Below are 56,011 nucleotides of genomic sequence, written 5' to 3'. Positions count from 1 at the left end.
CGTAGCTGTAGACCGTGGTGTTGAACTGGCCGTTGCTGCGCAAGGTGATGAGTTGCACGACATCGCGCGCCTCCGCCGGCGTGTCGATGTCCGTCGTCAGCGACTTCGGCACGATGAAGTTGGCCTTGCCGGTCTTGGTATTCCACTTCCGATGGCGTGCGGCAAGCGGCCGGTGGAAGCCGCCTGGCTGCCACATCCGTTTGTTGAAGTCGTGGAAGATATCCGGATAGGTCGCGGCAATGGCATCACGCACCTTGCTGTAGTCGGCGACCCATTCATCCCAGGGAATGGTCGACTTCGACGGCACGGTCGCCTTGGCGAGCTCGGCGACGATCTTCGGCTCCGACAACAGATGCTCGCTCGCGGGGTACACCTGGCCGCGCGAGCCGTGCATGCAACCGGTCGAATCCTCCATGGCGACAGCCTGCGGGCCGCTCGCCTGCTGATCGATCTCGATCCGCCCCAGGCACGGCAGGATGTAGGAGACCTCGCCATGCACCAACGCGCTGCGGTTCAGCTTGGTGAGAATGTTGACGGTGAGCCGCAGCTTGCGCCAGGCCGGCTGCACGACATTGTGGTCCGGCACCGCGCGCACCAGATTGCCGCCGAGCATGACCATCGCGCGGACCGAGCCCTTGACGATGCCCTCACAGGCCTCGACGATATTAACGCCCTTCTTCTGCGGCACATCAATGCCGAACAGCTGCTTGATCTTGTCCGACGGCACCTTGTCGGGCTTTTCGGTGATGCCGACCGTGCGCTGCCCCTGCACGTTCGAGTGGCCTCGCACCGGGCAAATGCCGGCACCGGGACGACCGATATTGCCGCGCATCAGAGCGAGGTTGACCATGGTCTGCACGGTCTCGGCGCCCTTCTCGTGCTGCGTGAGCCCCATGCCGTAGATGAACATTACTGCCTTGGCATGCGCGTAGACATGGGCCGCAGCCTCCAGCGCGCCGCGCGTCAGGCCGGATCGCCGCTCGATCTCCGGCCATGGACATTCGCGCACGGCAGTCGCGAAGTCGTCCCAACCATGGGTATGCTCGCGGATGAAGTCGTAGTCCATCACCGCATTGGGCTCGCCTGCCGCCTCAAGCTCGAACAATGCTTTGGCGATCCCCATCATGGCCGCGGTGTCGCCACCGGCCTTGACCTGGTGATATTGCGAGGTGATCCGCGTCGACGAGCCGCTCAGCATCTCCACCGGCGACTGCGGATTGGTGAACTCGACCAGGCCGCGTTCGCGCAAGGGATTGAAGGTGACGATCGGCACGCCGCGCTTCGATGCTTCCTGCAGCTGATGCAACATGCGCGGGCTGGAGGTGCCGACGTTCTGGCCGAAGAAGAAGATGCAGTCGGTCTTGGCGAAATCATCGAGCGTGCAGGTGCCGACGGGAACGCCGATCGATTCCGGCAAAGCGGCTGACGTCGTCTCATGGCACATGTTGGAGCTGTCCGGCAGATTGTTGTTGCCGTAGGCCCGCGCGAACAGGCTGTACATGAAAGCCGTTTCCAGCGACGCGCGTCCCGAGCTGTAGAACACGACACTGTCAGGCGCCAGCGCCCTCAGCTCCTTGCCGATCTCGGCGAAAGCGTCCTGCCAGCTCACCTCGACATATTTGTCGGAAGCCGCGTCGTAGCGCATCGGATGGGTCAGCCGGCCGGCGGCCTCCAGATGGTGATCGTCCCAGCGCTCCAGCTCCTTGACGGTGTGCTGCGCGAAGAACGCCGGCGTGACGCGCTTGTGGGTGATTTCCCAGGTCGTCGCCTTGGCGCCGTTTTCGCAGAATTCGAATACCCTGGGATCGGCGGGCTTGGCCCAGGCGCAGCTGACGCACATGAAGCCGTCGGGCTTGTTCTGCTTCAGCAGCACGCGCGGACCGCGGAAGGGAACGTGATCCCGCGCCAGGCTCCGCGCCAGAGACTTGACGGACCCCCAGCCGCCGGACGGATGATCATAGGCCTTAACTTCGAGCTCGTCGCTCAGCTTGCGTTTGGCGGTCATGACGATCCCTCACCTTGTCCGGTCGGTGTGCGCGAAAGCCGCGCCTAGTCGTTCGCCCTGCCCTTACGGGGCGGCCGCATTCACGAGTGACAACAGGATTGGACGGTGAAGCGGCGATGGGGCGAGCACGTGCTATCCAAGTCATTGCCGGTGTGATCGTTCCTTTTTGGCGCCGCCGGCCAGCGACGAGCTCGCCGATCGCGCAACTACTCCCGCGGCCAGAGTTCGAACAGCTCCGAAGCCTTCAACAGATCGATCTGCTCGTGCATCCGCATCCGGTACATCGTCATCAGCGCGTCATGCCCCTCGTCGGAGGAGCTGCAGAGCGCGTCCTCGACGATCACCACAAGAAACCCAAGGTCCACGGCGCTGAGCGCGGTCGAAAGCACGCAGATGTCGGTCTCGGCGCCCGTCAGCACCACGGTGTCCACGCCCTTGCCGACGAGAAGATCGTACAGACCCGACCGCGTGAACGCCGAATAGGCCGGCTTGTCGACCACGCGCGCCGGGGGGACATAGCGCGCCAAAGCGGGCACCAGCTCGAGCTCACTTCCGTGGAGATTCTGGCGCGTCGCCTGCTCCCATCGCTTGAAATAATGGCGCCAGCGGCCGGGCCTGTCTTCCGGATGGAGCGGCGGGATGAAGCGCGTGAAGATGGTGCGTTCCGCATAGCGCGCGGCGACCGCCTCGATGGTCGGCAGCACCTTGGTCATCCATGGCGTCTCCCAAATGCCGCCGGGGGCAAAGATGTTCTGCATGTCAGTGCACAGATGAACTGCTCTCGTGATCTCGTGCATCGTGCCTGTTCCCTCCTTGCTCCCGTCCTTGCGCCTGTGGCTGCGCCGCTTCGCGGTGCCGCACGGGGCTCTCGCGCAACGCCGCAGAGGAGTGGAACAGTTCGGCCGGAACCTCGTTCCATCTGAGACATGATCGGCCGGCGCCAATCGGCGCGCGCGGCGTTGCCACAGCGGGGACACAGCATGGATAAAGCCAACCCGGACTTCGTTGCCGCCTTGGGACAGGCGGCTCTTTCCATCTGGGGAGACCTGCCGCGCGACGTCCAGGAGACGCTGTTCGAAACGGCAATGAAGGGCCGCGACGACCAGCGCGAGGCGATGGCCCGGCTGCTGCACGAGCGGCATCCGCGCACTGCGCATCCGCGATGGCCAGCTTGAGGCTGCCGACTGCGGCTGATCGTTGCGCGAACCGCCTGGCTGGTCATTGATCTAATAGATCGAGGAACTCCTCGACCCGCCGCAGCGGATGCTGGCTGCTCTTGCTCGCATAAATGACGCGATCGCCGTCGCGCTGCAGCAGCTTCGATTTCGTTTTCCTAAGCCGTCCCGCAAGCAGCATCGCCGCAATCGCCTCCGGCCCGACATCGAGCCGGATGATGCCGCGCTCCCGACAGTTCATCCTCAGCCTGGCGATGGCGAAGAAATCCTGCGCCGCTGGCGGCAGCTTGCCGAGACGACGGAGAGTTTCGTCCTCCAGGTCTTCGAGCTCGTCGTCGCTGCGGCACCGCGCCGCGCGGGCGTAAATCTCGAGCCGGACCGCCTCCGATTGCACATAGCTTGATGGCAGCAGCTCTGACAGCGGCAGGTTCAACTCGGGGATCCAAAGTCCGGCCATTCCTTCGTGGTCCTTCTCCACCGCCAGCTTCAGCAGCTGGCTGGAGAGTGCCGGACCGAACACCTGCACGTGGCCCGACTGCTGATCGGAGAGAAAATCGCCGCCGCCGCGCAGGTCCAGGTCGCGCGCGCTGATCGCAAAGCCCGCGCCGGGCCTGTTGAGCTCCTCCAGAACTTCCAGCCGCTTCTCGGACTGCGCTGAGCCCGTATCCGTCAAGAACAGTGCATAGGCGCGGGTGCCGCCGCGCCCCACCCGCCCCCTGAGCTGATGCAGCTGCGCCAAGCCGAACCGCTCGGGCCAGCACACCACGATGGTGTTGGCGCGCGGGATGTCGAGGCCGCTCTCCACGATGTTGGTGGCAAGCAGAACGTCGACGTTGCCTTCGACGAAGCTCATCATCCGTTCATCGATCTCGTCGGCCGGCAGCTTGCCATGGATGGCGACGACCCGAAGCTCGGGCACCATCGATTGGATTCGCGCCAGCATGGGATCGATATCGCGAATGCGCGGACAGATAACGAAGCTCTGCCCGTGCCGACGGTGCTCGCGAAGCAGGGCTGGGGCAATGGCGGCGTCCGACAGCGGCGCAACCCTGGTGACGACGGGCACGCGATGCACCGGCGGCGTCGCGATCACGCTGATGTCCCGCAGGCCGGCAAGACCGGCCGCGAGCGTTCGCGGAATCGGCGTCGCACTCATCCAGAGGGTATGACCGTGCTTGGCCATGCCCGACAGCTTCGCCTTTTCGGCCGCACCGAAATGCTGCTCCTCGTCGATGATGACGAGGCCGAGATCGGCAAACTTCACGTCCACCGCAGCGAGCGCCTGCGTGCCCACCACGATCCGCAACGTGCCGCGCCTGAGCTTGTCCTTCACCTCCCGCATTTCGGAAGCCGACGCAACGCGCGACAGGTTTCCGACCTCGATGCCGAGCGGCGCAAAGCGCCTGCCAAAGGTCGTGGCATGCTGGCGGGCCAGCACAGTGGTCGGCACTGCGATCATCACCTGCTTACCTGCCAGCACAGCCGCGGCCGTGGCGCGCAAGGCCACCTCGGTCTTGCCGAAACCGACGTCGCCGCAAATGATCCTGTCCATCGGATGGCCCGACGCGAGATCGTCCAGCACGTCGCTGATGGCTTTGGCCTGGTCCACCGTCGTGAAATAGGGAAAGCGGGCGACGAACTTTTCGTAGGCCGCGCCAGGCGGCACGAGCTTAGGCGCCCGGCGCCGCCGCCGCTGCGCCATCTGCTTGGACAACTCCTTGGCAGCCGCGTGAATTGCCGCCTCAGCCTCGGCGCGCCGCGCGCGCCACGAGCTCCCGTCGGCCTTGTCCAGCGAGATGTCGCCGAGCTCCGCTGCGTAGGGCCAAATCAGGGCCAGCTCGGCGAGCGGAACAAGAACGGCATCATCGCCGGCGAAGACCAGCCTGATCAGCTCGCGCGCCGGCATGTTTCCCCCGCCGACCGCCTGCAAGCCGCGAAGGCGCGCCAGCCCCCGCTGCAGATGCACCACCACCGAGCCGATCTCCGGCACGTCGACCGCCTCGAAGGCCGAGGTCCAGGCCCGGCTCATCGGCTGCGGATGATGCGCCCTGCTGCCCAGCACATCGGTCGAGGTGATCACCACGAGCGGCTTCTGACCCGGCACGACAAAGCCAGAATCGAAATCGGCCAAGAGCGACGCTTCGCGGTTGCGTTTGGCGGTCGCATCAGCCCAATCGGAGAAGCGCTCCGCCCGGATTCCACTCATGCGCGCCATCAGGCGCAAGTCCTCCTCCACCGCCGCGACGAACAGCAGGCGCGCGCCGCTCCGTTGCGTCTCGCCGACGAACGCGCGCAGCGCTTTTCGCGGCGCGGCGATCTTGGAAAAGTCCGGCGTTTCACGATATGGCGCATCACGTGGCAGCACGGCGACGTGCTTCGCACCCTGCTCCCAATCGCGCCTCGTCAGGTATTCGCGATCCCTTTCCGAGCGGGCGGCCGCTTCCTCGATCGTGCTCAGCCATGCGGACGCATGTCCCGGCACCGCGCTGTCGGCAATCCACTTGGCGCTTGCACAGTAGTCGAGGAGGCTCGACCTCTTCCGGCCCTGGCCGTTGAATGCCAGCCGCTCCGACATGGGATCGATCAGAAGCTCGTTAACTTCGGAAATGGCTTCCTGGTCGCTCGGATCGAATGCCGCGATCCGCCGTATTTTCCTGGCCGAATGTTCGATTCGAAACGGGCCGAGCGCGCCTGCGGGAAAGATCTCGAACGTGTTGCCATGAAACAGCAAGCCGCCGGGATAATCCGGTTCATCGTCTGGATCGTATCCGAGCGCCTCAAGCCGGGCTTGAAGATCGGCTTCGGAGTACGGGCTTCCGACTTTCAGAGGAAGGCTGATCTTTGACCAGCTCGCCGGCATCGGCAGCCGCTCCATGATGGCTTCCGCCGTAGTGATCAGAAGGATCGGCTTCTTCGGCTTGGCGAGGCGCCTCAGCACCGTGCTTCGTCGGCCGGCGATATCGCGCGACGGCTCCAGTTGATCGAATGGCAACGTATTGAGCCGCGGGAAAACCAGCACGTCGCAGTCCGGCTCCAGCGCGTGAATGATCGCTCCCAGCCGCTCGGCCCGGTTCTCGTTTTCAGCGAGAAAGACGATGCCATTCCGGCCGGCTTTCCTCCACTGCGCCAGCAGGTGGAGTGACAACATGCCGAGCGGAGACGAGGAGGATATTCCAGCCCGCGCCAAAGGAGCCTTTCGCTTCTTTGCGCTGCGGGCGGTACGAGGAGAAGAGGTCACAACGATCTCGTGATTGATTGACGACGTGCTGAGCGTGCGAGCGAATCGCCACGGAGCTTTACCGGATTTGATAGTCGAAGGGTCACCAAATCTTTTTCATTCGTCGACATGACAAGCGGCACTCGATCCATTCGTTCCGCGTTTGAGAACAAGCACGAGGCCGACATGCCTCCCATCAACAAAGCCGCTTCACTGTCGAGCGCTTGCAGACATGCGGCGACCTTCTCGCAGCATGCAATGCCCGAGTCGTGTTTGAAACGCCGCCCGCCCAACATCGAGAGGGCGCGGGGAAGGCCGGATGTCGGTTGACACCCGCGGCCCGCCTGCAACAAAGAAAGCAGGCGGCAGTCACCACAGGTTCAACCGGATCAACCGGCCTTCCCTGCGCGATGGCTTTACGGCTTATACGCGCTCTCCCCGGGGACCGGCTCTCTTGCCCCCGTCGCTCGCGCGCTCGTCAAAGCATGCGCGAGCTTGGCGTCAGCACCGGGACGCCAGGACCACACGACTTCGCCGTCCGTGCCGACGTGCGCTCGTCGGGCGCAGCCTTCACGTCCATCGCAGCCCGCCTCTACGTGTCGTGACGACGCGTACGCCCCTCTTCGAGGAGACGGGATGCGACACATAAGCACTATTTCCGAAAAAGCGAAAGAGAAATATTTTTACTCCAGGGCCTTGAACACGGCTAGCGACTTGAATGAGCGAACAAAATTTCCGTTTTCGCGCGCATCATCGCTCGCCCGACGCCATCACGCTGCGGCTCCAGCTTTCGCTGCCATTACAGCGGATTCGTCTCGGAGTGAAGCCTCACGATGATACAGGCAGGCGCGAGCATGTCCTGCTTGACGGACTGTTGCGGCCATAACGTCTCGCCCTCAATCAGAGGCGGCATCGACAAGCCGCGATCCGAGAAGTTGGCGACGATCTGCAGCACGTCGCCCTGCGCGGTCCGCCAGCGCACGTCGATCCCGCCACTCGCATCGCTGGTGCCGAGCAGGTCCGCCTTCGCGGCGGTGAAGCCGCGCTTGATCAGCGGCACGATCTTCTCGCGGCGCAGTCTCAGCAGACGCTGCGTCAAGGTGCGGAAAGCAATGGAGGTCGGCGCCTCGTCGATGGCGCGCCAGTCGAGCTTCGAGGCGAGAAACGTCCGTTCATCGCAGGGGTCCGGAATCCTCTCGCGCATTTCCGCGGTCGCAAACGCCGCGAACTGCGCGAACTCCTTGCGCCGGCCCTCGCGCGTGAGATCGGCAGCCTCCCCGGACCAATCGGCAAAGAACAGGAACGGCGTTTCGACGGCGGCTTCCTCGCCCATGAACAGAAGCGGGATGTGCGGGTTGAGCAGCACAAGCGCCATGGCTTGTTCGAGCTTGTCGGGACCGACGAGCTTCGACAGCCGCTCGCCGAACGCACGATTGCCGATCTGATCGTGATTTTGCGCGAAGAAGATGGTGGCCTCGGGCGGCAGATGCGCGCTGGCCTCGCCCCGCGGCGCGTCGTGAAGCGGGAAGACCTCTCCCTGATAGGCGAAGCCCTCAGTGAGGGATCGCGCCAGATGCGCAAGCGGCCTGTCGGCGAAGGCGCGGTAGTAGCCCTCGCGCTCACCCGTCAGCAGCACATGCAAGGCGTTATGGAAGTCATCGCCCCATTGCGCGTCGTAGAGCATCGTGCGGCCGTGCGACCGCTCGAGCAGGTGGGCCTGGTTGGCCTCGTTTTCCAGCATCAGATGCACCTGCCGACCCGGCAATTGCGCGCGAACCGTCTCGGCCAGATCGATCAGGACATGCCGCTCGGAATCATCCTTCAACGCGTGCACGGCGTCCAAGCGCAGCCCGTCGAAGCCGTAGTCGTGCAGCCACATCAGCGCATTGGCAATCAGGAACTGGCGCACGAAGGCGCCGTCGTTTCCTTCGAGGTTGACCGCGGGCCCCCACCCGGTCGTATGACGGTCGTTGAAGAAGGGCTCGGCGTAGCTGTGCAGATAATTGAGCTGCGGGCCGAAATGATTATACACGACGTCGAGATAGACCATCATGTCGAGCTCGTGCGCTGCCCGCAGCAGCCGCTTGAGATCCTCCGGCCGGCCGTAGCGCGCGTTCGGGGCATTGAGCAGCACGCCGTCATAGCCCCAATTGTGCCGTCCGGGGACGTCGTTGAGCGGCATCAGCTCGATCGCGGTCACGCCGAGATCGCGCAGGTAAGGAAGCTTCGTCTCAACGCCGGCATAGGTGCCTTCCTCGCTGAAGGCGCCGACATGCAGCTCATAGATCACGGCTTCGGCGAAGGGGCGGCCGCGGTATGGAATGGCGTCGCGCAGCGCGGCCGTCTCGATCACCTCGCTGGGCTCACCGACATCGTCGGGCTGGAAGAAAGAGGCGGGATCGGGAACGATCAGCTCGCCATTGATGCGGAATTGATAGCGGGTGCCGACGCGGGCGGTCTCGCTGAGCAGCTGGTACCAGCCATCCGCGTCGCGCATCATTTGACGCGGCGTTTGACCGACCTCGAGCAGTTCGACGGATCCGGCGGTCGGAGCCCAGAGGTTGAATGACACGCCACGGTCCACGATCCCGGGTCCATGGCGCCTCGGTTGCCCGGCTGGTCCCAATCTCTGCTGCAACGCTCTCTCGCCTTTCGCGCGTCATTCGAGCGGCGGCCGTCGTCGCGCAGCGGCCCGCCGCATCTGTCGCGTGACAAGCAGCGCTCGCTCCATTCGTTCCACGGGGCGAAGCAGCCAGTCACGCGCACAGCAAACACGCGATCGATCGAAGCATCCAGCGCAGGGAATCATGGCTGCCCGGGCCCCAAAACCCGGGCGGCTCGTTCCTCACGTGGTCGCGGGGGTTGTGGCAAGCCGCGGCCGCCGCGCACGGCGCTCCACCACGACGCCGGAAGCGGTCCTGCTGGACGCGGACGGCTTGGCCGACCGCCAGGTGGCGACCTGCTGCTGCAGCTTCTGCGCCCACTTCCTCTCGAGCGCCTCGACCAGGTGGCGCGGCAGATTGACGTCTTGCATTGCCGGCCTCCTCAAGCTGCCGCGCGCCGCTCGGTCGAACGCAGCCGCATCGGCTTGCCGCCTGGCGGATTGCGCGGGCCCTCGTCCAGCGCAGAGAGCGCCTCGAGGATGTCGTCGATGCTCACGGGCCCTTTCAGTCCCTCGGGCGCGCGAAGCGCCGGACAGGACGCGATGGCGGATGCGTCGGACGCCCATGAGGCGAGAATGGCGCGCTTTTCAGCGAGGGTCAGCCGTTCATCCGCCACGACATCTCTGGGATGCGCGAACACGGTGCCGGGATGAAGCAAGGAGTTGAAGTCGAAAACATTGTCAGTCGGTGCGGTCGTCTGCCGCATGTCAGCCTCCAGTGTCGACGCGTTTGATGGGGCGCCGCCGCGCCTCGGCACGGCGGCGATCGGCAGTGGAATGTATGTCAGGCGGCCTTTGCCTCGATCTGCTTGGCCCCGGACGAGCCGGCCTCGCCGATCGGAATGCGGCGCGGCTTCATCGCCTCCGGAATCTGGCGCATCAGATCGATGATCAACAAGCCGTTCTCGAAGCGAGCGCCCTTGACCTCCACATGGTCGGCCAGCGTGAACTGGCGCTTGAAGGAGCGGGCGGAGATCCCGCGATGCAGATAATGCCGCTCCTCCTTCTCGGTGGCCTTGCGGCCTTCGAGCGTCAGCACATTCTGCTCGACGGTCAATGCGACCTCGTCCGGGGTGAAGCCCGCGAGCGCCACGGAAATCTGGAAATGGTCCTCGCCGGTCCGCTCAATGTTGTAAGGCGGATAAGTCTCTTCGCTGGTCCGCTGGACCTCGTCGAGAACGTCGAAAAGGCGGTCGAAGCCGATGGTCGACCTCCAGAGGGGAGTCCAGTCATATCTCATAGCCAAATCCTCCTGCGAGCAAGATGGGTACGAGCCGGCACCGGACACCTGACCGGCGCCCGTCTCAGTCACGGAGCCCGATCAGGCACTCCGGTCGCTCACGCGACGAACAAAGAGTTAGTAAGCCGTCCGACGTTTCAAGAGGTTGCGAAAATTTTTTTTTGATCGCCCGCCCGATCGGCGTCAGCGACTGCGCGGCAGCGCCGAGCCGCCGACCCGCGCCGCGGGGCCTGCTCTTCGCCGCGCCCATCTCGTTTTGCGCCGCACATACCAGGCCGCCACGGAGACCACGAGCCAGGCCAGCGACGCGCCGATGAAGGCACCGGCGATGCTGATCTTCACCGTGAGGGCGAAGACGATCGCAAAAGCCAGCAGGCCGAGGGCGCCGAGCGCTGCGCCCGCCGCATCGACCGCAGCCGCGTTCTGTCCGCGCCGTCCGCTGGCAACGCCCGCTTCCCGCTTGCGGCGGATTTCATGCGTCTCGATCAGCGTCGCGCTGGCGCAGAAGATGGCGGGCAGCGCCAGAAACAGGCCGCCGACCGACGCTCCGTAGTAGCGGCTGACGAGACCCGCGAACACCGTCGCGCCGCCGCCGAGGGCGAAGCGGACCAGATATTCGTACCACCTGCTCTCGCGCAGGGACGACGGAGACATCCGGATCGGAGTCATGTCGCGCCTCCGGCAATCGCGAGCAGGCCGACCGCAACGACCAGCCAGACGACGAGCGAGAGCAGCGTTGCCGGAAGCGCGCGCAGCCGCGAACGCACGAGGAGCTGGCAGACAATCACGCTGTAGACGGCGAGCGCGAGCGCCCCTGCCATCATCGCCTGACTTTGCACGGCTGCGTAGTCCGCACCGTGCCGATAGAGCGCAATGCCGAGCGTGGCGAGCGCGACGGAAGGGGCGGCGCCGAACAGGCCGGCGAAGCTCTTCGGCCGCAACACGTCTCCCAGCATCGCGAATGCGGACACCACGACGCCGCCGACGAGAAAGCGGATCACATATTCGCTCATGGCGCCCTCTTCCGGCGTTTCGATCGCATGTGCTCAAGACGTGACACGATCATCGTCCTCCAGGCGTCGGCCATAGCCGGTCCACAGCCGCAGCAGCCGCTCCAGCCCGGCGCCGAGCGCAAAGCCCGCGACCACATCGCTCGCCCAATGTGCCAGGATGGCGACGCGCGTCAGCGAGAGGCCGACGGCGAGCGAGCGGATGGTCCAGCGCGGTGCAGTGGGCAAGGTGCCGGCCGCAGACGCCAGCGCGCCCATGTGCATTGCATGACCGGACGGAAAGGCATCTTTGCGCTTTCCCGAAAGCGGGATGCCGTTGATGTGGCCGAGCACCGTCCTGCGATCGGGGCGAGTCTGATCGAACAGCAGTTTCAGGCCGTGCGGCAGCAATGAGGCCGCAACCGTGACCAGCAGCGCATGATTGCCGGCGCGCTGCAGCGAGGGACCTGCGCCGCGCGAGGCGACCCAGCCGAGTGCGGCAAGCGCCAGCAGAACCTTCTCGTCCGCGCCCCAGGTCAGCGCCCGGGCGATCTCTTCCGGTGCCGGCTTGGTGTCGCGCGCGATCGCATTGGCGATTGCGATATCGGCCCTGGCCGGCTTGACGGTAATCGGAAATGGGCGGTTCAGCGTGCGGCGAACGCGATCGGCTGATATTCTGGTGGCTGTACGCATCGTGCTACAAGTTGCAGAGATAGGTTCTTTCCAACGCCGACCCTGCCGCGCAGGTTCATCAAACTGTCATAATAGTTCCGCGCAGCCGGTAGGCAGGAACGTCCCGCCCGCTCCCGCGTTGGCATCGCACAACCGCAGGGTTCGAAATCGTGGCCAGCGCCACGCGCGGCCGGCCGCGCCGGATCAAGCTGCGAGCCTGATCCTGCGCAGTGCAGAAAAGAAGCCGTGAGATTGCCGCGCGTGTCAGGGCGTGCCGATCTGGCCGAGCGATTCGATGTCGTGGCGCGCCGCCTTGATCAGCGGTTTTGTGCTCTCTTGCTCGCGGCCGAGCAGGACGCCGGCAACGAAAGCGCGGGCGCGCCGGTGCCTGCGTGGCGCGGCAAGCGCCGAGGAGGTCGTCATGTCCTGATGTGCCTGCGCATCGTTGAGCGCGCCGAGCGCATTCTGAACGCGCTTCAGACGCTTGGCGAGCTGCTTGAGTTGTTTCCGGTCGTCCTTGGCGGGAAACAGGCTATCGAAGAATCCGATTGCGTATCTCAGCTTCTTTACCTTGATACGGACCTTGTGGCGCTGCAGTGCCGACATCGTCTCAAGCTCCGGACCGACCTTCTCCAGCTTCCTGATCCGGCGTCGCAGGATTTTCGGTGCCAGCTTGCCGATCGGAGTCTCCGCATCACGGCCGTGAAAGCGGCCTTGTTGTAGCCATTCCATCACGTCGATCAGAAGCACCCGGAACCGGGACGAACTCGCCGCCGTCGCGGCACGTTTGAGCGCGCTCTCACGTTTGTCGACGAACTCCTCCTCGAGCGCCTGCCGGCCGCGTTGCGGCGCGACATCGCGTCCGGCGGGCTCGATCTTCTCGCTAACGAACACATCGATCTCGCGCGCCGGCCCGAGCTCGTTGGTCAGCCACTTCAATTCCGACTTGATCCGCTCACGCCCCGCAGGTTCGAGCATGTCGCTGAACAGCGAGATCGCCGCACGCATGCGCCGCAATCCGACCCGCATCTGATGGACGCCTTCCGTGTCCGCATTGCGCACCGCGTTTGCATTTCCGGAAAAATGAGCCAGGCACGCTACGCCGATCGCCCGGAACGCCTCCATCGCGCTCATGTCCTCATCGAGCGCGATCGGTTCAGCGAATGTGACTGCATCCGGCTGATCTTCCAGCAGGCCATAGCCACGCTGAGCCTTGCTGCGCAGATCGAGCTCGGCTTCTGCCCGTTGCGCGGCCGCCCTCGCGAGCCGAAACAATTCCGTCGAACGACCGTTCTTCAGTTCGAGTTCATATTCGCCGATCGGTGCCGAGCGCCGGCCGCTGGCAATCCTGCCGCGGTCGATCGCGAGCTCGATCTCGCTGCCTTTGCCGCGAAGCGGCAGAGTGGTGCGATCGACCGACGTCTTGAACAGCGGCTTCAGCTTGCGCCGCAGTCCCTTGGACGAAAAACGCGCCAGCGGCGTGCCGTCGGCCTTGTCGAGCTCGGGCGCATCGCCATCGACGTCCATTTCCCATTCGCCGCGGCCAAGCCTGCCAGGCTTCGCGCTCTTGACGGTCTGGATGTGGCGTTCGCCATCCCGGCGAATGCGCAGCGATAGGCCGTGCCGCCGCAGCTTGCATTTTGGCGTATCGAAATAGGTCGATTCCAAATGGCGTTGCGCGCCGCGGCCGACGTCGACGTCATAGTCATCGCCCAGCCATCCCTGAACTTCGGTTCGAGGCGTGCTCGCCGGTATCCTGAGTTTCAACTCGGTCTCAAGGCCCATCGCCGCACCCATGTCGTTCCATGGCAGGTGTGGGTGTTCGCGCCCCCGGTGCCCGCGCTCAATCAAACGCTGTCTGGGCGCCCGGCGTTCCGCGCCGGACTTCACAGCACGATGACGATGGAACGACGCTGCCCTTGCGGCCTAATGCTGCTTCGCGGTCCCCGGTTCGGCCATGCCGCGATGCTGCTTCGCCAGCATCTCCGCCGGGGTGACGTTGGCGAGCGTCGTCTGAAGCTTGTTCTTCATGCCGGTCACGACGTCGCTCTCGCCGGCCATCATCGCGTCAAAGCCTTGCCTGGCGACATCGGCGGCGGCGTCCTTCTTCTCGGTGCCGACCTTGGTGTCCATCATGTCGGCACGCCTGAAGAACTCGGTTTCGGTCGCACCCGGCATCAAGCAGGTGACGGTGATTTCGGTGTCTCTCAGCTCCTCGCGGAGCGCGAAAGAGAAGGAATTGAGGAACGACTTGGTCGCATTGTAGACCGCCTGGAAGCTGCCGGGCGTGAAGCCGGCGACCGAGCCGGTGATGAGAATGCGCCCCGCATTTCGCTTGCGCATGTCGTTGCCGATCCTGTGGATCAGCTCCACCGTGCCGGTGACGTTGGTGTCGATCACCCGGCGGATGTCGGACAGGTTCTGGTCGAGAAAGGCATGCCCGAGCCCGCGGCCGGCATTGGCCAGCAGCGCGGCGACCGGCCTGCCGCGGGTCGCCGCGTAGAGCCGCTCGACACCTTCGCTGGTTGCGAGATCCGCCTGCACCGTCTCGACATTGGCTCCGCCCGCGCGCAGCGAAGCGGCGGCGCGCTCGATTTCCGGCTCGTCTGCCGCGATCAGCAGGTCGAAGCCGTCCTCCGCACAACAGCGCGCAAGTTCCAGGCCGATGCCGGTCGAGGCGCCCGTGACGACGGCGAGTTGGCCATTGGATGCCATGGTACTTCTCCCGATCAATATTCGCTTCTGCAATGGCTGCGCGATGCAATCGTTCCTAACAACCCCTAAACGATGGAGATGGATTAGGAACTCCTTTGTCTCTTGCCGCTTGTGCTCCTCACAGCCGATCGGAGAATTTCCATGAAAGCGCTGGCATGGCATGGCAAAGCGGACATTCGTTGCGAGACGGTCCCCGATCCTACGATCCAGGATGGTCGCGACGCCATCATCAAGGTCACGGCCTGCGCGATCTGCGGCTCCGATCTGCACATCTATGGCGGCCTGATCCCCAGCATGGAAAGCGGCGATGTGCTCGGCCATGAGACGATGGGCGAGGTCGTCGAGGTCGGGCGCGACAACAGCAAGCTGAAGGTCGGCGATCGCGTCGTGGTGCCCTTCACCATCGCCTGCGGTGAATGCTTCTTCTGCAAGCGCGGCTTCTATTCCGCCTGCGAGCGCAGCAATCCCAACAAACAGCAGGCGGAGAAATTCTGGGGCCATTCGCCGTCGGGCCTGTTTGGCTATTCGCACATGCTCGGCGGCTTCGCCGGCGGGCAGGCCGAATATCTGCGCGTGCCCTTTGCCGATGTCGGCCCGATCAAGGTGCCGGCTGGCCTGACCGACGAGCAGGTGCTGTTCCTGTCCGACATCTTCCCGACCGGCTTCATGGCCGCCGATTTCTGCAACCTGAAGGGCGGCGAGACGGTCGCGGTCTGGGGCTGTGGGCCGGTCGGCCAGTTCGCGATCAAGAGCGCCTTCATGCTCGGTGCCGAGCGCGTGATCGCGATCGATACCGTCCCCGAGCGGATGGCCATGGCCCGCACATCAGGCGCGATCGTCGTCGATTTCAAGAGCGAGGATGTCTATGAGCGGATCCAGGATCTGACCGACGGCCGCGGCGCGGACGCCTGCATCGATGCGGTCGGCACTGAGGTCGATACGGGCTCCGGCACCGATGCCGTGGTCGACCGCATCAAGGTCGCCACCTTCCTCGGCACCGATCGGCCGCATGTGCTGCGCCAGGCGATCCATTGCTGCCGCAACTTCGGCACCGTCTCCATCGTCGGCGTCTATGGCGGCTTCGTCGACAAGATCCCGATGGGCTCGGCCATCAACCGCGGCCTCACCTTCCGGATGGCGCAGACTCCCGTGCAGCACTACCTGCCGCAGCTCATGAAGAGAATTCAGGAGGGCGAGATCGACCCGTCGTTCGTGATCACCCACCAGGCTCCGCTCGAACAGGGGCCGGAGCTCTACAAGACCTTCCGGAACAAGGAGGATGGCTGCATCAAGGTGGTGCTGAGACCATAGGGACATGATGGCACGTGTTCTGATCGGCACGTCGGGCTGGCACTACGATTCCTGGCGCGGCGCATTTTTCCCCAAGGGCCTCCTGCTTCGGCACCAGCTGCCCTACTATGCAAGCCAGTTTCAGACTGCCGAGCTGAACGGTGTGTTCTATCGCACGCCGACCGAAGCGGCCGTGCAGGGCTGGCGCGAGCAGACCGGACCGGACTTCGTGTTCGCCTGGAAGGCGTCGAAATTCATCACGCATTGGAAGCGGCTGACCGACAATTCTGTGAACAGCCTCGAGCTCCTGGAAAGCAGGCTGTCGCTGCTTGGCGACAAAGCGGGCCCGATTCTGTTCCAGCTGCCGCCGCAGTTCGAAATCAATGCCGACCGGCTGGCATCCTTTTTCAAGCTATTGTCGAAGAAGCGGCGCTACAGCTTCGAATTCCGTCATGCGAGCTGGTACGATCAGCGCATCCTGCGCATGCTGGCCGATGAGAATATCTCGCTGTGCCTGTCGGATCATCACGATGCGCCTGCGCCCTGGAAGCGGACGGCCGACTTCGTCTATGTGCGCGGCCACGGTCCCGGCGGCCGCTACAAGGGCAATTATCCCGCGGCGACATTGACTAACTGGGCTAAAAGCATTCGCTCCTGGAGCCGGCAGGGCTGCGACGTCTTCGTCTATTTCGATAACGACCAGAAGAGTGCGGCGCCGGCGGACGCGCTGAAGCTGCGCACTCAGCTCGGCCGGTGACGTTGGCGATGTCTCCGCCCCAATCGAACTGGATCGCGGCCGCCAAACTCGGGCTGGTCAGCAGCACCTTCTCGACATTGGTCAGCCAGCTCGCCGCCGCGCGGATCGGGCGGGATGCGCCTGTCGACTGGATGACGGTTGCCGTGATCCCCTTCCGTGACGGCATGCTCGCAGCCGAGGCGAGCTGGGGCGCGATCGCAGCAGGCATCGCGTTTCATCAATGGGCCGACTTTTCCTGGGCCATTGTGTTCTTCGGCCTGCTCGGCCGCTGGACCGCAGACTTGCGGCCGCTTGCGATCCTCGCGCTGGCGATCCCCTGGGCCCTCTTCACCTCGGCCACCGAATGGTTGCTGCTGGTGCCGCTATTTCCATTCTTCCAACCGCTGTTCACGTTGCAGCAGCCTTATTGGATCGGCCTGCTGGTCCATCTGTCCTCGGCCGTGATGTATCCGTTGTTCGTCTGGCTGCGATATCCTCTTGGCACGGCTCCAGCATCAAGCGACGTCCGCTTCGCAAAGACATGGGCGCTCGGCGGCGGCGCAGTCGTTGTGCTGCTGGCCGGTGTCGCCGGCCTCAGCGCACTTGGTTATGAATGGCCGTGGCAGGGAGCCGATCGTACCGCGGATCAGGACTACATCCGCCATATGTCAACCCACCATCGCCAGGGCATCGCGCTCGCCCAGATCGGCACCGCGCGGGCCCGCGATCCGCATCTTCGAGCGCTGGCGAAGCTGATGGTCGCGAGCCAAGCCGGCGAGAACCGCGTCTTCGAACGCTGGTGGCGCATCTGGTTTGATACAGCGCTGCCCGATTGCACGGCACGGGAGCGTGCGGATATGCCCGGCTATCTGACGGAGGCGCAGATGCAGGAGGCGCGCAATGCGCCAGACGATGTGTTCGACACCGCCTTCGTGCGATTGATGAGCCTGCATCATCGTGGCGCCGTGCTGATGGCGAACCAGGAATGGCACAGCCGCGGCGATGCGCGACTGCGGATTATGGCGCATGCCATCCGCCACGAGCAGCAGGGCGAGATCGCTCTGATGGAGGGGATGCAGGGCGTAGCCGCTGTCAGGATCGCAGTGCGCAACATGCTGGCAGACAGTGTCAATCCCATGAGCCCGCAGGGCGGAACCCGATAGGAACCGCTCGCCTGCTCAACGATTGTACGTCCGCTCGATGGATATCACCATGCGGACGGTCGTGCTGTTTCTGTGCGTTGTGACGTTAGGAGGATGCCAGCGTGAGGAGCGCGAATTGCGGCCGGATCCTCCTGTTACCGACGCATTGGACAAGATTGCGCTGTCGCCGAACCGCATCGGGGGCGCACCACCGCAGGTCTATTTCGCGCTGAACAAGCCTTACGAGTCCAACGCCTACAATCTCAGCCAGGGCAAGCGGCTCTACACCTGGTTCGGCTGCAAGAGCTGCCATGGCGATGGCCAGGGCGGCATCGGTCCTTCCTTTCTGGACGGCTGGTGGCTGTACGGCCCCGAGATGGTCTCGATCGTCGCCTCGATCCGCGACGGACGTCCGCACGGCATGCCGGCTTTCAAAGACAAGATGACGACCGATCAGATCTGGCAGCTCGCCGGATATGTGCAGACCATCGGCGCCTATTCGGCGAAGACCGCAGCTCCATCGCGCAACGACGAGAAGCAGACCCGGCCTGCCGAGAACCGCGCTCCGGCCGCGATCCTGTTCGATGAAGGGCCGACACCGGTTCATCCCGACCAAGGACCGACGCCGTGATCCGGCTTGCTCGGGTCAGCCTCCTGCCGGCCTGTACGCTGCTCGCGGGCTGCAACAACTGGCAGTCGGCCCTCAACGCGCACGGCCCCTCCGCAGTCAGCCTGAAGCAACTGATCATCTTCATCGTCGCGATCTGCTCGATCGTGTGGGCGCTGGTGATGGTTGCCATGATCCATGCGCTGTGGCGGCGACGCGGCGAATGGCGCCAACCGACCGAGCTGGCGCCCCCGCGCGAGCGCCGAATGAGTTACGTCGTCAGCGCCGCCGTCGGCGCGACCACGATCATCATCGCCGTCTTCACCCTCACGAGCTTCTTCACGACACATGCGCTGACCGTCGCCGGACCGGACGATCTCACCGTCCGCATCCGCGGCCTGCAATGGTGGTGGAGCGTGGAATATGTCGGTCCCGATCCGTCGCGCCGTTTCGAGACCGCCAACGAGATTCACGTTCCCGTCGGGCGCAATGTGCACCTGCTGCTCGAAGGCGACGATGTGATCCATTCGTTCTGGGCGCCGAGTCTCGCCGGCAAGCAGGACCTGATTCCCGGACGGCTCAACGAGCTCACGTTCCGCGCCGATCACGCCGGCACCTACCGCGGACAATGCGCCGAATTCTGCGGGATGCAGCATGCGCATATGGCGTTTCTCGTCATTGCGGAGGAGCCCGCCGATTTCGAGCGCTGGGCGGAGGCGCAGCGTGCGCCGGCTGCACAGGCATCGGACGAAGCAAGTGCGGCTGGCCATGACGTGTTCATGGCCAAGGCTTGCGCCGGCTGCCACACCATCCGGGGCACAAAGGCTGCCGGCACGCCTGGTCCCGATCTCACTCACGTTGGTGGCCGCCGAACCATCGCGGCCGGGCTGCTCGAGACCACACGCGGCTCGCTCGCAGCCTGGATCGCCGATCCACAGACCCTCAAGCCCGGCAACAATATGCCGCTGGTGCCGCTGACGCCGGACGAACTGCGCGCGGTCTCCGCCTACCTGGCGAGCCTCAAATGACCGATGATGCCGTCCATTCGGAAACGCTGGACACCGAGCTGCAGCGCGATGATCTTCAGGACGCGCTCGCGCACACCTGGAAGACCGAACCCGGCTTCTGGGGCGCGCTGACCACCGTCGATCACAAGATCATCGGCCGCCGCTACATCTTCACCGCCTTCCTGTTTCTCGTGCTGGGCGGCGTACTCGCACTCGCGATGCGGCTTCAGCTCGCGCAGCCCGAAGGGCGCATGATCGGACCGGATCGCTTCAATCAGATCTTCACGATGCATGGCGCGAACATGATGTTCCTGTTCGCCGTGCCGGTCATGGAGGCGATGGGCGTCTACCTCGTGCCGCTGATGGTCGGCACCCGCAACATCGCCTTTCCAAGGCTCAATGCGTTCTCCTACTGGATCTATCTCGCCGGCGGCCTCTTGCTCTGGATCGCCTTTGCGCTCGACATGGGCCCCGACGTCGGCTGGTTCGCCTATGTGCCGCTGTCCGGCCCGCAATTTGGTGCCGGCAAGCGCTCCGACATCTGGGCGCAGATGATCACCTTCACCGAGCTGTCCGCGCTCGCGGTCGCGGTCGAGATCGTCGTCACCGTGTTCAAGCAGCGCGCACCCGGCATGTCGCTCGAGCGCATTCCCCTGTTCGTCTGGTCGATGCTGGTGACGTCCTTCCTTGTGATCATGGCAATGCCCGCCATCATGGTTGCGAGCACCAGCCTGATCCTGGACCGGCTGGTCGGCACGCATTTCTTCAATCCGGCCGAAGGCGGCGACGTGCTGCTGTGGCAGCATCTGTTCTGGTTCTTCGGCCATCCGGAAGTCTACATCATCTTCCTGCCAGCGGTCGGCATGGTCTCTACCTTGGTCGCGACCTTCGCCCGGCGTCCGGCGTTCGGCTATCTCGCGCTTGTCATGGCGGTGGTCGCGACCGGCATTCTCGCCTTCGGCCTCTGGGTCCACCATATGTTCGTCACCGGATTGCCGCGGCTCGGCGAGAGCTTCTTCACGGCGTCCAGCATGGCGATCGCCATTCCCGCCGGCATTCAGATCTTCTGCTGGATCGCAACGCTATGGGACGGCCGGCCGGTGTTCACGACGCCGCTGTTGTTCGTGATCGGCTTCATCGTCACCTTCGTGATCGGCGGACTCACCGGCGTCATGGTCGCGTCCGTGCCGTTCGACACCCAGGTGCACGACACCTACTTCGTGGTCGCGCATTTCCATTACGTGCTGATCGGCGGCGCGGTGTTTCCGCTGCTTGGCGCCGTCTACTACTGGTTTCCCAAGATCACCGGACGGATGATGAGCGAGCGGCTCGGGCGCTGGGCCTTCTGGCTGATCTTCGTCGGCTTTCACCTCACCTTCTTCCCGATGCACATTCTCGGGCTCGAGGGCATGCCTCGGCGGATCTACACTTATCAGCCCGACCTGCCCTGGCATGGCCTGAACCTGTTCATCAGCATCAGTGCCGGCATTCTCGCACTCGGCTTCCTAATTTTCTTCATCGATGCCATCATCAGCGCGCGCTCCGGCCCTCCGGCCGGCGATAATCCCTGGGATGCGCCGACATTGGAATGGGCCACGGCGTCGCCGCCGCCGGCCTATAATTTCACCCAGATCCCCGTGGTGGACAGCGCCAATCCGCTATGGGACCAAGCGGGCGTGCTCAACGTCGCCAGCGGCCTACGAACCAACCGCCGTGAGATCGTGGTGACCACGATCACGACAGCTCAGCCGCAAGCCCGCGAGTCCTCGCCGCGCAACTCGATCTGGCCGCTGCTCGCCGCGATCGCGACCACCGTCATGCTGATCTGGTCGATTTTCTCGCCCTGGGCGGTGGTGTGGGGCTCGATCCCGGTCGCCATCACTCTGATCGGCTGGTTCTGGCCAACCGGCGCGCCGGAGGACAATGCATGAAGCAACGCACCGTGCTCGATATATCCATGCTGCCCCTGCACGGGCTCGGGGCTGCCAGCGTGACCTGGTGGGGCACGCTGGGTTTCATGCTGATCGAGGGCAGCGGCTTTGCCCTGGTCATTGCGGTCTATCTCTACTTGATGAGCCTCGCACCAAGCTGGCCCTTGAACGCGCCACCGCCGGATCTCTTGCCGGGAACGCTGGTCACGATCGTCCTGCTCATCAGCCTGGCTCCGAACATTCTGCTGTCGCGCTGGGCCGAGCAGCAGGATCTACGCAAGGTGCGAATCGGCATGATCGTGATGTCCGTGCTCGGAATCGTGCCGCTGATCATCCGCGTGTTCGAGTTTCCGGCGCTGCACATCAAGTGGGATACGAACGCCTATGGCTCGATCGTGTGGACGCTGCTCGGGCTGCATACCACGCACATCCTCACCGACCTCGTCGACACGCTGGTGCTGGCTGTGCTGATGTTCACCGGGCACGGCGGTAATCCACGGCGGTTCGGCGACGTACAGGACAACGCCATGTATTGGAACTTTGTCGTCGGTACGTGGCTTCCGCTCTATGGCTGCATCTACTGGTTGGCGAGGCTGTGAGAAGGCCATGAGACTGCCAAGCACATCGGCGAAATTGATGGCCTGGGCTGGCCTTGTGATCGGCGGCGTCGCCTGGGCCATCAACACCCAGCTCGGCGAAATGCTGCCGACCGCGGATTGCATCGGCCGACATCACCTCTCGGCCATCATCTCCTTTGCAGGCGCATTCGCCGTGCTCGCGTGCGGTGGCATGTCCTGGTCTCTCGATCATCGGCCGTCCATCGGCGATGACCACAGCCTGCCCTTCGCCTCGCGGCTCAGCGCGCTGGCGGCTCTGGTCTTCACCTTCGCGCTTCTGATGCAGGGCGCGGCCTCATTGGTACTGAGCGGATGCGAACGCTGATCCTCCTCGCGCTTGTCACGGCCACGTTCGGCCGAGCCGCCCACGCGCATGGCGAGGCGGCGAATGACTTACATGCGGTCTGGACCTTCGATCCTTGGATCGTCGCTCCGCTCGTCATGGTCGCGGTCCTCTACGGCGCCGGGAGCTGGCGGCTGCGATCGCGCGGCAGGCGCGGGAAAATGCCGGGCCTGCGACCTCTGGCCTTTTGGTTCGGCTGGATCAGCCTCGGCGCTGCGCTGACCTCACCGCTGCATTGGCTCGGCGAGCACCTCTTCACCTTCCACATGATCGAACATGAGATCCTGATGGCGATCTCGGCGCCTCTGATGGTCGCGGCGCGTCCGCTCGGAATCATGCTATGGGCGCTGCCCCGCGCGTCGAGATGGCAGACGGCGGCCCTCCTGCGCAGCTGGCCGGTTCGCGGCATTTGGCGCGCGCTTGCAAGCGGCGGCACGGCCACCCTGCTCCATGGTGTCGCGATCTGGATCTGGCACGCGCCGCTGCTCTTCGATGCCGTGGTCGAGAACATCATGTTGCATCGGCTGCAGCATGTCAGCTTCTTCGCGTCAGCCGTGCTGTTCTGGTGGGCGGTGCTCTGGCGCAGCCCGGCCGGGGCCGCGGCCTGGCACGTCTTCATCACCATGTTGCACACCAGCGTGCTGGGCGCGTTGATGGCACTGGCGCCGCGCGTGCTCTATGGCGCGCAGACCGCGGCCGCGGCCCATTGGGGCCTGACGCCCCTCGAGGATCAGCAGCTTGCGGGCGTCATCATGTGGGTGCCGGCAGGCACGATCTACGCCGGCGCGGCATTGGCCTTGCTGGCGCTTTGGATTCGCCGTTCCAGCGATCAGGCGAGGCAAGCCGATGTCCTCCGTCCGCTCTAGATCGGTCTGGCTCGCAAGCCTGATCGCCATTGTGTGCGTGGTCACCGCGGTCGGCGGCGGCATGGCCTGGTCGGCGCGACGACAGGCCGAGCGCGTCGCCCGCGCGATGACGGGCGGCGATCCCGCACGTGCCCACGACATCATGCGCCGCTACGGCTGCGGCGGCTGCCATACCATCCCAGGTCTTGCCGGCGCCGACGGCCAGGTCGGACCGCCGCTGACCGGGCTCGTTCACCGGATCTATGTCGGCGGTGTCGCCAACAACTCCCCTGACAATCTGATCAAATGGATCGTATCGCCGCAGACATTCACACCGCGCTCGGCGATGCCAGCGACCGGGATCACCGAGGCCGAAGCGCGCGATGTTGCCGCCTATCTCTACGCGCAGTGATGACCTGCGCAGCGACGGCCCTTCACGGCCTTTCCGTCGGCCGCGCCGGCAACGACTTGATATAGGCCGCGATCGCATCGCGATCCGCCTGCGACAGCTGGGCCGTGTTGGTGACCACGTCAGCCATCGATGATCCGACCCGGCCATGATCAGGCGTATTGCCTGACATCAGCATCTCCGCGAGATCGGCCTGGGACCAATGGCCGATCCGCGCCGGCGTGATGTTCGGATAGAACCCCGTTCCGACCGGATCCCGTCCTCCGGCGAAGCGCGTCTTGTCCTTGATGCCGCCGAACGCATCTCGCGAGGAGTGGCATTCGGCGCAATGTCCGGCAGCTTCCACCAGATAGCGTCCGCGATTCCATTGCTCGTCATGCGCCGGATCTGGCGCGATCTTGCCCGGCCGGAAATAGAGCAGCTTCCAGAAGCCCAGGAAGCGGCGGATCGAGAACAGAGGATTGATGTCATGCGGTGGCGCACGGCCGGACACTGCCGGCAAGCTGCGCAAGTAGGCCAGGAGATCGGCAACATCCTCGATCGTCAGATGTGCGTAGCTCGAATAAGGAAAGACCGGATAGTAATGACTGCCGTCCGGCGACACGCCACTGAGCAGCGCGTTGGCGAGGTCCTTTGTGGTCCAGGCGCCGATGCCGTCGGTCGGATCACTTGAAATGTTCGGCACACGAAAGGTTCCGAAAGGCGAGGCCAACGCAAGCCCTCCCCCGAGCCGCAACCGATCCTCCTGTCCCGGCGAGGCGTGACAGGATGCGCAATCCCCGGCCAGGAACACCTGCTCGCCTCTCCTCGCATCGCCGGCCTGATCGAACAGCGATGTACTGTCAGCAGTGAAGGCCGGTCGCGGCGCGGTCACCAGCCAGCCAATCGCAGCAATGATACCGACGATACAAGCGGCGCAGGCCGCCCAAACCAAAGCAGTGATCCATGGTCTCCGCACGCGCTGCTCGCTCCCGCTTCGGAACCGAAAACGCCCGCAGGCGCCAGCCGTTCCGGAACAAATGAGCCGAGACTGGGCGCATCTGTCGGCAGCCAAGTTCCGCCATCGAAATCCGTTCGACTAACCCTTGTTAGAGACGGGCACCCCCGATTGGATCACACTCGTTCCGGATACGGAGCTCGAGAGGCAGAACCAGATCGTATCATTTGATCTTCTGGCCTCAAGCAGGTTCGCCTACGCTCGTTCGATTGGGCGCAAGCGAAGATACGATGGGATCCCGAGGCGCAAGGCTACTATTTGCGAAATTACTACATATGAGATCAAGATCTGCCACCGAGCAGCGCTGCGTCCCTGCCGACGGTACCAGCGACAGTTCAGCTGACGGCCGCATAGGTTAAGGACATGCAGACTGGTTTTGCGTTTACACGATTTGCCGACCGCCTGACGAGTGTTGCGGAGCTGTCGAGCGACGATCTCGAGCTGCTCGCACGCATGCCGAGCGCCATCAGGCACTTCTCCTCGCATGACGAGATCAGGCGGCGCGGCGAGCACGCGAGCGAATGCTGCCTTCTGCTGCAGGGCTATACGTGCTGGAAGGACGCGGATCATTCCGCCGGTCAGATCACGTCCATTCACGTTCCCGGCGACGTTCCCGACCTCTACACGACATTGTCACCGCGCGTCGATGCGCGCCTGTGTGCGCTAGGACCGGCCGTCGTTGCCTTTGTCCCGCACGCGTTTTTCCGCGATCTCGGCGCGCAATCGGAACGCATGGCTCACGCGCTGTCATTGCTGGCGCTGGCGGATATCGCATGCCTGCGCAACTGGCTCGTCATCCTTGGCAGCTGCGAATCCCTGGCGCGTGCCGCTCACCTGATCTGTGAGATCACGGTCCGGCTCCGCGCCGTCGGGCTTGCGCGCGATGACCGCTTTCCATCGCCGTTCACGCAATCAGACCTCGCAGCGATCTGTGGCATATCCCCTGTTCATGCTAATCGCACGATTCAGGATCTACGGCGCAAGGGCCTGCTGCAATGGCAATCGCGGATGATCACGATTACCGATTGGCCGGGGCTTGTCCGTCTGGCCGGATTCAAGCCCGATTATCTTCGGTTGCGGCAACCAGTCCTTCAGCCGGAACCGCGCTCCTCTGAGCCGCAGTCGAACGGCGCAGAGATGCCCTTCTCGGCGCTGTGAACCGCGCCTGCAATGCCGCTGTGAGCTCGGCGATGACGCTGCTCCAGTCACCCATCCTGTGCTGACGGAATAGCCGCGCGTGCGGATACCAATAGGTCCGGCTCCCCGTGGCGGGCCAGCGCCAGTCGCAATCCGCATGCAGCATGACCCAGGTCTCACGCCCCAGCGCCGCTGCAAGGTGCGCGACCATGGTGTCGACTGAGATCACGAGGTCGAGAGTCTGCAGCCGGGACGCGAGAATCTCCACGTCGGAGGTGCTGATGTCGACGGCGCCGATGCCGGCGATATCGGAGGCCGGCGCCTCACGCTGGAGCGAGAACAGTTGAACGCCGGGCAGCGCCAGACTGCGCAGTGCGGACGCCGGCACCTCGCGTCGCTTGTCCCAGTCACCGACCCGCCAGACCAGGCCGACAGTGCAGGCGCCGTCGCGCGCCCGCGCGGCGGGCTGCGCGGACGCTGCGGTCAGATAGGGGCATCGCACGTGCACGAGATCACGTCCCGCGCGCAAGGCATGGGGCAGCTCCATGATCTCGATATCGACGTCGAAGGGGACCTCAGGCGTTCCGTCGTGGAGCGCCATCACCCTATCGACGCCTGGCACCCGCGCAATCATCCCGACCAAATTCGGCTGGCACCAGACTGTCACCTCGCGGGCGATCCCTTTCAGCGCGGGGAGGAAGCGCGCGAACTGAATGGTATCGCCGAGGCCATGATAGCAGCGCACCAGCACGGATTGGCCGGCGAGCGGCTCGCCGCGCCAGATCCGCTGCAGATGCCGCGGTCCCTCGTGCTTGGGAGGTCCCTCCTTGCACAGACGAGCAAGGTCGCGATCCGCGATGGCCCATGCCGCGGCGAAATCGCCTGTGCGCATCGCCGCAACCCAATCGCTCCCGGCCGGTTCGCCTCTGGCCGCGGAACTCACGCGGCGCGGCGGACGAATTTGTGGAATCGGCTGATTTTCCCGTCCTTGGTCCGGTCCTGATAGAGGAACGCGAGCTCGGACTCGTCGAACTTGCGGAAAAACTCGTCCCAGTCGATCGGATCGAGCGCGGCCTCCTTCGGCCCGAAATCGATGCGGAGGATGCCGGCGTGCCCATCTTCTTCCGTTGCCTTGACGGTGGCCGGACGGCCGCCGCGCGCATCGGCCCATTTCCGGATCGTGTCATGATCAGTGGTGGTTTCGCTGTCGCTCATGGCGGACCTCCTCAAATCGTTACGCGATCGCGCAGTGGAGCTGCGACGTCTCTCGGCATCCAAACGCAACAGCCGCGAATTTGTTCTTACGACCACGTGCCGGCCCGCCAGGGGCGCCGCCTCAAGCATCATCTTCTTCATCTTCATCAAAGAAGCAGATCGTTCCTGAGAGATGCTCGGTGAATCTAACCTGGATTAAGCTTTTTTGTTTTTTCCCGCGGGATTGGAGCACGCGTCCGGCGTAGCCTCGCGATCCGAGGAACGAACGTCACGGGGACACGTTCGCGAACGTACTTACGTTTGACCTCGAAGCCGCCAGTGGAGCACGGCCATCCATGCATTCTCGACTTCAAGACAGACGCAGGGTCCGCGTCGGCATCGTCGGCCTCGGCAATTGCGCCAGTTCCTTCGTTCAGGGGCTCACGCATTATCGCGACGCCAAGGCCAATGAGCCTGTCCCCGGCCTGATGAATGTGGATCTCGGCGGCTATCACATCGGTGATATCGAGATCGCCTCCGCATTCGATGTCAATGCGGGCAAGGTCGGACGCGACGTGGCCGACGCGATCTGGGCCGCGCCGAACAACACGCATCGCTTTGCAGCGGTCGAGCGCACTGGCGTCACTGTCCAGCGCGGTCCCGTCCTCGACGGCATCGGCCAGTATTTGCAGGACGATGTCCCGATCTCCCCCGAGCCCGAGGCCGACGTCGCCGATGTGCTGATGAAGTCGCGCACCGACGTCGTCGTGTCCTATCTGCCGGTCGGCTCGCAGAAAGCGACCGAATGGTATGCCGCGCAGGCCATCGAGGCCGGCTGCGGCTTCGTCAACTGCATTCCGGTGTTCATCGCGTCCGATCCGGCCTGGCGCCAGCGCTTTAGCGATGCAGGCCTGCCGATCATCGGCGACGACATCAAGAGCCAGGTCGGCGCAACCATCCTGCACCGGATGCTCGCGAACCTGTTTCGCGAGCGCGGCGTGCGGCTCGACCGCACCTATCAGCTCAATGTCGGCGGCAACAGCGATTTCAAGAACATGCTGGAGCGGTCCCGCCTGACCTCGAAGAAGATCTCGAAGACGCAGGCCGTCACCAGTCAACTCGATGTGCCGCTGGAGGCCGACAATGTCCATGTCGGGCCGAGCGATCACGTCCCTTGGCTGACCGATCGCAAGCTCGCTTATATCCGGCTCGAAGGAACGACCTTTGGCGGCGTGCCGTTGAGCGCCGAGGTCAAGCTGGAGGTCTGGGACTCGCCGAATTCGGCCGGCGTCGTCATCGACGCCGTGCGCTGCGCGAAGCTCGCGCTCGACCGCGGCATCTCCGGCGCGCTGACGGGGCCGTCGAGCTACTTCATGAAGTCACCGCCGCAGCAATTCACCGACGACGAAGCCCGCCTGCGTACGCGCGCCTTCATCGACGCCAAGAATTGACCTCGGGAATTGAGAGAGCGGCGATGCCGACCACCATCCATCTCGTCCGTCATGGCCACCACGCATTGCTCGGCCGCGTCTTGTGCGGCCGCATGGCCGGCGTCGAGCTCGACGAACAAGGCCGCAGCGCCATGGCTGCCTGCGCCGAACATCTTGAGCCGGCGCCGTCGATCATCCAGTCGAGCCCGCAGCCCCGCGCCATGCAATCGGCCGATATCCTAGCGGAGCGCTTTCATCTCGCAGTCGATGTCGCCGCCGACGTCGACGAGATCGATGTCGGCGACTGGACTGGCCGCAGCTTCCACGAGCTGGCGGATGATCCAGCCTGGCGGCATTGGAATGCGCATCGCGGCGCGAGCACCCCACCGCGGGGCGAAAGCATGCAGGCCCTGCAGTCGCGGATGATCGGTCATATCGAGGCGCTCTGCCTCGAGCGACCAGGTGAGACCGTCGCCATCGTCAGCCATGCCGAGCCGATCCGGGCGGTCGTGCTGCACTACGCGCGCATTCTGCTCGATGACTTCCTGTCGATCGACATCGATCCGGCCAGCATCACCACACTGGTCGACGGCGACGGTGGCGTCAAGCTCCGCAATGTCAATCAAAGGGTGGCGGCGTGAAGATCGTCATTTTCGGCCTTACCATCTCCTCGTCCTGGGGCAACGGCCATGCCACGCTGTGGCGCGGCCTGTGCAAACATCTGATCCGCGCCGGGCACGACATCAGTTTCTTCGAGCGCGACGTTCCCTATTATGCCGGTGCTCGCGATCTGCCGGAGCTGCCGGGTGGCCGCCTCGTGCTCTATCCCACATGGTCGGAGGTCGAACAGGCCGCGCGCGCTGCCATCGAGGATGCCGACGCCGTCATCCTCACCTCCTACTGCGCCGATGGATTGGAAGTGACGGAGCTGATCCTCGATCGGCCGCGGCCGCTCAAGATCTTCTACGATCTCGACACGCCCGTGACGCTGGCGCGGCTGCAGGCCGGCGAGCGGCTGTCCTATATCGGCGCTGGTGGGCTCGCCGGCTTCGACCTCGTGCTGAGCTTCACCGGAGGGCCCCGCCTGGTCGAGGAATATCGCAAGAAGCTCGGTGCCCGGCAGATCAAGCCGCTCTATGGCCACGTCGATCCCGACATTCACCATCCCGTGGCGCCGCAGCCGCACTATCGCGCCGACCTGTCTTATCTCGGGACCTATTCAGATGATCGGCAGCGCGCGGTGGAGGAGCTGTTCGTGCATCCAGCCCGCGCGCGGCAGGATCTGCGCTTCCTGATCGGCGGCGCGCAATATCCGCACGATTTCCCCTGGTCGCCGAACATCTATTTCGTCCGTCATCTGCCGCCGGCCGAGCATGCGGCATTCTTCGCATCCTCGCGCCTGACGCTGAACGTGACGCGACAGGCGATGGCGGCGATGGGTTGGTGCCCCTCCGGACGCCTGTTCGAAGCGGCCGCCTGCGGCGCTCCGCTCATCAGCGATCGCTGGGACGGCATCGAGCAGTTCTTCTCGCCCGGTGAAGAGATCCTGCTCGCTGGTAGCACGAAGGATACGCTCGCCGCCCTCACTCAGGATGATCATGCGCTCGCGCGCATCGCCCGGCATGCGCGCGAGCGGACGCTGGACGAGCATAGTTCGGCAAAGCGCGCGCAGGAGCTGATTGCGCTGCTGGAACAGAGCAGTAGCGACAGCCACTCCCATCTTGCCGTCGAGGAGGCCTGACATGTGGGGTATCGTACCGGCGGCAGGCCGTGGCAGCCGCATCCAGCCTCTGGCATTTTCCAAGGAACTGCTGCCGGTCGGCAGCCGCAGCGATCATGGCGTCGATCGCCCATGTGCGGTGTCGGAATATCTGCTCGAGCGCTTGATCCTTGGCGGTGCCGACAAGATCTGCTTCGTGATCTCGCCGGGCAAATCCGACATCCTGGAATATTTCGGCGATCGTTATGGCAGCGCGCAGCTCGCTTATGTGGTGCAGCCGGATGCCGCCGGCCTCTGCGACGCCGTGTTCCGCGCCTCCACCGTCATTGGCGACCGCGAGGACGTTCTGGTCGGTCTGCCCGACACGGTGTGGTTTCCGAAGTCTGCGCTTGGCACGCTGCCCGATGCCGATCTCTCGTTCCTGCTGTTCCCGGTCGATCACCCCGAATTCTTCGACGCCGTCGTCTTGAACGGCGAGCGCGTCAAGCAGATCCAGGTCAAGACGGCGAAGGCAGAGTCGAACTGGATCTGGGGTGCGTTTCGGATGTCCGCGTCCGGCTTCCGCGACCTGCACACGCTGTGGCAGCAGCGCAATCGCACCGATGAATATTTCGGCACCCTGGTGAACAGCTATCTCGACGCGGGCGGATCCGCGCTCGGCATCAAAGCCGGCGAATCCTACGTCGATGTCGGCACCATCAACGGCTACCGCACCGCAATCGCGCTTTTGGCGGCGAGGCAGGATGGCCACGAACCGCGGCCCATGGTGCGGCCCGCCACGGCGCCGGATGCCATGATGGCTTCGACGTTCGACGGAGGCCTTGCATGAGCCAGGCCGTGCTCTCCCGCGACGAGATCCAGCGCCGCATCGACGCGCTGGGTCCATGGTTTCACAATCTCGATCTCAATGGCGTGCCGACAGCGCCGTCGCATTTTCTCGGCGACTACCCGAACGTGAAATGGCGCCGCTTCGCAGAGGTCATCCCGTCCGATCTGACCGGAAAATCCGTGCTCGATATCGGCTGCAACGCCGGTTTCTACGCCATGGAGATGAAACGACGTGGCGCCGAACGGGTGCTCGGGCTCGACACCGATGACGACTATCTCGCGCAAGCCCGCTTCGCCGCCGACGTCAACGGACTGCAAATCGAGTTTCGCAAGCTCTCGGCATACGACGTCGGCGAGCTGCGCGAGCAGTTCGATCTCGTGATCTTCATGGGCGTGCTCTACCACCTGCGCCATCCCCTGCTCGCGCTCGATCTGATCCATGAGCACGTCGTGCGTGATCAGATGCTGTTCCAGTCGATGCTGCGAGGCCAGGCCCGTGTCGACCCGGTCGCGCGGAACTACGACTTCTGGACCACGGCCCAGTTCGACAGCCCCGGCTATCCGAAGATGCATTTCATCGAGCACAAATATGCCGATGATCCCACCAATTGGTGGGCGCCAAACCGCGCCTGCGTCGAGGCCATGCTGCGCAGCGCCGGCTTTGCCGTGATCGCCCATCCCGAGGACGAGGTCTATCTTTGCCGAAAGGTCGCGCGGCCGCAGAGCGATGGACCTGTGTATCCGGCGCGAGGTGCCGCATGATCGAGGCTGCCAAGATCTGGAATGAACCCAACAACAAGTCGCACTGGGATATTCAGCTCGACCCTGATTGGGCGCGTTTCGCCGAGACGGCGATCGCCGCCGGCAAGGCGATCCGCTCGGCCCATTCGAGCCTGCCGCGCGTGCTCGGCGGCATCTCGCCGATCGATCCGGCCTTCATCAACAACATGCAGGCGCGCGGTGTGCTCGATCATGTCGACGCCGTTGCCGTGCACGGCTTCCCGCTCGATTGGAACCTTTGGAAGATCGACGAATGGCCGGCCAAGCTCGCGGAGATCCAGGCATTGGTTGCGTTGCCGGTCTGGGTGACCGAGGTCGGCGTCTCCTCGTTCGGTGCGGACGAGGTGCAGGCATGGGGGCTACGGCGAACCACAGAGCTGCTCAATGGCCGCACGCCCCGGGTTCATTGGTACAGTCTCTATGATCTGCCGACGGCCTGGGAGGCGACCACCCGACACAAGGAGGCCGAAGGCTCCTCCTATTATCGTCATTTCCATATGGGACTGCTGCGCGAGGACGGCACGCCGAAAGCCGCCGCGGAGCTGTTTCCGCAATACGCATCCGCCATCGGCCTCTGCCAGTGGTTTCATTTCGAGGATCACCGGCTGGGCGAGGCCGTGCGCTGGCTGCGCCGCCTCGGCGTTCGCCATCTGCGGACCGGCCTGTCCTGGGCCGACAGCTTTCGTCCCGACGCGCTGGCCTGGTTCGATCGGCAGATGGAGGCGCTCGCCGAATTCGACGTTACCGTGACCTTCTGCTTCACGCCGGAGCATCGCGGCATCGCTCCGCATCACACCAGCCCGCCGCTCGACGTCAATGAGTTCGCCGATTTCTGCGCCGGCATGATCGCGCGCTATTGCGCACGCACAGGCGTTGCAGAAACCAGACCGGCGAGCATGGAGCCGACGCTATGCGCGCCGTAATCGCAGTCATGGATTCGGTCGGCATCGGCGGTGCTCCCGATGCGGCGCGCTATGGCGATGATGGTGCCAACACGATCGGCCACATCGCTGAAGCCTGCGCCGCTGGTCTTGCCGACGGACCAAAGCGCACCGGGCCGCTGCAGCTGCCGCATCTGGTCGCCCTTGGCCTCGGCGAGGCCTGCCGGCTGGCCAGCGGCCGTTGCCCACCGGGCCTTGAACGCCAAGGAACGCTCAAAGGGCAATTCGGCTGCGCCAGCGAACACTCTCGGGGCAAGGACACGCCATCCGGCCATTGGGAGATCGCCGGCGTTCCCGTTCCCTTCGAATGGAACACCTTCCCGCAAACAGTTCCGGCCTTTCCTGCGGAACTGACCGCAGCGCTCTGTAAGCAAGCCGAGCTGCCTGGCATCCTCGGCAACTGTCATGCCTCGGGCACCGAGATCATCGCCCGCTTCGGTGACGAGCATATGAGGACAGGCCAGCCGATCTGCTACACTTCGGCAGACAGCGTGTTCCAGATCGCCGCGCATGAGGGCACGTTCGGCCTGGAACGTCTCTATGAGATCTGTCTGATCGCGCGCCGCCTGCTCGATCCGCTGAATGTCTGCCGCGTGATCGCGCGGCCTTTCATCGGCGATACGCCCGAAAGCTTCAGACGCACCGCACACCGTCGCGACTTCGCCGTTCCCCCGCCGGAGGAGACGCTGTTCGACGCAGCTCAAGCCGATCACCGATCGGTGGTCTCGATCGGGAAGATTGACGACATCTTTGCGCATCGCGGCACCGGGCGAAACTTCAAGGGCGACGGCAATGATGCGCTGTTCACGGCAATGCTGAAGGGCCTGGGCGAGCTCGACGACGGCGGGCTGCTGTTCGCCAATTTCATCGATTTTGACACCTTGTACGGGCATCGGCGCGACATATGCGGCTATGCGACGGCGCTGGAGGATTTCGACGCCCGGCTGCCGGAGTTGTTGAACGTGTTGAACAAGGACGACCTGCTCGTCATCACCGCCGATCACGGCTGCGATCCGACTTGGCACGGCACCGACCACACGCGCGAGCGGGTCCCGATACTGGTCGTCAACGGTGACGTCCGTGGCTCCATCGGATCTCGCGACGGGTTTGCGGACATCGGAGCGACGGTCGCACGGCATCTGAAGCTCGCCCCAGCGCGCCACGGTCACGCTTTCTGGTGACGCGCACCCCGCTCATTCACCTGGTTTATTGATCTAGGTTAGAGAAATTTTTGTTTGTACGTCAGGTAGGAACGATCATTCGCTGCGCTGCTTCTCCAAAGGAAAGTACGTCACGCCGGTTCCACCGCCGAACTGAATGATCATCCTGAGGAGTTTCTGCGCATGGCTCGTGTCCTGATTACCGGAGGCGCAGGGTTCATCGGCTCGCATGCAGCCGATGCGCTCATCGATTCCGGATATGATGTCCGGCTCCTCGACGCGCTGGCACCTCAGGTGCACGGCCCGAGCCGTGAGCGTCCCCGCTATCTGCATCCCGAGGCGGAGCTGATGGTCGGCGATGTCACCGACGCGCTTGCGGTCGAGCGCGCGCTGCGTGGCGTCGACCTCGTGCTGCATCTGGCGTCCAGTGTCGGCGTCGGCCAGAGCATGTATGACATCGAGTCCTATGTGCGGACCAATGAGCTCGGCACGGCCGTGCTGCTGCAGGCGCTGGCGAACCGGCCGGTCAAGCGCCTCGTCGTCGCGTCCTCCATGAGCATCTACGGCGAAGGCGCCTGCCGCGCCGCAGACGGGTCGCTGGTCGCGCCGGACGAGCGATCGATTGCGCAGCTCAAGCGCGGCGTCTGGGAGCTCCTCGATGCATCTGGACAGGCGCTTGAACCGGTGCCGACGCCGGAGAGCAAGCAGCCCGCGCTGAGCTCGATCTATGCACTGAACAAATACGCGCAGGAACGGATGTGCCTGATCACCGGCAAGGCCTATGGCATCCCGACGTTGGCATTGCGCTTCTTCAATGTGTTCGGGCCGCGCCAGGCCCTGTCCAATCCCTACACCGGCGTGCTCGCGATCTTCGCCGCACGGCTGCTCAACGACCGGCCGCCGCTGGTGTTCGAGGATGGCCTGCAGCGGCGCGATTTCGTGCATGTCCATGACGTCGCCCGCGCCTGCCTGCTCGCGCTCGAAAGCGAGCATTCGGATGACGTCTTCAACGTCGGATCCGGTGTCAGCCGCAGCATCCTATCGGTGGCCAACGATCTTGCCCGCGTGATGGGGCGCTCGCAGATGACGCCCCAGATCACGGCGAAATACCGCGCCGGCGATATTCGCCACTGCTTCGCGGACCTGACCAAGAGCGCCAGCCTGCTGGGTTTCGTACCTCGCGTACGCTTCGAGGACGGGCTGGATGAGCTCGCGCGCTACCTGGCCGATCAGATTGCCGACGACCAGGCCGAGAAGGCGACCGAAGAACTGCTGCGGCGGGGACTTGTCGCATGATGAACATGACCCGCGACAACAAGCCTGTCCTCATCACCGGCGGCTGCGGCTTCATCGGCTGCAACCTGGCCGATCGGCTCGCGACGCGCGGCGATCAGGTTGCGGTTCTCGACAATCACGCCCGCGCAGGTGTGCGCGAGAACGCCCAATGGCTGAAGTCACGCCATGGCGACCGCATCGCCATCGTGACGGGCGATGTGCGCGATTCCATCCCCGTCATCGAGCTCGTGCGCGAGGCAAAGGCGGTCCTGCACCTTGCCGCACAGGTCGCGGTCACATCGAGCGTGGACGATCCGGTCGACGATTTCGAGATCAATGCCCGCGGCACCTTGAACGTGCTCGAAGCCGTGAGGCTCCACAATCCCTGCGCACCGGTGCTGTTCGCTTCGACCAACAAGGTCTATGGCCGGCTGATCCGCGACAACCAAATCGCCCGCATCGATCAACGCTATCAGCCGATCGATCCCGTGCTCGCAGCCGGCGTGTCCGAAGCCGCGCCGCTCGATCTCTACAGCCCCTATGGATGCTCGAAGGGCGCTGCCGACCAGTATGTGCACGATTACGCACGGGTGTACGGCTTGCGGACTGCGGTGCTGCGGATGAGCTGCATCTATGGCCCCAGGCAGTTTGGCAACGAGGATCAGGGCTGGATCGCGCATTTCCTGCTCTCGGCGCTGCGCGGCATGCGACTTACGATCTATGGCGATGGCTGTCAGGTGCGCGACGCGCTCTTCGTCGGCGATGCCGTCGAGGCCTGGCTTGCCGTGCTCGACAACATCGAGACCACACGCGGACGTGTCTTCAACCTTGGCGGCGGCCCCTCCAACGCCGTCAGCCTGCTCGAGTTGATCGCGCTGATCTCGCAGGGTTCCGGCGCCAAGATCCAGTTCGGCTTCGCCGACTGGCGGCCGGGCGATCAGCCCTGGTACGTGACCGATGTCAGTGCACTGACGGCGGCTACCGGCTGGCAGCCGAAGACGCCGCTTGTCACGGGGCTGGGCGCCCTCCAGAGCTGGTTGACGGCGCGCTTCATGCAGCAACGTGGGCAGGAGGCGCTGGCATGACCCGCGTCGCCCTCGTCAATCCCAACTGGACTTTTGACGGCAGCATCTATTTCGGCTGCCGCAGCCCGCATCTGCCGCTCGAGCTCGGCATCTCGCAGCACCATCTGCGCGAAGCCGGTCACGCCACGCTGCTGCTCGACGCGCACATGTTCGACCTGTCGCTCGCGGACATTCACGCAGAGCTGATCGCGTTTCGGCCAGACATGATCGTGCTGACCACGGCGCCGACCTATCTGTTCTGGCGTTGTGCGCCGCCCGAGCTGCGCGTGCCTCAAGAGCTTGTGCTATCGCTGCGCGACATTGCCGCCACGCTGGTTGCGGTCGGGCCGCACGGCTCGACCACACCCCGAATGACGCTGCGGAAACTTGGGGTCACCTTCGTCCTGATGGGCGAATGCGAGGAAGGCCTGCTGCGGCTGGCGAACGGCGAGCGCGACTTTGCCGGCCTGTGCTTCGCAGATCCTGCCGGCATCATCCACGTCAATGGCGGTCCGTTAGCTGCTGACTTCGTCGGCCAACCCGTGCTGCAATGGCCGGACGAGATGATCCGGCGGCACCATCATCATCACCATCGTTTCGAAGCCGCCCCGATCGGCCCCGGCGCCGAGGTCGAGGCCTCGCGCGGCTGCCCCTATCATTGCACGTTCTGCGCCAAGGACAATTTCCGCAATGCCTATCGCAAGCGGTCGCCCGCCATGATCCTCGATGAGGTCGACCGGCTGCGCGGGCAAGGCGTCGAATACATTTATTTCATCGACGAGATCTTCCTGCCCAATGCCGAACTGCTGGAAGGCCTGGTTGCACGCGGCTTGAAGTTCGGCGTCCAGACCCGGATCGATCTGTGGAAACCGCCGATGCTGGAGCTATTGGGCCGCGCTGGCTGCGTCTCGATCGAAGCCGGCATCGAAAGCCTCACACCGGAAGGACGTGCGGCGCTCGCCAAGAACTGCCGGATGAGCACCGACGAACTCGCTGACCGGCTGGTCGAGGCACGACGGCACGTGCCGTTCGTGCAGGCCAATCTGATCGAGATGCCGCAGGATGATGATCCCGCCGTGCAGCGCTGGCGCGAGCGCATGCAGGAGGCCGGCGTCTGGGCCAACGATCCGGTGCCGCTCTACCCCTATCCGGGATCTCCCGACTACCAGAAGCTCTGGGGCGCGCCCGACGACCGCGCCTGGGAACGCGCGCACGCGCACTATCTCGCGCAGTTCAACCAGTTCAGCGATGTGCAGAACGAACGGCCGGTGCCGCTGACAGCGCTCGAATTGCAGGTCGTGCCATGAGCAGGCTGTCGTCCACCCGCATCCTGATGACGACCGACACCGTGGGCGGTGTCTGGAGCTATGCGACCGCGCTTGCCAACCGTTTGGCGAGCTTTGGCGCGGAGGTTCATCTCGTCACGCAGGGACCACAGCCGAGGGCCGATCAGCGCGCGATGCTCGACCCGACAAAGATCCACCTGATCGAAACGGATCTGGCGCTGGAATGGCAGGATCCCGAGGCTGCCGATCTCGATCGGGCGCGCCGAGCGCTGAGCCGGCTCGATCAAGAGATCCGGCCCGATATCATTCATCTCAACAGCTATCGCGAGGCGACGTTTGAGTGGCATGCGCCAGTGGTGCTGGTTGCGCATTCCTGCGTCAATTCCTGGGGCCAAGCCTGCCATGATACGACCTTTCTCGCCGAGCCGCGCTGGCAGCGCTACAGCCAGCTCGTCGCGGCTGGGCTCGGCAAGGCCTCAGTCTGGGTCGCGCCAACCTGCGCCTTCGGCGAGACCATCGCAAACCTCTATCGTCCGCCACGGCCCGGTGTGTTGATCTGGAACGGCTTCACGCCTGCGTTCCAGAGCATCATGCCCAAACAGCCTCTCATCCTGGCCGCCGGCCGGATGTGGGACAAGGCGAAGAACCTCGCGGCGCTTGCGGCCGTTGCTGATGCGGTGCCGTGTCCTATCGAGGTGGCAGGCGCGGGCGCCGAGCCGGGCCAGCAGAACCTTCCAATCCACTTGCTCGGTGAATTGCCGCAGGCCGAGCTCTGGCAGCGGATGCTCGGCGCGGCGATCTTCGCAAGTCCTGCTTTGTACGAACCATTCGGCCTATCGGTGCTGGAAGCCGCTGCAGCCGGCTGCGCGCTCGTGCTGGCAGATATTCCGACGTTCCGGGAGCTATGGCAGGACGCGGCGATCTTTGTCGCGCCCGCCGATGAGAACGCGCTGCGAAGCGCACTGTCTTGGCTTGCAGCCGATGCGGATGCCTGCACCGCCCTGCAGCGCGCGGCGCGGCGGCGCGCTCGCCGCTATACGGTCGGACGAATGGCGACGCGCTATGCCGAGCTCTACCTCGACCTGCTCGGTCAACGCTCAACCCAACCTCTTGTCGAGTCCTGCGCATGAAGTGTGTGTTCTTCTATCATGCATTCTCGTCCTGCTGGAACAACGGCAATGCGCATTTCCTGCGTGGTGTCGCCCGCGAGCTCGCCGCGCTCGGCCATGAGGTCGTCGTCTACGAACCCGCCGACGGCTGGAGTCGGCAAAATGCCGTGCGCGACGGCGGCAGCGCCAGCCTTCGCGAAGTCCTGGCCTTGTTTCCCGGTGTAAACGTTCGGCTCTACGACAAGGCGCTGGATCTTGACGCTGCGCTCAATGGCGCCGATGTCGTCCTGGTCCACGAGTGGAACGAGCCGGATCTCGTCAGGAGGATCGGCCGGCGCCGCATGGCGGGTGGCAGGTTTGCGCTTCTGTTTCACGACACGCACCACCGCGCGGTGACGGCGCCGCACGAACTCGCCCGCTTCGATCTGAATGGCTATGACGGCGTGCTCGCCTTCGGCGAGGTGCTGCGGCAGATTTATCTCACGCTCGGCTGGGCCAACCGCGCCTTCACCTGGCACGAAGCGGCCGACGCCGCGCTCTATCGGCCCCTGCCGCAGAGCCGACCACGGCACGATCTGGTCTGGATCGGCAATTGGGGCGATGAGGAGCGCAGCGCCGAACTGCGGCAATATTTGATCGAGCCGGTCGCTACGCTCGGACTCGATGCCATCATCTACGGCGTCCGCTATCCAGCGGACGCGCTCGATGTCATCGAGGCCGCGGGCATCCACTTTGGCGGCTGGCTGCCGGCGCATCGCGCGCCGCAGGCCCTTGCCGATGCGCGTGTCACCGTGCACGTGCCGCGCGCGCCCTATGCCCATTCGCTAAAGGGCATTCCGACCATTCGCATGTTCGAGGCAATGGCCTGCGGCATCCCGATCGTCTCGGCTCCATGGGAGGACGTCGAGGCGCTGTTTCCCGAAGGCACCTATCTGCGCGTCGGCAGCGGCGCGGACATGCAGCGGGCACTCCGCCGGCTGCTGTCGGACCACGAGCTGGCATCGGCAATGGCGGCAAGGGCCCGTGCAGCCGTGCTCGCAAGCCACACCTGCCGTCATCGCGCCGAGCAATTGCTGCGCATCGTGAGCACGCTGGACCGCTCACCAGGAAGCACGGCACCGGCCGAACTCGAGGGAGTTGCGTCGTGAAGATCTGTTTCTTCGGTTCGAGCCTGGTGTCGTGCTACTGGAATGGTGCCGCGACCTATTATCGCGGCATGCTCAAGGAAATCGCTGCCCTCGGCCACGACGTCACCTTCTACGAGCCCGACGCGTTCGAACGGCAGGCCCATCGCGACATCGAGGATCCGGCCTGGGCCAAGGTCGTCGTCTATCCGGCCACGCCGGATAGCTGGCAAAGGATGGTCGCGCAGGCCGCGCAATCGGCCGATCTCCTGATCAAGGCCAGCGGCGTCGGCGTATTCGATGCCGAGCTTGAAGATGCCATCGCGACCGTGCCGTCCAATGCTGCGCGGATCTATTGGGATGTCGACGCGCCCGCAACGTTGGATGCGATCGCGCTCGATCCCCACCATCATCTTCGCAAGGCCATTCCTCGCTATGATGCGGTGCTGACCTATGGCGGTGGTGATCCCGTCGTGAGAGCCTATCGCGCGGCCGGCGCCCGCGATTGCGTGCCGATCTACAACGCGCTCGATCCGGCGACGCACCACCCGGCGCTCCCGAAGCCGGCCTTTGCCGCCGACCTCAATCTGCTCGCCAACCGCTTACCCGACCGCGAGACCCGGATCGAGCGCTTCTTCATCGACGCCGCCTCGCATCTTCCACAGCAGCGCTTCGTGCTCGGCGGCGCCGGCTGGGACGGCAAGCCCATGCCCGCCAATATCCGGACCGTTGGCCATGTGGGCACGGACGACCACAATGCATTCTTCTGCTCCGCGCGCGCGACGCTGAACGTCAATCGCGACAGCATGGCGCGCTACGGCTTCTCGCCGCCGACCCGCGTGTTCGAGGCCGCCGGTGCCGGCGCCTGCCTCATCACCGATGAGTGGCAGGGCATTGAACTGTTTCTCGAGCCGGACCGCGAGGTTCTGGTCGCCGCCGACGGCTCGGACGTCGCCGCTCATCTCGATGCGCTGTCGCCCGAACGTGCGCGCCTGATCGGCGAGCGCGGGCGCGCGCGCGTCCTCGCGCACCACACCTATCGGCACCGCGCGCGTCAATTCAACAACCTGCTCGAAGGCATGAACACCAGGATCGAGGCCGCAGAATGAACCTGAACATCGTCGTCATCGGGTTATCCGTCACGTCGTCCTGGGGCAACGGCCATGCCACCACCTACCGTGCGCTGCTCTCGGCGCTGGCACGGCGCGGCCACGCCGTGACGTTCCTGGAGCGCGACGTCCCCTGGTATCGCGATCATCGCGATCTCACCAAGCCCGACGGCTGGAGTGTGCACATCTATCAATCCCTGCAGGAGCTGCCGCGTCGTTACGGGCATCTGGTGCAAGACGCCGACCTTGTGATCATCGGCTCCTACGTTCCCGACGGCATCGCGATCGCCAATTGGGTCACGTCCCACGCGCGAGGGCTCACGGCGTTCTACGACATCGATACGCCGGTCACGCTGGCGGGGCTCGAACAGGGACTCGACTATCTTTCCCCCGCCATGATCCCGCGGTTCGACATCTATCTGTCGTTCTCGGGCGGGCCCGCGCTGACGATGATCGAGGACATCTACAGCAGCCCGATGGCACGGGTGCTCTATTGCAGCGCTGACGTCGATCTCTATCGGCCGAAGCGGGAGCCTCAGTGCTGGTCACTCGGCTACCTCGGCACCTACAGCGCAGATCGTCAGCCACAGCTCGAAAGCCTGCTGATCGAGCCGGCGCGCCGTCTCGCCAGCGAGCGGCTGGTGGTCGCCGGCGCGCAATATCCCGACAATCTCGTCTGGCCCGACAATGTGGAGCGGATCGCGCATGTCGCGCAGCATCGACATCCCGCGTTCTTCGCTGCGCAGCGCTTCACGCTCAATGTCACGCGCGCCGACATGCGGGCCCTTGGATTCTCGCCCAGCGTCCGGCTGTTCGAGGCGGCGGCCTGCGGCACGCCGATATTGTCCGATCACTGGCCCGGGCTCGAGACCATCTTCGTGCCGAACAGCGAGATTCTGGTCGTCGCCTCGCCCCGGGATGTGACGGATATCCTCGAGAACATGACTGACGACACAAGGCGCTCGATCGCCGAGCGTGCCCGCCGGCGGGTACTCCGCGAACATACGCCGGGCCATCGGGCTCAGCAGCTTGAGGATTATTACCGCGAGGCGCTCGCGCGCCGGTCCCGACCATCGCGGTGGTCTGCCGCGCGCGCAGCAAGTGAGGCCGCCGAACTGAAGCTGGGATTGTCATGAACGTTCAAATGCCCATTCATACCCGCCGCTCGCATAGGACACTCGTCGCCGGAGGCGCCGGTTTCATCGGCTCGCATATTTGCGACACGCTCTTGCAGCGCGGCGATACCGTGATCTGCCTGGACAATCTGCACACCGGTGCGATGCGCAACGTCCGGCCGCTGCTCAATCATCCGCACTTCCGCTTCATCGAGCACGACGTGCGGGAGCCGTTGCAGCTCGATGGGCCGATCGACCGCATCTACAATTTCGCCTGTCCGGCCTCGCCGCCGCATTATCAGCAGGATCCGGTCGGCACGATGAAGACCTGCGTGATCGGCACTTTGAACCTTTTGGAGCTGGCACGGCAAAAATCGGCGCGGATTCTGCAGGCGTCCACCAGCGAGGTCTATGGCGATCCGGAGGTGCATCCGCAACCGGAGAGCTATACTGGTCATGTCAACACGATCGGGCCGCGCGCCTGCTATGATGAGGGCAAACGCGCCGCCGAGACGCTGATGTTCGACTATCGCCGCATGCACGACCTGGAGATCAAGGTCGCGCGCATCTTCAACACCTATGGCCCGCGCATGCATGAGAACGACGGCCGCGTGGTGTCGAACTTCATCGTCCAGGCGCTGCGCGGCGCGCCGATCACGGTCTACGGCTCCGGCAGCCAGACGCGCAGCTTCTGCTTCGTCGACGATCTCGTGCGCGGTCTTGAAATGCTGATGGAGAGTCCGGCCGGCGTCACCGGTCCGGTCAATCTCGGAAATCCGCACGAGATGAGCATCGAGGCGATCGCGCGCGAGGTGCTCAACTGCACCAATTCGGTCTCGCCTCTGGAGTTCAAGCCGCTGCCGGTCGACGATCCCAAGCGGCGCAAGCCGCTGATCACGACGGCCGAAAAGCTGCTGGGCTGGCGACCGCGGATCCCGCTGCGCAAGGGGCTCGAAGCAACCGTCGCCTATTTCGCGCTGGAGGTTGCGGCTCACGATCCGGCGGCGACGAAGAAGCAGCCGAGCCCGTCGCGGCGGTCCGGTCGCACCCGGCTGACGCTCGCAAATTCGCAGCAAGCGCGCTGACGCTCTGTCAACGCGCACGCGGCTCGTGCCGCATCGGCAATGAATTGTGCGCGTGACATGCGGCGACGGCGGCATGGCCGAACGCCACGCTGATCTGATGCAGATCGGTGACCACGTCGCCTATGCCGTAGACGTGTGGGATGCTGCTCTGCTGCTTGTCATCGACCGTGAGGAATCCATCCGGCGTATGATGCGCGCCGAGCCTGACCAGCAACTCCGATCGGACATCCGCGCCCATCGCGGGATAGATCATCTCGAACCGCTCGACTGATCCATCGGCCAGCAGCGCCTGCATCGCGTCGGCCGTCCGCTGCAGATGCCGCAGCGCGGGTGCGATCCGGATTCCTGCGTCCAGCAGACGAGGCCTGATCGCCGAGTCACGACCGTCACTTGGGATCAGCGTGATGTCGGTACTGTAAGTCCGCAGGAAAAGAGCTTTGGGACCAGCTTGATCGAGCGGACCAAGCACCGCAATCCGTCGATCGATCGCCTCATAGGCGTCGCAAATCGGACAATAGCGCAGCAGGCCGCGAGCAACCGCATCGACCCAATCCGGAAACGGCACTTGCCTGTCGACGATGCCGGTCGCCATGATGAGACGTTGAGCCGCTGTTTCGTCGCCGGCGTGACGTGCCAGCAGCAGTCCGTCCGTCTGCTCCAAGGACGTCACCTCGCCGCGAACGAGCGGGACTCCGAGCTCCATGACCTGCTTTCGCATGCGTGCCAGCAGCTCGTGACCGGGCACGCCGTCGGGAAAACCTGGCAGATTGTGGCTGCGAGGGATGAGCGCGGCCCTGCTGGCGCCGGCATCGACGACCCGCACGTCCCGGCGAAATCGCGCCAGATAGATCGCAGCCATCAGACCCGCCGGCCCTCCGCCGACGATCAGAACTTCGGCTTGCTGCATCAAACAGTCCTACTGGATCGAAACTGCGCCCGGGAGAAAGCCCTCCGGGCAGCTACGCCCGCAGTGATCGGAAGTTCCTAATCCCGCAACACGTCGCGCTCCGCTGCGGACCGGAGACGAAGCCGGCGCGCGAGCCCGAAGCGCCGAGATTTGGAACCGATGATGAATGCAGGATTTGAGCTGCGTAACAGGACCCATCGGGGAGACGATCATGCCGTATGCCGTGTTCGAGGAGAGTGAGAGATTGACCCGGGTGTTCGCGACCGAGCAGGAAGCCTGGGATGCCGCGGAAAGTGCCGGACTGGTCGAGATCGGCCCGGACGGCAGGAAATTCCTCGAGGATCATCTCAAGATAAAGCCGTGCGCGGCAGACTGTCAGGAACCCGCCGGCGCGGGTTCCGACTTCATCATGTGACCTCATCGCTACGAGCCAACCTATGCAGGGGAGCTGACGATCATGGCCAATGTGAGCGAGCGACCGCGCGCGCCCGTGCTCGGAGCGACCATCATCGTGATGCAGCTGATGAGCATCCTGCTGTTCGCGGGAGGTCTTTGGCTGGCTGTGCTCGGTGGCTCGATCTATTACGTCATCGCCGGCGTGGCGCTGGCGGTCACGAGCTGGCTACTGGTGCGTCGCAGCGCTCTGGCACTTTGGGTCTATGCGGCACTGCTGCTCGGCACGCTGATCTGGGCGATCTGGGAGGTGGGGCTCGACTTCTGGTCGCTGGCGCCGCGCGGCGACATCCTTGTTCCCCTCGGCGTGTGGCTGCTCTTTCCTTTCATCGTCTCGCATCTCTCTGCCGGCGCGCGAACCGCACGGCGCGCCCTTGGCGTCGCGCTGGCGGCGTCGATCGTCGTTCTCGTCGTGTCCTTGAGCTCAGACCGGTTTGCCATTGCCGGCGTGCTGCCGCAGGCGAACGCCATCGCCGATCTCAGCGATCCGCCGGCCAAGGTCGATTGGACCGCCTATGGCGGCACCGGTTCCGGCACACGCTATTCCGACCTTTCCGCAATCAACAAGGACAATGTGAAGGACCTCAAGCTCGCCTGGGAATTCCAGACCGGCGATCACAAGGGGCCCGATGATCCCGATGAATTCACCAACGAGGCGACGCCGCTGAAGATCGGCGATCTGCTCTACACCTGCTCGCCGCATCAGATCGTGTTCGCCCTGGAAGCCGCGACCGGCAAGCTGCGCTGGAAGTTCGATCCGCAAATCCAGCACAACAAGAACTTTCAACACATGACCTGTCGCGGCGTCGCTTATCACGAGACCGCTCCCGGCGCTGTCACCGCGGATGGCGCGCCGGCACCTGACGACTGCCCCAAGCGCATCTTCCTGCCAACCAATGACGGCCGCCTGTTCGCGCTCGATGCGGAGACCGGCAAGCCCTGCAATGGTTTTGGCGATCATGGTCAGATCGACCTGAAGGAAGGCAACGAGATCAAGACGCTCGGCTTCTATGAAGGCACCTCCCCGCCGGTCGTGACCGACAAGATCCTGATCATGGCCGGCGCCGTGATCGACAATTATTCCGATAAGGTGCCGTCCGGCGCGATCCGGGGCTTCGATATCTATTCCGGCCGGCTGATCTGGGCGTTCGACGCCGGCAATCCCGATCCCAATGAGATGCCGTCCGAAACTCATCAGTTCACCCCCGGCTCACCGAATTCGTGGGCTGTCGCCGCCGTCGACGAAAAGCTCGGCCTGGTCTACGAGCCGCTCGGATCGAGCTCGCCGGATATCTGGGCGGGACATCGCACGCCGGACCAAGAGCGTTACGATTCCGCATTGGTGGCGCTCGACATCGCCACCGGCAAGCTGCGCTGGTCGTTCCAGAACGTGCATCACGATCTCTGGGACATGGATATGCCCTCGCAGCCGAGCCTGATCGACCTGCATCAGGGCAGCGACGTAACACCGGCGATCTATGTCCCTGCGAAGACCGGCAACATCTTCGTGCTGGATCGCCGTGATGGGCACCTGCTCGTGCCGGCGCCGGAACGCCCCGTTCCGCAAGGCGCGGCTCCCGGCGACCACACCGCGCCCACCCAGCCGTTCTCCGATCTGAGCTTCCGGCCCGACAAGATGCTGACGGAGGCGCAGATGTGGGGCAGCACGATGTTTGATCAGCTGATCTGCCGGGTGAAGTTCAAGCGGCTGCGCTACGAAGGGCCGTTCACGCCGCCGTCCGAGCAGGGGACGCTGGTCTATCCCGGCGATTTCGGCATGTTCGAATGGGGCGGCATCGCGGTCGATCCACGCCGGCAGATTGCGATCGCCAATCCGCAATCGATTCCCTTCATCTCGCGCCTGGTACCGCGTGGCAAGGACAATCCCGCCGCTCCCGATGCCGCCCATCCGCCGGGAACGGAGCTCGGCGTGCAGCCGATGTATGGCACGCCATACGGTGTCGATCTCGGCATCTTTCTGTCGCCGTTTCACATTCCCTGCATGGCGCCGCCTTGGGGCAGTCTTGCCGCGCTCGACCTGAAGACCAACAAGATCGTCTGGCAGCATCGCGTCGGCACCATCCGCGATGCGACGGCGCTGCCGCTTCCATTCAAGCTCGGTGTTCCCATGCTGGGCGGCCCGATCGTCACCGCCGGAGGCGTCGCCTTCCTGACCGGGACCATGGACGACTATATCCGGGCGTTCGACGTCGAGGACGGCAAGCTGCTGTGGCAGGACCGGCTGCCGGCCGGCGGGCAGTCGACACCGATGACCTATGAAGCCAATGGCACGCAATATGTCGTCACCGTCGCCGGCGGTCACGGCTCGTTCGGCACGAAGCTCGGGGACTATGTCCGGGCCTACGCGGTGAAACAGTAGCCCGCACGCTACTTCGGAATCGGATCACGCAGCCCTCGCCCGGGCTCCTCGAGCTTTCCAGCGCGCGCGAGCTTCACGGCCTGGCCGAGCGCACGCGCGGCGTTCTCGACCTCCTTCTGAAACGCGCGATCCTCATCAAGCCCTTGGTGGGAGGTCGCATAGGGCTCCATGTACCCGACATAGCCATCGACTTCGCCGGTGCGTCCGACGGAGATCAGCGACATATCCGTCAGCCAGTCCGAAAGCGAGCGCCGCAATGTCTCGGCGCCGACGGCGTCGCCATGGACAACCAGGCTGAAGAACCGGCCGGCCAGATGCCGGGGATATGGCCAGCCCTCGAGCTCCAGCGCCTTGGCCTCCGCTGCGACCTTGCCGTGGGTCGAGCTCGGATCAGGATTGCCGCCATCGGCGCAGACGAGCCGGTCCATCATGGCCTTCAGCACTGTCGGCGCCTGATACCAGTGCACGGGCGTGACGATCATGATGCCGTGCGCAGCGACCCAGAGCGGATAGATCTCGTTCATCCAATCATCGATCTGGCCAAGCGAATAGTTCGGATAGCAGCTGCAGGGCCAGTGACAGAGCGGCATCGCGGTCGCGACGCAGGACTTGCAGGGATGGATCTGCTTGCCGAATTCGGAGGTGAGCCGCGACAGGTCGAGCTCGTTCACGGCAAAGCCCATCTGGGCGAAGACATGACGGGCCAGTTCGAACAGCCGCCAGCTCTTCGACATCTCGCCTGGACAGGAGTGCTCGCTGCGCGGAGATCCGTTGATGACCAGAATGCATGGCGGCCTGCTGGAATCGTTGTGGACGCGCTGCGCCTGCAGGATCGCGTCGCGCGCGGCCAGCCAGTCCACCGCGATCTCGTAGTCTGGATCGGCAAATCCCTCGCCCGCCTTCCGCGTCACCGGCGCCTTGCGCGCGTGGCTATAAGCATCCCACGCCGCATTGATGATTGCATCGCACTGCTGCGCCAGCGGATCGAACACCGGGTCGGTGAACCGATCACGATAGCGCCGCTCGAATTCCTCGCGGGACAATTTGACCGGCGGCATTCCCTTGCGAACGTCGGGTATCGGCATGCAGCTCCCTTCGGCTGGGAATTCACTGATCGCGAATCATGAGGAACTCGCCCATGGGGCCCTTGTTCCATGAGAGCCAGGGCGGACGGTCGTGCTTAGACCAGCCAGCTGACAACCAGGCCTGCGCTTGCGGCGAAGATCGCAACGACGGTGATCCAGCTCAGGAGGTTGAGCCAGAAGCTGTTCGTCTTGTCGCCCATGATCTTTCGATCATTCGTCATCAGAACGATCATCAGCAGCAGAGGCGGCGTCGAAAAGCCCTGCACGATGCCGGCGTAGACGAGCGCCTTCATCGGGTTGATTCTGAACGCATTGAGCGCGATCGCCGCCAGGGTGAAAGCCCCGATCATGATGTAGAAGTGCTTCGCCTCTGCGGGTCGCGCATTGAGGCTGGCCTTCCAGCCGACCGCCTGGCACAGATCATATGATGCACCGGCCGTCATCACGGGGACTGCCAGAAAACCCACGCCGATGATGCCGATGGCGAAGAGCGCTTCTGCAGCCGGCCCGAGCAGCGGCCGCAACGCCTGTGCCGCCTGCGCTGCACTCTCGATGTCGTGATTGCCTGCCTTGAACAGCGTGGCCCCGGTCGCAAGGATGATCGTGTACATGATGAAATTCGAGAACGCCATTCCGATGACGATGTCGCGGCTCGACTGCTGCAGCTCCGACGAACTGGCTCCCTGCCGCTGCTCGATCCGCGTCTTGCCCTGCGCGATCTTTTCCTCCACCTCGATGTTCGACTGCCACGTGTAGAGGTAAGCGGAAAGCGTGGTGCCGATGATGGCGACGAGGATCGAGAGCGCCTCCTTGGACAGCTCGATATGCGGAATGAATGTTCCTCGCAGCACCTCGTTCAAATCGGGCCTGGCAAGAACCGCCGCTCCTGCATACGCGAACAGCGCCAGCGCCAGCCAGCGAAAGACATTCCGGATCAGCGTATAGGAGCCGAAGGTCTGGAGCAGAAAGATGAGGATCGCAACGCCGACAACGGTCAGGAAGGGCGAGACAGGCAGGAAGATGTTCACCGCCGCAGCCATGCCGGCGAGGTCTGCGCCCGCCTCGATCGTGTTTCCGATCAGCACGCCAACCAGGGCGGGCCATAGCACCCAGCGAGGATAGTGATCCTTGACCAGTTGAAAGAGCCCCTTGCCCGCAACCTGTCCAAGTTTCGAGGACAGATAAACGATCGCAAACATCATCGGAAACGTGACGGGCGCAGTCCAAAGCAGGGTCAGGCCGAACTTTGCGCCCGCGCTGGCATATGTTCCGATTGCCGAGCAATCGTCGTCCGCTGCACCGGTGACCATGCCGAGCCCAATGGCTCGAGACCATCCCTTATTCTGTCGAGGCGACGACGTCATCGACTTCCGCTTCGCAACTGGCAACACGTCCACGCCGCTTCTGTCGAAGGCGCGGGACCTCAATCGATCTGGAGAACGACGACATCGAGCCGGTACCCGCATCTGTCACGTGCAGAGCCGATATCGACGCAGGGCGCTATGCTTTGTTCCAAATCGAGCGCCAGGGCTGACGGAGCCGAAAGCGAGTTGGTCCGCCTTTTGTGAGGTGGCTGAGCTGCAAACCCTGCGGAAACTCTGCTAGACCGGCATCATGAAGAAGATCGGGTTTCTCTCCTTTGGGCATTGGACGCCCTCGCCGCAAGTGCAGACACGCTCGGCTGCCGATACGCTGCTGCAATCCATCGAGCTCGCGGTCGCGGCCGAGCAGCTCGGCGCGGACGGCGCTTATTTCCGCGTTCATCATTTCGCCCGCCAGCTCGCTTCGCCCTTTCCGCTGCTCGCCGCCATCGGCGCCAAGACCAGCCGCATCGAGATCGGCACCGCGGTCATCGACATGCGCTACGAGAACCCGTTGTATATGGCGGAGGACGCCGGCGCAGCCGATCTCATCGCCGGCGGCCGGCTGCAGCTCGGCATCAGCCGCGGCTCGCCCGAGCAGGTGATCGATGGCTGGCGCCATTTCGGTTATCAGCCTGCCGAGGGCGAGAGCGATGCCGATATGGGCCGTCGCCATGCAGAGCTCTTCCTCGACCTGTTGCGCGGTGAAGGTTTTGCGAGGCCCAATCCGCGGCCGATGTTTCCCAACCCGCCCGGTCTGCTTCGCCTCGAACCCTATTCGGAAGGCTTGCGCGAGCGCATCTGGTGGGGCGCCGGCTCCAACGCGACGGCGGTCTGGGCCGCCAAGCTCGGCATGAATCTCCAGAGCTCCACGCTCAAGAACGACGAGACCGGCGAGGCTTTTCACGTGCAGCAGGCGGCCCAGATCCGCGCCTATCGCGCGGCCTGGAAAGAGGCCGGCCATGCGCGCGAGCCGCGCGTGTCGGTCAGCCGCAGCATCTTCGCGCTGGTCGACGATCGCGATCGCGCCTATTTCGGCCGCGATCAGGAGAACGAAGATCAGATCGGCTTCATCGACCCCAACACGCGGGCGATCTTCGGTCGTAGCTATGCCGCCGAGCCCGATGTCCTGATCGAGCAGCTCAGGCAGGACAACGCGATCGCCGAGGCCGACACACTCTTGCTCACCGTGCCCAACCAGTTGGGGGTCGCCTACAATGCGCATGTGTTAGAGGCGATCCTGACGCATGTCGCGCCCGCGCTCGGCTGGCGCTGAGGTGACCTCGTCTCGCTGATTTGCGCCTGAGCTTTTCAGCGGGCCGGGTTTTCACCTGGCACGGCTCCGCGATCGCCAACCAACGTCAGGATGGTTGGCTTCATCGCTCTGCCGGCGCCCGACCCGGGTCGCATCTGTGCGATGGTCGAGCTGACGGCATTCAGATCGGGCATCGCCTTATCTGGTGAGGAGGCTGCGGGACATCGGCACTAATGGGCGTCAGATCGCCCAGCGCCTTTCGCTCTTTCACGAGCCTCGCCATGTCTTGTCGCTGGCGGATCAAGGTCTCTGCGGTGCGACTGCAATCGCGGTCATGGGCGATCTCCGCTTGCATGGCGCGCTCGGTCTCCAGCATCAGCCCTCTTAAGCCACTGATTTTTCGCCGTATTTCGCTTACTCTATTGTCCACGAGAGATCCTCTTGCATTTGCCTTGTTATAGAACAAATATAGAACAAATGGCAAGACATCAATTCCGGCCGGAGGCCTCACATGAGCTATACCCAGTATCCTGATCGCCTGACCAAACCGATGACGCCCGGACAAGCCGATCTGCTTCGGGCCCTTTCAATCGAGGCCTACCAACCCAAACAATTCGCGGACGATCTGACCGCGGACGAGGCCGCCATGCGCATCGAGGCGCTGCGGCGGGAGATCGCGCTGGCGGACTCGTATTGACGGCTATCCAGACGCGGACAGACGAACGGGCGTTCTTTCACCTCGCCGGCGGCTCGCCTACATCGCTGGCAGGATTATCGGTGGATCGCTGACATGCCCCAGCAATTGTCGATGTTCGCGGTTCGCGTCTCGGCGCCGGAGGGACTGCAATACGTTCCCGACTTCATCTCGCCGGAGGTGGAGCAAGACCTCATCGCGGCAATCCGGACGCTTCCGCTGCAGCCGTTCCAGTTCGGCCATTTCGAAGGGAAGCGACGCGTCGCATCGTTCGGCTACCGGTACGACTATTCACTGCGACGGTTGGAGCTGGCCGACCCCATTCCCTCCTGGCTTGCAGGCGTCATCGCCGAGATCGAATCCTTTGGCGGGCCCACCACCGAGATCGGGCAAGTTCTCTGCACCGAATACGACGTCGGCGTCGGCATCGGCTGGCATCGCGACAAGCCGCATTTCGACAGGGTATTCGGCCTGTCTCTGGGATCCTCGTGCAAGTTCCGCTTTCGCAAGTCCAACGGCCCCTCGTGGGAACGTTTTACGCTCGATGCGGAACCGCGGTCGCTCTACATGATGTCCGGCGCCTCGCGGCGGATCTGGGAGCACAGCATTCCCGCGGTCGAAGCGACGCGCTATTCGATCACGTTCCGCACGATGCTCGATGCAGGGGCCGGTGTGAGCAGGCCACGATCGGCCCGATCATAGCGCTCGTCGGCTCGGTGTCTGCACCGGACACCACGTCACGAAGTGACAAGGTCTCATTTGCTTATCGCGCGAGCACGGCCCGCGTCCATGCGTCTCGATAAGCATGCAAGCCTTCGACCGTGCGCGATTGGACAGCGACCAAGGACGGTTGAAAGTTCGGCGCAGGCCATTTCGCGAGCAGGGCGGCGCCGCGCGCGGTCCCGGCCGCGTCGGAGCTCGCGAACACCGGCTGCGATGGGCGCAGCGCGGCCAGCACCGCCGCATAGCAGGGGTTGGCAGCAAAACTGCCTTCGACGATGAGATCGCCGCGGTCCGCACCCAGGCGCGTCAGCATCACATCGCTCATCAGCGCGACATAGAGCGTCGCCAGCGTCGGCCGGTCGGCGGGGGCAATCTCCCCGCGAATTTCGCTCCGTTGCGAGGCGAACGGCCCGCCCCCCCCCTGCCCGGCAAAGCTCGGCAGCGCCATCGCGCCCGATGCGATCACCCGCTCCAATGAAGCCGGATCCGGGCTGCCGTGCGCGCCCGCGATCGCGGCATATTCGCGCCCACCCATGAAACGACCGGTGGCGACGGGACGTCCCTCGACATCGACATTGGCCAGGGTGTCGTCGGCTGGATCGAGGCCATCGAGGCTCAAGCCGGGCGCCATCAGGATGACCCAGGTGCCGGTCGACAGCAGCGTGAACGGCTGCCGGCGCGAGGCGAGATGCGGCAGCAGCGAGGCGTTGGAATCATGGACCCCGCAGAGCACATCGACGTCGTGCCCCAGTCCCGTAGCGGCGGCAATGTCGGGCTTGATCGGTGCGAGACGACAATAGGCCGGATACAGCGGCGGCATCAGCCTGCTCACATTGAGGGCCGACACCATGCTGGAAAACCGGCCTTGCAAGGGCTCCCAGAGATCGGAATGCGCGCCGAGCGAGGTCACCTCCGCCGCTGCGACACCAGACAACCGCCAGGCCCAATATTGCGGATAGGCGAGCAGATATTTGGCCCGCGCGAACGGCTCGGCGAAATACTGCCGCTGCCAAGCCAATTGCCGGGCGATGTTCTGCCCGGTGGGCAGCGCTGGCGAGAACGTTTGCGAGAAGGGTGGCCGCAGCGGTGCATATGATGGTTCGATCTCCTCGACTCCGGCGAACTCGTAGTCCATCACCGGCAGCACCAGGCCGGCCTTATCGATCAACGCAGCCGCGCATCCGTGTGTGGTCGGAACGATGGCCGCGATCGGGCCGACCTTGTTGGCGTCGGCAAGCGCGCGCAGCAGAAATTCCCAGATCTGCTCGACGTCCGCATGCGGATATGGCGGGCCAGGCACCATGCGGTTGGGAATGGCGCGCTCCCACACGAGCGCACCATCAGCGCCGAAGGTCGCGACCTTCACATTGGTCTTGCCGACATCGAGGACCGCGGTGACACCATTCATGCTGTCCGCCCCTCAAGTACTGCAGGAGTAGCGCCGGCCTCATGAGAAGCCGGCGCGAATTGCGATCAGAAATCGAAGTCCTTGATGTTGTCCTTGGTAAAGATGAACGGCGATCCCAGCAAAATCTCGCTGCCGTTGATGACGTTGAGCTTGCCGAGCTTGCCGGCCTCGACCGAGGTCGCGCCCGGCTTCAGCTTGCCGTCGACCACCGCGCGCATCACATAGGTCGCAGCATAGCCGAGATCGACCGGATTCCACAGCACGACGGACTTGACGCAGCCGGCATTCACATAGGGCTTCATCGCATTCGGCGTGGCGAGACCGACCACGGCGACCTTTCCGCACAGCCCGGCCTTGGTGACGGCCTCGCCCGACGCGGGCGTGGCAACGGACGTCATGCCGAACAGGCCGGCCAGCTTGTCACCATATTTGTTGATCAGCGTGGTGGCCTGGTTGAACGACAGCACATTGTCTTCCTGCGCCTCCACCGTCTCCAGCCATTTCAGCTTGGGATGGCATTTGGCGGCGTAGGCCGACATTTCGGCGATCCAGCGCGCCTGATTGGGCGTGGTGAAGGTGCTCGTGACGATGGCAAAGCCCTTGTCCTCGCCGGCCTCCTTTGCCATCGCATCAACCATCGCCTTGGCGATGCCGTTGAACTCGGCCTGATTGACGAACCACTCGCGCGCATCGGGCTGCGCATTGGCGTCGTAGCCGACGACGTGGATGCCCTTGGACAAGGCCTTCTTGAGAACCGGGGCGATCGCCACGGGATCGTTGGCGGCGAACAGGATACCGTCGACGCCGCGGGTGATGTAGTTGTCGATGAACTTGATCTGCTCGTCGATCTTGGCCTCGGTAGGACCGTCGGTGGTCACCTTGACGTTGCCGAGCTCCTTGGCAGCGTCCTGAATGCCCTTGGAGGTGGCGTTGAAGTAGCCGATGCCGATCAGCTTCGGCACATCAACCAGCGTGATCGGCTTGCCGGCTTTGTCGGACGCGCCAATGACCTTGCCGCCGTCATAGGGTTTGGCCGCCGCCGCTGCAGGCGGACTGGCATCGCATGGGAGCGGGTTGGTAGGAAGGTCGTCAGCGCCATCCCATTTGTCCGCCGCCATCGCGGAGCTGCTCGCCATCGCCGCGCCGAGAATGAGCAGCGCGGCCGTCTTCATCGCGCGATTGGTAATCGTCTTCATGATGACTTCCTCCCCTACAATGCCGCTTTGTTGCGGCTTATCACCCCATCAGCTCGCGACCTCGCGACGTCCGTGGAGAGAGCTTGCGATCAGCGTGGATGCGATCAGGACTGCGCCAATGACGATGATGGTGGCGTCGCCTTTGACTCCAGTCAGCGCCAGCCCATTTTTCAACAACTGGATCATGACCAGGCCGACGACGGTTCCCCAGATCGTCCCAACACCGCCGAAAATACTGGTGCCGCCGAGAACCACCGCGGCGATGACGTCGAGCTCGTAGCCGGTTCCCATGTCGGAGCGCGTCGTGGTCACGCGCGACACCAGCACCCAGGCCGAGACCCCGGCAGCCAGTCCGGACAGCGTGTAGACGATGAGCTTGACGCGATCGACCGGCAGCCCGGAAAACCGCGCGGCGGTTTCGTTGTTGCCGATGGCATAAAGCGTGCGGCCGAAGGTGGTGCGATCCAAAACAATGCCGGCCATGACGATCCCGACCACCAGGATCCAGAGCTGCACCGGCACGCCAAGCCATTCTCCCTGGCCGACGAAGAAGAACCATTCGGGATAGTTGCGAACCGACCGCGCCTGGCTGATGCCTTCGGCGAGCCCGCGATAGAGCGCCAGGCTGGCGATGGTCATGATCAGCGGCGGCACCCGGACACGGGTGATGATCAATCCGTTGACAAAGCCTGCCGCGCCGCCAACGCTGACGGCAAAGGCGATCGCCAGCGGCAGCGGGAAGCCGAGGTTCTTCCAGGAATAGCCGAGCGCGATCGCGCACAGGCCGACGATCGACCCCACCGACAGGTCGATGCCCCCCGTGATGATGATGAACGTCATCGGCAGAGCCAGCAGGCCGACCTCGGTCATCAGCCGGCCCTGGTTCAGGAGATTATCGATCGTCAGGAAGTTCTCGGTAAATACGGTGAGGATCGCCAGCGCGACGGCCAGGATCGCCGCCAGCAGTGTCTCGTGGCGGATAAGCCAACGCGGAGCTGATGATCGGGCCTCCGGTGCGAGCACCGCCATCGCGATTATCCTCCCACCTGATGCCGCCGGCGTCGCAGGATGTCGGCAACGACTGTAACCAGGATCAACCCGCCCTGCACGGCACGGATCCAGTACGGCGAGACGTTGATGAAGACCAGCGCGCTCGCGATCTCGGCGATCAGGATCGCGGCCAGCGTCGAGCCCACCACCGTGCCGACGCCGCCGAGAATGCTGACACCGCCGACCACGGCGGCGGTGATCACCGTCAGCTCCAGATTGGGGGGTACCGTCGACTGGATCACTTTGAGCTGCGTCGCGAACAACAGCGCGGCGATCCCCGCGAACAACCCATGCAGCGCGAACACCATCATGACAGTGCGCCTGGGCGATACACCGCACAGCCGCGCGGCCTCGGCATTGCCGCCGGTGGCATAGATCGCGCGGCCGCTTGCCGAATAGCGCATCCATAGCGCGGCCACGGTGGTCGCCACCACCATGATCAGCACCGGCATCGGCAAGATCCCGAACACCTGGATATCGGCGAGATGAAAGTCCTGCGGCAGGCCTGATATCCACCGGCCGCCGGTGACGCTGATCAGGCCG

General features: G+C 64.2%; 55 protein-coding genes (2 of these 55 running past the window's edge). 32 read left to right on the top strand and 23 right to left on the bottom strand.

Going from position 1 to position 56,011, the window contains the following annotated elements:
- Both P6U24_RS08250 and P6U24_RS08245 read right to left on the bottom strand, forming a co-directional pair.
- Nucleotides 1–2,005, bottom strand: partial view of an FdhF/YdeP family oxidoreductase gene (locus P6U24_RS08250; RefSeq protein WP_407158646.1) — the 5' portion only. The gene continues 317 nt to the left of window position 1, outside the view; only the first 2,005 of its 2,322 coding nucleotides appear in the window; its start codon is at nt 2,003–2,005; the stop codon falls past the left edge of the window.
- A 206-nt stretch (nt 2,006–2,211) separates the two neighbouring features.
- Nucleotides 2,212–2,802, bottom strand: coding sequence for a cysteine hydrolase family protein (locus P6U24_RS08245; protein ID WP_407158645.1), 591 nt, complete (start codon nt 2,800–2,802; stop codon nt 2,212–2,214).
- A gap of 183 nt (nt 2,803–2,985) precedes the next feature.
- Here P6U24_RS08245 and P6U24_RS08240 point away from each other — a divergent pair, with 183 nt between their 5' ends.
- Nucleotides 2,986–3,180, top strand: a complete 195-nt coding sequence (locus P6U24_RS08240) for a hypothetical protein (protein WP_407158644.1) — start codon at nt 2,986–2,988, stop codon at nt 3,178–3,180.
- Nucleotides 3,181–3,223: 43 nt separating this feature from the next.
- Here P6U24_RS08240 and P6U24_RS08235 read toward each other — a convergent pair whose 3' ends face one another.
- The 10 genes from P6U24_RS08235 to P6U24_RS08190 form a co-directional block, all read right to left on the bottom strand.
- On the bottom strand, nt 3,224–6,328 hold the full coding sequence (locus tag P6U24_RS08235; protein WP_407158643.1) for a helicase-related protein: 3,105 nt from the start codon (nt 6,326–6,328) through the stop codon (nt 3,224–3,226).
- Between the two features lie 868 nt (nt 6,329–7,196).
- On the bottom strand, nt 7,197–8,969 hold the full coding sequence (gene treZ, locus P6U24_RS08230; RefSeq protein ID WP_407158642.1) for a malto-oligosyltrehalose trehalohydrolase: 1,773 nt from the start codon (nt 8,967–8,969) through the stop codon (nt 7,197–7,199).
- Between the two features lie 273 nt (nt 8,970–9,242).
- Complete coding sequence (locus P6U24_RS08225; RefSeq protein ID WP_407158641.1) at nt 9,243–9,431, bottom strand: hypothetical protein; 189 nt, start codon at nt 9,429–9,431, stop codon at nt 9,243–9,245.
- A gap of 11 nt (nt 9,432–9,442) precedes the next feature.
- Nucleotides 9,443–9,766 carry a hypothetical protein gene (locus P6U24_RS08220; RefSeq protein WP_407158640.1) on the bottom strand — a complete coding sequence of 108 codons (324 nt, stop codon included), beginning with the start codon at nt 9,764–9,766 and terminating at the stop codon, nt 9,443–9,445.
- Between the two features lie 77 nt (nt 9,767–9,843).
- Nucleotides 9,844–10,299, bottom strand: a complete 456-nt coding sequence (locus P6U24_RS08215) for an Hsp20 family protein (RefSeq protein ID WP_407158639.1) — start codon at nt 10,297–10,299, stop codon at nt 9,844–9,846.
- 183 nt (nt 10,300–10,482) lie between these two features.
- Nucleotides 10,483–10,968 carry a DUF3147 family protein gene (locus P6U24_RS08210; RefSeq protein WP_407158638.1) on the bottom strand — a complete coding sequence of 162 codons (486 nt, stop codon included), beginning with the start codon at nt 10,966–10,968 and terminating at the stop codon, nt 10,483–10,485.
- The gene (locus P6U24_RS08205) at nt 10,965–11,312 is read right to left on the bottom strand and encodes a DUF3147 family protein (protein ID WP_407158637.1); all 348 of its coding nucleotides are present in this window, start codon (nt 11,310–11,312) and stop codon (nt 10,965–10,967) included. Before P6U24_RS08205 ends, P6U24_RS08210 begins: the two co-directional genes overlap by 4 nt.
- A gap of 33 nt (nt 11,313–11,345) precedes the next feature.
- On the bottom strand, nt 11,346–11,981 hold the full coding sequence (locus P6U24_RS08200; protein ID WP_407158636.1) for a phosphatase PAP2 family protein: 636 nt from the start codon (nt 11,979–11,981) through the stop codon (nt 11,346–11,348).
- A 243-nt stretch (nt 11,982–12,224) separates the two neighbouring features.
- Nucleotides 12,225–13,757, bottom strand: a complete 1,533-nt coding sequence (locus P6U24_RS08195; protein WP_407158635.1) for a CHAD domain-containing protein — start codon at nt 13,755–13,757, stop codon at nt 12,225–12,227.
- Between the two features lie 129 nt (nt 13,758–13,886).
- Nucleotides 13,887–14,675, bottom strand: a complete 789-nt coding sequence (locus P6U24_RS08190) for an SDR family NAD(P)-dependent oxidoreductase (RefSeq protein ID WP_407158634.1) — start codon at nt 14,673–14,675, stop codon at nt 13,887–13,889.
- Between the two features lie 141 nt (nt 14,676–14,816).
- Between P6U24_RS08190 and P6U24_RS08185 the strand changes: the two genes are divergently transcribed.
- The 10 genes from P6U24_RS08185 to P6U24_RS08140 are packed head-to-tail and all read left to right on the top strand — an operon-like array spanning nt 14,817 to nt 23,605.
- Nucleotides 14,817–15,986, top strand: coding sequence for a zinc-dependent alcohol dehydrogenase (locus tag P6U24_RS08185; protein WP_407158633.1), 1,170 nt, complete (start codon nt 14,817–14,819; stop codon nt 15,984–15,986).
- 7 nt (nt 15,987–15,993) lie between these two features.
- Nucleotides 15,994–16,722, top strand: coding sequence for a DUF72 domain-containing protein (locus P6U24_RS08180; protein WP_407160390.1), 729 nt, complete (start codon nt 15,994–15,996; stop codon nt 16,720–16,722).
- An 8-nt stretch (nt 16,723–16,730) separates the two neighbouring features.
- Complete coding sequence (locus P6U24_RS08175) at nt 16,731–17,864, top strand: DUF305 domain-containing protein (protein ID WP_407158632.1); 1,134 nt, start codon at nt 16,731–16,733, stop codon at nt 17,862–17,864.
- 49 nt (nt 17,865–17,913) lie between these two features.
- Nucleotides 17,914–18,474: a c-type cytochrome gene (locus P6U24_RS08170; protein ID WP_407158631.1), complete on the top strand. Its 561-nt coding sequence runs from the start codon at nt 17,914–17,916 to the stop codon at nt 18,472–18,474.
- Entirely contained in the window at nt 18,474–19,478 is a 1,005-nt protein-coding gene (gene coxB / locus P6U24_RS08165; protein ID WP_407160389.1) for a cytochrome c oxidase subunit II, read from the top strand. The genes P6U24_RS08170 and coxB overlap by 1 nt, the downstream gene beginning before the upstream one ends.
- Entirely contained in the window at nt 19,475–21,388 is a 1,914-nt protein-coding gene (ctaD, locus tag P6U24_RS08160; RefSeq protein ID WP_407158630.1) for a cytochrome c oxidase subunit I, read from the top strand. Before coxB ends, ctaD begins: the two co-directional genes overlap by 4 nt.
- Complete coding sequence (locus tag P6U24_RS08155) at nt 21,385–21,987, top strand: heme-copper oxidase subunit III (protein ID WP_407158629.1); 603 nt, start codon at nt 21,385–21,387, stop codon at nt 21,985–21,987. The genes ctaD and P6U24_RS08155 overlap by 4 nt, the downstream gene beginning before the upstream one ends.
- A 7-nt stretch (nt 21,988–21,994) precedes the next feature.
- A complete protein-coding gene (locus P6U24_RS08150; protein WP_407158628.1) occupies nt 21,995–22,330 on the top strand; it encodes a hypothetical protein in 336 nt (111 codons plus the stop codon).
- Nucleotides 22,318–23,214, top strand: a complete 897-nt coding sequence (locus tag P6U24_RS08145; RefSeq protein WP_407158627.1) for a cytochrome c oxidase assembly protein — start codon at nt 22,318–22,320, stop codon at nt 23,212–23,214. The genes P6U24_RS08150 and P6U24_RS08145 overlap by 13 nt, the downstream gene beginning before the upstream one ends.
- Complete coding sequence (locus tag P6U24_RS08140; RefSeq protein ID WP_407158626.1) at nt 23,195–23,605, top strand: c-type cytochrome; 411 nt, start codon at nt 23,195–23,197, stop codon at nt 23,603–23,605. Before P6U24_RS08145 ends, P6U24_RS08140 begins: the two co-directional genes overlap by 20 nt.
- Before the next feature lie 22 nt (nt 23,606–23,627).
- Here the strand turns inward: P6U24_RS08140 and P6U24_RS08135 are convergent, their stop codons facing one another.
- Nucleotides 23,628–24,536, bottom strand: coding sequence for a c-type cytochrome (locus tag P6U24_RS08135; RefSeq protein ID WP_407160388.1), 909 nt, complete (start codon nt 24,534–24,536; stop codon nt 23,628–23,630).
- A gap of 426 nt (nt 24,537–24,962) precedes the next feature.
- On the opposite strand from P6U24_RS08135, the gene P6U24_RS08130 reads away from it, so the two are divergent.
- Complete coding sequence (locus P6U24_RS08130; RefSeq protein ID WP_407158625.1) at nt 24,963–25,757, top strand: Crp/Fnr family transcriptional regulator; 795 nt, start codon at nt 24,963–24,965, stop codon at nt 25,755–25,757.
- On the opposite strand, the gene P6U24_RS08125 is transcribed toward P6U24_RS08130, so the two are convergent.
- Together P6U24_RS08125 and P6U24_RS08120 are read right to left on the bottom strand one after the other, a co-directional pair.
- Complete coding sequence (locus tag P6U24_RS08125) at nt 25,654–26,628, bottom strand: hypothetical protein (RefSeq protein WP_407158624.1); 975 nt, start codon at nt 26,626–26,628, stop codon at nt 25,654–25,656. The genes P6U24_RS08130 and P6U24_RS08125 overlap by 104 nt on opposite strands.
- Before the next feature lie 47 nt (nt 26,629–26,675).
- Complete coding sequence (locus P6U24_RS08120) at nt 26,676–26,951, bottom strand: hypothetical protein (RefSeq protein WP_407160387.1); 276 nt, start codon at nt 26,949–26,951, stop codon at nt 26,676–26,678.
- A gap of 335 nt (nt 26,952–27,286) precedes the next feature.
- Here P6U24_RS08120 and P6U24_RS08115 point away from each other — a divergent pair, with 335 nt between their 5' ends.
- From P6U24_RS08115 to P6U24_RS08045, 15 genes are all read left to right on the top strand, one after another.
- Complete coding sequence (locus P6U24_RS08115) at nt 27,287–28,381, top strand: inositol-3-phosphate synthase (RefSeq protein ID WP_407158623.1); 1,095 nt, start codon at nt 27,287–27,289, stop codon at nt 28,379–28,381.
- 23 nt (nt 28,382–28,404) lie between these two features.
- On the top strand, nt 28,405–29,001 hold the full coding sequence (locus P6U24_RS08110; protein ID WP_407158622.1) for a histidine phosphatase family protein: 597 nt from the start codon (nt 28,405–28,407) through the stop codon (nt 28,999–29,001).
- Nucleotides 28,998–30,101, top strand: coding sequence for a glycosyltransferase (locus tag P6U24_RS08105; protein WP_407158621.1), 1,104 nt, complete (start codon nt 28,998–29,000; stop codon nt 30,099–30,101). Before P6U24_RS08110 ends, P6U24_RS08105 begins: the two co-directional genes overlap by 4 nt.
- Before the next feature lies 1 nt (nt 30,102).
- The gene (locus P6U24_RS08100; protein WP_407158620.1) at nt 30,103–30,909 is read left to right on the top strand and encodes a nucleotidyltransferase family protein; all 807 of its coding nucleotides are present in this window, start codon (nt 30,103–30,105) and stop codon (nt 30,907–30,909) included.
- Nucleotides 30,906–31,670 (top strand): TIGR04290 family methyltransferase, encoded by a 765-nt coding sequence (locus P6U24_RS08095; protein WP_407158619.1) that lies wholly within the window; start codon nt 30,906–30,908, stop codon nt 31,668–31,670. Before P6U24_RS08100 ends, P6U24_RS08095 begins: the two co-directional genes overlap by 4 nt.
- The gene (locus P6U24_RS08090; RefSeq protein WP_407158618.1) at nt 31,667–32,611 is read left to right on the top strand and encodes a beta-xylosidase; all 945 of its coding nucleotides are present in this window, start codon (nt 31,667–31,669) and stop codon (nt 32,609–32,611) included. Before P6U24_RS08095 ends, P6U24_RS08090 begins: the two co-directional genes overlap by 4 nt.
- The gene (locus P6U24_RS08085) at nt 32,599–33,810 is read left to right on the top strand and encodes a phosphopentomutase (RefSeq protein WP_407158617.1); all 1,212 of its coding nucleotides are present in this window, start codon (nt 32,599–32,601) and stop codon (nt 33,808–33,810) included. Before P6U24_RS08090 ends, P6U24_RS08085 begins: the two co-directional genes overlap by 13 nt.
- 162 nt (nt 33,811–33,972) lie before the next feature.
- Nucleotides 33,973–35,085 (top strand): NAD-dependent epimerase/dehydratase family protein, encoded by a 1,113-nt coding sequence (locus P6U24_RS08080; protein ID WP_407158616.1) that lies wholly within the window; start codon nt 33,973–33,975, stop codon nt 35,083–35,085.
- Nucleotides 35,085–36,149 carry an SDR family NAD(P)-dependent oxidoreductase gene (locus tag P6U24_RS08075; RefSeq protein WP_407160386.1) on the top strand — a complete coding sequence of 355 codons (1,065 nt, stop codon included), beginning with the start codon at nt 35,085–35,087 and terminating at the stop codon, nt 36,147–36,149. The genes P6U24_RS08080 and P6U24_RS08075 overlap by 1 nt, the downstream gene beginning before the upstream one ends.
- Nucleotides 36,146–37,435: a TIGR04295 family B12-binding domain-containing radical SAM protein gene (locus P6U24_RS08070; RefSeq protein ID WP_407158615.1), complete on the top strand. Its 1,290-nt coding sequence runs from the start codon at nt 36,146–36,148 to the stop codon at nt 37,433–37,435. Before P6U24_RS08075 ends, P6U24_RS08070 begins: the two co-directional genes overlap by 4 nt.
- Nucleotides 37,432–38,544 carry a glycosyltransferase family 4 protein gene (locus tag P6U24_RS08065; RefSeq protein ID WP_407158614.1) on the top strand — a complete coding sequence of 371 codons (1,113 nt, stop codon included), beginning with the start codon at nt 37,432–37,434 and terminating at the stop codon, nt 38,542–38,544. Before P6U24_RS08070 ends, P6U24_RS08065 begins: the two co-directional genes overlap by 4 nt.
- A complete protein-coding gene (locus tag P6U24_RS08060; protein ID WP_407158613.1) occupies nt 38,541–39,671 on the top strand; it encodes a glycosyltransferase in 1,131 nt (376 codons plus the stop codon). The genes P6U24_RS08065 and P6U24_RS08060 overlap by 4 nt, the downstream gene beginning before the upstream one ends.
- Nucleotides 39,668–40,756, top strand: coding sequence for a glycosyltransferase (locus P6U24_RS08055; protein ID WP_407158612.1), 1,089 nt, complete (start codon nt 39,668–39,670; stop codon nt 40,754–40,756). Before P6U24_RS08060 ends, P6U24_RS08055 begins: the two co-directional genes overlap by 4 nt.
- Complete coding sequence (locus P6U24_RS08050; RefSeq protein WP_407158611.1) at nt 40,753–41,892, top strand: glycosyltransferase; 1,140 nt, start codon at nt 40,753–40,755, stop codon at nt 41,890–41,892. Before P6U24_RS08055 ends, P6U24_RS08050 begins: the two co-directional genes overlap by 4 nt.
- Entirely contained in the window at nt 41,889–42,956 is a 1,068-nt protein-coding gene (locus P6U24_RS08045; RefSeq protein WP_407158610.1) for a UDP-glucuronic acid decarboxylase family protein, read from the top strand. The genes P6U24_RS08050 and P6U24_RS08045 overlap by 4 nt, the downstream gene beginning before the upstream one ends.
- 7 nt (nt 42,957–42,963) lie before the next feature.
- On the opposite strand, the gene P6U24_RS08040 is transcribed toward P6U24_RS08045, so the two are convergent.
- A complete protein-coding gene (locus tag P6U24_RS08040) occupies nt 42,964–43,863 on the bottom strand; it encodes an NAD(P)/FAD-dependent oxidoreductase (RefSeq protein WP_407158609.1) in 900 nt (299 codons plus the stop codon).
- Nucleotides 43,864–44,074: 211 nt separating this feature from the next.
- Between P6U24_RS08040 and P6U24_RS08035 the strand changes: the two genes are divergently transcribed.
- Both P6U24_RS08035 and P6U24_RS08030 read left to right on the top strand, forming a co-directional pair.
- On the top strand, nt 44,075–44,278 hold the full coding sequence (locus tag P6U24_RS08035; RefSeq protein ID WP_407158608.1) for a hypothetical protein: 204 nt from the start codon (nt 44,075–44,077) through the stop codon (nt 44,276–44,278).
- A 42-nt stretch (nt 44,279–44,320) separates the two neighbouring features.
- Entirely contained in the window at nt 44,321–46,696 is a 2,376-nt protein-coding gene (locus P6U24_RS08030; RefSeq protein ID WP_407158607.1) for a glucose/quinate/shikimate family membrane-bound PQQ-dependent dehydrogenase, read from the top strand.
- Nucleotides 46,697–46,704: 8 nt separating this feature from the next.
- On the opposite strand, the gene P6U24_RS08025 is transcribed toward P6U24_RS08030, so the two are convergent.
- Both P6U24_RS08025 and P6U24_RS08020 read right to left on the bottom strand, forming a co-directional pair.
- Nucleotides 46,705–47,781, bottom strand: a complete 1,077-nt coding sequence (locus P6U24_RS08025; protein ID WP_407158606.1) for a flavodoxin family protein — start codon at nt 47,779–47,781, stop codon at nt 46,705–46,707.
- Between the two features lie 95 nt (nt 47,782–47,876).
- Nucleotides 47,877–49,091, bottom strand: a complete 1,215-nt coding sequence (locus tag P6U24_RS08020; protein ID WP_407158605.1) for an Nramp family divalent metal transporter — start codon at nt 49,089–49,091, stop codon at nt 47,877–47,879.
- 304 nt (nt 49,092–49,395) lie between these two features.
- Here P6U24_RS08020 and P6U24_RS08015 point away from each other — a divergent pair, with 304 nt between their 5' ends.
- The gene (locus P6U24_RS08015; RefSeq protein ID WP_407158604.1) at nt 49,396–50,418 is read left to right on the top strand and encodes an LLM class flavin-dependent oxidoreductase; all 1,023 of its coding nucleotides are present in this window, start codon (nt 49,396–49,398) and stop codon (nt 50,416–50,418) included.
- 160 nt (nt 50,419–50,578) lie between these two features.
- On the opposite strand, the gene P6U24_RS08010 is transcribed toward P6U24_RS08015, so the two are convergent.
- Nucleotides 50,579–50,773: a hypothetical protein gene (locus tag P6U24_RS08010; RefSeq protein WP_407158603.1), complete on the bottom strand. Its 195-nt coding sequence runs from the start codon at nt 50,771–50,773 to the stop codon at nt 50,579–50,581.
- Between the two features lie 135 nt (nt 50,774–50,908).
- On the opposite strand from P6U24_RS08010, the gene P6U24_RS08005 reads away from it, so the two are divergent.
- The gene (locus P6U24_RS08005) at nt 50,909–51,094 is read left to right on the top strand and encodes a DUF3072 domain-containing protein (RefSeq protein WP_407158602.1); all 186 of its coding nucleotides are present in this window, start codon (nt 50,909–50,911) and stop codon (nt 51,092–51,094) included.
- Nucleotides 51,095–51,187: 93 nt separating this feature from the next.
- On the top strand, nt 51,188–51,793 hold the full coding sequence (locus P6U24_RS08000) for an alpha-ketoglutarate-dependent dioxygenase AlkB (protein WP_407158601.1): 606 nt from the start codon (nt 51,188–51,190) through the stop codon (nt 51,791–51,793).
- 61 nt (nt 51,794–51,854) lie between these two features.
- Here P6U24_RS08000 and P6U24_RS07995 read toward each other — a convergent pair whose 3' ends face one another.
- The 4 genes from P6U24_RS07995 to P6U24_RS07980 all read right to left on the bottom strand — a co-directional run.
- Complete coding sequence (locus P6U24_RS07995; RefSeq protein ID WP_407158600.1) at nt 51,855–53,222, bottom strand: FGGY-family carbohydrate kinase; 1,368 nt, start codon at nt 53,220–53,222, stop codon at nt 51,855–51,857.
- Nucleotides 53,223–53,287: 65 nt separating this feature from the next.
- Complete coding sequence (locus P6U24_RS07990; RefSeq protein WP_407160385.1) at nt 53,288–54,394, bottom strand: substrate-binding domain-containing protein; 1,107 nt, start codon at nt 54,392–54,394, stop codon at nt 53,288–53,290.
- 72 nt (nt 54,395–54,466) lie between these two features.
- Nucleotides 54,467–55,447, bottom strand: a complete 981-nt coding sequence (locus P6U24_RS07985) for an ABC transporter permease (RefSeq protein ID WP_407158599.1) — start codon at nt 55,445–55,447, stop codon at nt 54,467–54,469.
- A gap of 5 nt (nt 55,448–55,452) precedes the next feature.
- Nucleotides 55,453–56,011, bottom strand: partial view of an ABC transporter permease gene (locus tag P6U24_RS07980; RefSeq protein ID WP_407158598.1) — the 3' portion only. Its footprint extends 428 nt past the window's final position; only the last 559 of its 987 coding nucleotides appear in the window; its start codon lies beyond the right edge, outside the window; it ends in the stop codon at nt 55,453–55,455.

Source organism: Bradyrhizobium sp. STM 3557 (genome assembly GCF_045571465.1).
In the GTDB taxonomy this organism is placed as follows: Bacteria; Pseudomonadota; Alphaproteobacteria; order Rhizobiales; family Xanthobacteraceae; genus Bradyrhizobium.
The sequence above is the reverse complement of the archived record's forward strand: the minus strand, read 5'-3'. Positions and strand labels throughout refer to the sequence as shown.

What these genes read in the sequence shown, in the direction of transcription:
- P6U24_RS08245 (WP_407158645.1), bottom strand. Translation starts at nt 2,802, where the DNA reads ATGCACGAGATCACGAGAGCAGTTCATCTGTGCACTGACATGCAGAAC.
- P6U24_RS08240 (WP_407158644.1), top strand. Translation starts at nt 2,986, where the DNA reads ATGGATAAAGCCAACCCGGACTTCGTTGCCGCCTTGGGACAGGCGGCT.
- P6U24_RS08235 (WP_407158643.1), bottom strand. Translation starts at nt 6,328, where the DNA reads ATGTTGTCACTCCACCTGCTGGCGCAGTGGAGGAAAGCCGGCCGGAAT.
- P6U24_RS08225 (WP_407158641.1), bottom strand. Translation starts at nt 9,431, where the DNA reads ATGCAAGACGTCAATCTGCCGCGCCACCTGGTCGAGGCGCTCGAGAGG.
- P6U24_RS08220 (WP_407158640.1), bottom strand. Translation starts at nt 9,766, where the DNA reads ATGCGGCAGACGACCGCACCGACTGACAATGTTTTCGACTTCAACTCC.
- P6U24_RS08215 (WP_407158639.1), bottom strand. Translation starts at nt 10,299, where the DNA reads ATGAGATATGACTGGACTCCCCTCTGGAGGTCGACCATCGGCTTCGAC.
- P6U24_RS08210 (WP_407158638.1), bottom strand. Translation starts at nt 10,968, where the DNA reads ATGACTCCGATCCGGATGTCTCCGTCGTCCCTGCGCGAGAGCAGGTGG.
- P6U24_RS08205 (WP_407158637.1), bottom strand. Translation starts at nt 11,312, where the DNA reads ATGAGCGAATATGTGATCCGCTTTCTCGTCGGCGGCGTCGTGGTGTCC.
- P6U24_RS08200 (WP_407158636.1), bottom strand. Translation starts at nt 11,981, where the DNA reads ATGCGTACAGCCACCAGAATATCAGCCGATCGCGTTCGCCGCACGCTG.
- P6U24_RS08195 (WP_407158635.1), bottom strand. Translation starts at nt 13,757, where the DNA reads ATGGGTGCGGCGATGGGCCTTGAGACCGAGTTGAAACTCAGGATACCG.
- P6U24_RS08190 (WP_407158634.1), bottom strand. Translation starts at nt 14,675, where the DNA reads ATGGCATCCAATGGCCAACTCGCCGTCGTCACGGGCGCCTCGACCGGC.
- P6U24_RS08185 (WP_407158633.1), top strand. Translation starts at nt 14,817, where the DNA reads ATGAAAGCGCTGGCATGGCATGGCAAAGCGGACATTCGTTGCGAGACG.
- P6U24_RS08180 (WP_407160390.1), top strand. Translation starts at nt 15,994, where the DNA reads ATGGCACGTGTTCTGATCGGCACGTCGGGCTGGCACTACGATTCCTGG.
- P6U24_RS08175 (WP_407158632.1), top strand. Translation starts at nt 16,731, where the DNA reads ATGTCTCCGCCCCAATCGAACTGGATCGCGGCCGCCAAACTCGGGCTG.
- P6U24_RS08170 (WP_407158631.1), top strand. Translation starts at nt 17,914, where the DNA reads ATGCGGACGGTCGTGCTGTTTCTGTGCGTTGTGACGTTAGGAGGATGC.
- ctaD (WP_407158630.1), top strand. Translation starts at nt 19,475, where the DNA reads ATGACCGATGATGCCGTCCATTCGGAAACGCTGGACACCGAGCTGCAG.
- P6U24_RS08155 (WP_407158629.1), top strand. Translation starts at nt 21,385, where the DNA reads ATGAAGCAACGCACCGTGCTCGATATATCCATGCTGCCCCTGCACGGG.
- P6U24_RS08150 (WP_407158628.1), top strand. Translation starts at nt 21,995, where the DNA reads ATGAGACTGCCAAGCACATCGGCGAAATTGATGGCCTGGGCTGGCCTT.
- P6U24_RS08145 (WP_407158627.1), top strand. Translation starts at nt 22,318, where the DNA reads ATGCGAACGCTGATCCTCCTCGCGCTTGTCACGGCCACGTTCGGCCGA.
- P6U24_RS08140 (WP_407158626.1), top strand. Translation starts at nt 23,195, where the DNA reads ATGTCCTCCGTCCGCTCTAGATCGGTCTGGCTCGCAAGCCTGATCGCC.
- P6U24_RS08130 (WP_407158625.1), top strand. Translation starts at nt 24,963, where the DNA reads ATGCAGACTGGTTTTGCGTTTACACGATTTGCCGACCGCCTGACGAGT.
- P6U24_RS08125 (WP_407158624.1), bottom strand. Translation starts at nt 26,628, where the DNA reads ATGCGCACAGGCGATTTCGCCGCGGCATGGGCCATCGCGGATCGCGAC.
- P6U24_RS08120 (WP_407160387.1), bottom strand. Translation starts at nt 26,951, where the DNA reads ATGAGCGACAGCGAAACCACCACTGATCATGACACGATCCGGAAATGG.
- P6U24_RS08115 (WP_407158623.1), top strand. Translation starts at nt 27,287, where the DNA reads ATGCATTCTCGACTTCAAGACAGACGCAGGGTCCGCGTCGGCATCGTC.
- P6U24_RS08110 (WP_407158622.1), top strand. Translation starts at nt 28,405, where the DNA reads ATGCCGACCACCATCCATCTCGTCCGTCATGGCCACCACGCATTGCTC.
- P6U24_RS08100 (WP_407158620.1), top strand. Translation starts at nt 30,103, where the DNA reads ATGTGGGGTATCGTACCGGCGGCAGGCCGTGGCAGCCGCATCCAGCCT.
- P6U24_RS08095 (WP_407158619.1), top strand. Translation starts at nt 30,906, where the DNA reads ATGAGCCAGGCCGTGCTCTCCCGCGACGAGATCCAGCGCCGCATCGAC.
- P6U24_RS08090 (WP_407158618.1), top strand. Translation starts at nt 31,667, where the DNA reads ATGATCGAGGCTGCCAAGATCTGGAATGAACCCAACAACAAGTCGCAC.
- P6U24_RS08085 (WP_407158617.1), top strand. Translation starts at nt 32,599, where the DNA reads ATGCGCGCCGTAATCGCAGTCATGGATTCGGTCGGCATCGGCGGTGCT.
- P6U24_RS08080 (WP_407158616.1), top strand. Translation starts at nt 33,973, where the DNA reads ATGGCTCGTGTCCTGATTACCGGAGGCGCAGGGTTCATCGGCTCGCAT.
- P6U24_RS08075 (WP_407160386.1), top strand. Translation starts at nt 35,085, where the DNA reads ATGAACATGACCCGCGACAACAAGCCTGTCCTCATCACCGGCGGCTGC.
- P6U24_RS08070 (WP_407158615.1), top strand. Translation starts at nt 36,146, where the DNA reads ATGACCCGCGTCGCCCTCGTCAATCCCAACTGGACTTTTGACGGCAGC.
- P6U24_RS08065 (WP_407158614.1), top strand. Translation starts at nt 37,432, where the DNA reads ATGAGCAGGCTGTCGTCCACCCGCATCCTGATGACGACCGACACCGTG.
- P6U24_RS08060 (WP_407158613.1), top strand. Translation starts at nt 38,541, where the DNA reads ATGAAGTGTGTGTTCTTCTATCATGCATTCTCGTCCTGCTGGAACAAC.
- P6U24_RS08050 (WP_407158611.1), top strand. Translation starts at nt 40,753, where the DNA reads ATGAACCTGAACATCGTCGTCATCGGGTTATCCGTCACGTCGTCCTGG.
- P6U24_RS08045 (WP_407158610.1), top strand. Translation starts at nt 41,889, where the DNA reads ATGAACGTTCAAATGCCCATTCATACCCGCCGCTCGCATAGGACACTC.
- P6U24_RS08040 (WP_407158609.1), bottom strand. Translation starts at nt 43,863, where the DNA reads ATGCAGCAAGCCGAAGTTCTGATCGTCGGCGGAGGGCCGGCGGGTCTG.
- P6U24_RS08035 (WP_407158608.1), top strand. Translation starts at nt 44,075, where the DNA reads ATGCCGTATGCCGTGTTCGAGGAGAGTGAGAGATTGACCCGGGTGTTC.
- P6U24_RS08030 (WP_407158607.1), top strand. Translation starts at nt 44,321, where the DNA reads ATGGCCAATGTGAGCGAGCGACCGCGCGCGCCCGTGCTCGGAGCGACC.
- P6U24_RS08025 (WP_407158606.1), bottom strand. Translation starts at nt 47,781, where the DNA reads ATGCCGATACCCGACGTTCGCAAGGGAATGCCGCCGGTCAAATTGTCC.
- P6U24_RS08020 (WP_407158605.1), bottom strand. Translation starts at nt 49,091, where the DNA reads ATGGTCACCGGTGCAGCGGACGACGATTGCTCGGCAATCGGAACATAT.
- P6U24_RS08015 (WP_407158604.1), top strand. Translation starts at nt 49,396, where the DNA reads ATGAAGAAGATCGGGTTTCTCTCCTTTGGGCATTGGACGCCCTCGCCG.
- P6U24_RS08010 (WP_407158603.1), bottom strand. Translation starts at nt 50,773, where the DNA reads ATGCTGGAGACCGAGCGCGCCATGCAAGCGGAGATCGCCCATGACCGC.
- P6U24_RS08005 (WP_407158602.1), top strand. Translation starts at nt 50,909, where the DNA reads ATGAGCTATACCCAGTATCCTGATCGCCTGACCAAACCGATGACGCCC.
- P6U24_RS08000 (WP_407158601.1), top strand. Translation starts at nt 51,188, where the DNA reads ATGCCCCAGCAATTGTCGATGTTCGCGGTTCGCGTCTCGGCGCCGGAG.
- P6U24_RS07995 (WP_407158600.1), bottom strand. Translation starts at nt 53,222, where the DNA reads ATGAATGGTGTCACCGCGGTCCTCGATGTCGGCAAGACCAATGTGAAG.
- P6U24_RS07990 (WP_407160385.1), bottom strand. Translation starts at nt 54,394, where the DNA reads ATGAAGACGGCCGCGCTGCTCATTCTCGGCGCGGCGATGGCGAGCAGC.
- P6U24_RS07985 (WP_407158599.1), bottom strand. Translation starts at nt 55,447, where the DNA reads ATGGCGGTGCTCGCACCGGAGGCCCGATCATCAGCTCCGCGTTGGCTT.